The organism is Nostoc sp. (assembly GCF_036917095.1).
Taxonomy (GTDB): domain Bacteria; phylum Cyanobacteriota; class Cyanobacteriia; order Cyanobacteriales; family Nostocaceae; genus Nostoc.
Genome location: NZ_JBALFH010000030.1, coordinates 173,015 through 215,986, shown reverse-complemented (window position 1 = coordinate 215,986; position 42,972 = coordinate 173,015). Strand labels below are relative to the sequence as shown.

General features: G+C 42.4%; 47 protein-coding genes and 1 tRNA gene (1 of these 48 running past the window's edge). 30 read left to right on the top strand and 18 right to left on the bottom strand.

Going from position 1 to position 42,972, the window contains the following annotated elements; translation table 11 throughout:
- Nucleotides 1-178: 178 nt before the first annotated feature.
- A complete protein-coding gene (locus V7L01_RS14780) occupies nucleotides 179-553 on the bottom strand; it encodes a hypothetical protein (RefSeq protein WP_335035897.1) in 375 nt (124 codons plus the stop codon).
- Nucleotides 554-1,286: 733 nt separating this feature from the next.
- Here V7L01_RS14780 and V7L01_RS14775 point away from each other — a divergent pair.
- Nucleotides 1,287-3,128, top strand: a complete 1,842-nt coding sequence (locus tag V7L01_RS14775; RefSeq protein ID WP_335035895.1) for an ATP-dependent nuclease — start codon at nucleotides 1,287-1,289, stop codon at nucleotides 3,126-3,128.
- A 196-nt stretch (nucleotides 3,129-3,324) separates the two neighbouring features.
- Nucleotides 3,325-5,490: a type I DNA topoisomerase gene (gene topA, locus V7L01_RS14770; protein WP_335035893.1), complete on the top strand. Its 2,166-nt coding sequence runs from the start codon at nucleotides 3,325-3,327 to the stop codon at nucleotides 5,488-5,490.
- A 178-nt stretch (nucleotides 5,491-5,668) separates the two neighbouring features.
- Here the strand turns inward: topA and V7L01_RS14765 are convergent, their stop codons facing one another.
- The 3 genes from V7L01_RS14765 to V7L01_RS14755 all read right to left on the bottom strand — a co-directional run bounded on the left by V7L01_RS14765 (nucleotide 5,669) and on the right by V7L01_RS14755 (nucleotide 6,881).
- On the bottom strand, nucleotides 5,669-5,935 hold the full coding sequence (locus V7L01_RS14765; protein WP_335035891.1) for a type II toxin-antitoxin system RelE family toxin: 267 nt from the start codon (nucleotides 5,933-5,935) through the stop codon (nucleotides 5,669-5,671).
- Nucleotides 5,932-6,171, bottom strand: a complete 240-nt coding sequence (locus V7L01_RS14760) for a hypothetical protein (RefSeq protein WP_335035889.1) — start codon at nucleotides 6,169-6,171, stop codon at nucleotides 5,932-5,934. The genes V7L01_RS14765 and V7L01_RS14760 overlap by 4 nt, the downstream gene beginning before the upstream one ends.
- Nucleotides 6,172-6,362: 191 nt before the next feature.
- Nucleotides 6,363-6,881, bottom strand: a complete 519-nt coding sequence (locus tag V7L01_RS14755; RefSeq protein WP_335035887.1) for a phosphoribosyltransferase — start codon at nucleotides 6,879-6,881, stop codon at nucleotides 6,363-6,365.
- A 77-nt stretch (nucleotides 6,882-6,958) separates the two neighbouring features.
- Between V7L01_RS14755 and V7L01_RS14750 the strand changes: the two genes are divergently transcribed.
- A complete protein-coding gene (locus V7L01_RS14750; protein WP_335035885.1) occupies nucleotides 6,959-8,410 on the top strand; it encodes an MFS transporter in 1,452 nt (483 codons plus the stop codon).
- Nucleotides 8,411-8,765: 355 nt separating this feature from the next.
- On the opposite strand, the gene V7L01_RS14745 is transcribed toward V7L01_RS14750, so the two are convergent.
- The 3 genes from V7L01_RS14745 to ndhC are packed head-to-tail and all read right to left on the bottom strand — an operon-like array spanning nucleotide 8,766 to nucleotide 10,379.
- Nucleotides 8,766-9,296: an NAD(P)H-quinone oxidoreductase subunit J gene (locus tag V7L01_RS14745; RefSeq protein ID WP_335035883.1), complete on the bottom strand. Its 531-nt coding sequence runs from the start codon at nucleotides 9,294-9,296 to the stop codon at nucleotides 8,766-8,768.
- Nucleotides 9,289-10,026, bottom strand: coding sequence for a photosynthetic/respiratory NAD(P)H-quinone oxidoreductase subunit K (gene ndhK / locus V7L01_RS14740; RefSeq protein ID WP_335035881.1), 738 nt, complete (start codon nucleotides 10,024-10,026; stop codon nucleotides 9,289-9,291). The genes V7L01_RS14745 and ndhK overlap by 8 nt, the downstream gene beginning before the upstream one ends.
- Nucleotides 10,017-10,379 (bottom strand): photosynthetic/respiratory NAD(P)H-quinone oxidoreductase subunit C, encoded by a 363-nt coding sequence (gene ndhC / locus V7L01_RS14735; RefSeq protein WP_094333328.1) that lies wholly within the window; start codon nucleotides 10,377-10,379, stop codon nucleotides 10,017-10,019. The genes ndhK and ndhC overlap by 10 nt, the downstream gene beginning before the upstream one ends.
- A gap of 365 nt (nucleotides 10,380-10,744) precedes the next feature.
- On the opposite strand from ndhC, the gene V7L01_RS14730 reads away from it, so the two are divergent.
- The 6 genes from V7L01_RS14730 to V7L01_RS14705 all read left to right on the top strand — a co-directional run bounded on the left by V7L01_RS14730 (nucleotide 10,745) and on the right by V7L01_RS14705 (nucleotide 13,411).
- Nucleotides 10,745-11,080, top strand: coding sequence for a rubredoxin (locus V7L01_RS14730; RefSeq protein ID WP_335035879.1), 336 nt, complete (start codon nucleotides 10,745-10,747; stop codon nucleotides 11,078-11,080).
- Between the two features lie 386 nt (nucleotides 11,081-11,466).
- Nucleotides 11,467-12,486 (top strand): photosynthesis system II assembly factor Ycf48, encoded by a 1,020-nt coding sequence (locus V7L01_RS14725; protein WP_335035877.1) that lies wholly within the window; start codon nucleotides 11,467-11,469, stop codon nucleotides 12,484-12,486.
- Between the two features lie 208 nt (nucleotides 12,487-12,694).
- Nucleotides 12,695-12,943, top strand: coding sequence for a cytochrome b559 subunit alpha (gene psbE / locus V7L01_RS14720; protein ID WP_094348030.1), 249 nt, complete (start codon nucleotides 12,695-12,697; stop codon nucleotides 12,941-12,943).
- Nucleotides 12,944-12,952: 9 nt separating this feature from the next.
- On the top strand, nucleotides 12,953-13,090 hold the full coding sequence (gene psbF / locus V7L01_RS14715; RefSeq protein ID WP_015115279.1) for a cytochrome b559 subunit beta: 138 nt from the start codon (nucleotides 12,953-12,955) through the stop codon (nucleotides 13,088-13,090).
- A gap of 8 nt (nucleotides 13,091-13,098) precedes the next feature.
- Nucleotides 13,099-13,221 (top strand): photosystem II reaction center protein L, encoded by a 123-nt coding sequence (locus tag V7L01_RS14710; protein WP_012411802.1) that lies wholly within the window; start codon nucleotides 13,099-13,101, stop codon nucleotides 13,219-13,221.
- 70 nt (nucleotides 13,222-13,291) lie between these two features.
- Nucleotides 13,292-13,411 carry a photosystem II reaction center protein J gene (locus V7L01_RS14705; RefSeq protein ID WP_012411803.1) on the top strand — a complete coding sequence of 40 codons (120 nt, stop codon included), beginning with the start codon at nucleotides 13,292-13,294 and terminating at the stop codon, nucleotides 13,409-13,411.
- A gap of 301 nt (nucleotides 13,412-13,712) precedes the next feature.
- On the opposite strand, the gene V7L01_RS14700 is transcribed toward V7L01_RS14705, so the two are convergent.
- Nucleotides 13,713-13,823 carry a photosystem I reaction center subunit VIII gene (locus V7L01_RS14700; RefSeq protein ID WP_335035875.1) on the bottom strand — a complete coding sequence of 37 codons (111 nt, stop codon included), beginning with the start codon at nucleotides 13,821-13,823 and terminating at the stop codon, nucleotides 13,713-13,715.
- 179 nt (nucleotides 13,824-14,002) lie between these two features.
- The gene (locus tag V7L01_RS14695; protein WP_335035873.1) at nucleotides 14,003-17,722 is read right to left on the bottom strand and encodes a hypothetical protein; all 3,720 of its coding nucleotides are present in this window, start codon (nucleotides 17,720-17,722) and stop codon (nucleotides 14,003-14,005) included.
- A 602-nt stretch (nucleotides 17,723-18,324) separates the two neighbouring features.
- On the opposite strand from V7L01_RS14695, the gene V7L01_RS14690 reads away from it, so the two are divergent.
- Together V7L01_RS14690 and V7L01_RS14685 are read left to right on the top strand one after the other, a co-directional pair.
- Nucleotides 18,325-18,522 (top strand): hypothetical protein, encoded by a 198-nt coding sequence (locus tag V7L01_RS14690; RefSeq protein WP_335035871.1) that lies wholly within the window; start codon nucleotides 18,325-18,327, stop codon nucleotides 18,520-18,522.
- Between the two features lie 80 nt (nucleotides 18,523-18,602).
- Nucleotides 18,603-19,079 (top strand): Tic20 family protein, encoded by a 477-nt coding sequence (locus V7L01_RS14685; RefSeq protein WP_335035869.1) that lies wholly within the window; start codon nucleotides 18,603-18,605, stop codon nucleotides 19,077-19,079.
- Between the two features lie 3 nt (nucleotides 19,080-19,082).
- On the opposite strand, the gene V7L01_RS14680 is transcribed toward V7L01_RS14685, so the two are convergent.
- Nucleotides 19,083-19,856 carry a fumarylacetoacetate hydrolase family protein gene (locus V7L01_RS14680; RefSeq protein WP_335035867.1) on the bottom strand — a complete coding sequence of 258 codons (774 nt, stop codon included), beginning with the start codon at nucleotides 19,854-19,856 and terminating at the stop codon, nucleotides 19,083-19,085.
- A gap of 415 nt (nucleotides 19,857-20,271) precedes the next feature.
- Here V7L01_RS14680 and rpsF point away from each other — a divergent pair, with 415 nt between their 5' ends.
- From rpsF to V7L01_RS14660, 4 genes are all read left to right on the top strand, one after another.
- A complete protein-coding gene (rpsF, locus tag V7L01_RS14675; protein ID WP_335035865.1) occupies nucleotides 20,272-20,622 on the top strand; it encodes a 30S ribosomal protein S6 in 351 nt (116 codons plus the stop codon).
- A 205-nt stretch (nucleotides 20,623-20,827) separates the two neighbouring features.
- Nucleotides 20,828-21,388, top strand: a complete 561-nt coding sequence (locus V7L01_RS14670; protein WP_335035863.1) for an Npun_F5560 family protein — start codon at nucleotides 20,828-20,830, stop codon at nucleotides 21,386-21,388.
- Between the two features lie 409 nt (nucleotides 21,389-21,797).
- Entirely contained in the window at nucleotides 21,798-22,043 is a 246-nt protein-coding gene (locus tag V7L01_RS14665; RefSeq protein WP_335035861.1) for a hypothetical protein, read from the top strand.
- A 193-nt stretch (nucleotides 22,044-22,236) separates the two neighbouring features.
- The gene (locus V7L01_RS14660) at nucleotides 22,237-22,416 is read left to right on the top strand and encodes a hypothetical protein (RefSeq protein WP_335035860.1); all 180 of its coding nucleotides are present in this window, start codon (nucleotides 22,237-22,239) and stop codon (nucleotides 22,414-22,416) included.
- 20 nt (nucleotides 22,417-22,436) lie between these two features.
- Here V7L01_RS14660 and V7L01_RS14655 read toward each other — a convergent pair whose 3' ends face one another.
- The gene (locus V7L01_RS14655) at nucleotides 22,437-23,729 is read right to left on the bottom strand and encodes a dicarboxylate/amino acid:cation symporter (RefSeq protein ID WP_335035859.1); all 1,293 of its coding nucleotides are present in this window, start codon (nucleotides 23,727-23,729) and stop codon (nucleotides 22,437-22,439) included.
- Between the two features lie 193 nt (nucleotides 23,730-23,922).
- On the opposite strand from V7L01_RS14655, the gene V7L01_RS14650 reads away from it, so the two are divergent.
- The 9 genes from V7L01_RS14650 (at nucleotide 23,923) to ftsH3 (ending at nucleotide 33,552) form a co-directional block, all read left to right on the top strand.
- A complete protein-coding gene (locus V7L01_RS14650) occupies nucleotides 23,923-26,553 on the top strand; it encodes a DNA polymerase III subunit alpha (RefSeq protein ID WP_335035857.1) in 2,631 nt (876 codons plus the stop codon).
- A 371-nt stretch (nucleotides 26,554-26,924) separates the two neighbouring features.
- Complete coding sequence (locus V7L01_RS14645; protein WP_094330857.1) at nucleotides 26,925-27,134, top strand: type II toxin-antitoxin system HicB family antitoxin; 210 nt, start codon at nucleotides 26,925-26,927, stop codon at nucleotides 27,132-27,134.
- Complete coding sequence (locus V7L01_RS14640; RefSeq protein WP_335035855.1) at nucleotides 27,127-27,330, top strand: type II toxin-antitoxin system HicA family toxin; 204 nt, start codon at nucleotides 27,127-27,129, stop codon at nucleotides 27,328-27,330. Before V7L01_RS14645 ends, V7L01_RS14640 begins: the two co-directional genes overlap by 8 nt.
- A 333-nt stretch (nucleotides 27,331-27,663) precedes the next feature.
- The gene (locus V7L01_RS14635; protein WP_335035918.1) at nucleotides 27,664-28,881 is read left to right on the top strand and encodes an acetate kinase; all 1,218 of its coding nucleotides are present in this window, start codon (nucleotides 27,664-27,666) and stop codon (nucleotides 28,879-28,881) included.
- Between the two features lie 141 nt (nucleotides 28,882-29,022).
- Complete coding sequence (locus V7L01_RS14630) at nucleotides 29,023-29,808, top strand: hypothetical protein (protein WP_335035853.1); 786 nt, start codon at nucleotides 29,023-29,025, stop codon at nucleotides 29,806-29,808.
- 108 nt (nucleotides 29,809-29,916) lie between these two features.
- Nucleotides 29,917-30,426, top strand: coding sequence for an ankyrin repeat domain-containing protein (locus tag V7L01_RS14625; RefSeq protein ID WP_335035851.1), 510 nt, complete (start codon nucleotides 29,917-29,919; stop codon nucleotides 30,424-30,426).
- 172 nt (nucleotides 30,427-30,598) lie between these two features.
- Nucleotides 30,599-30,787, top strand: coding sequence for a GNAT family N-acetyltransferase (locus V7L01_RS14620; protein WP_335035916.1), 189 nt, complete (start codon nucleotides 30,599-30,601; stop codon nucleotides 30,785-30,787).
- Nucleotides 30,788-30,804: 17 nt separating this feature from the next.
- Nucleotides 30,805-31,599 carry an aminotransferase class IV gene (locus tag V7L01_RS14615; protein WP_335035849.1) on the top strand — a complete coding sequence of 265 codons (795 nt, stop codon included), beginning with the start codon at nucleotides 30,805-30,807 and terminating at the stop codon, nucleotides 31,597-31,599.
- Between the two features lie 111 nt (nucleotides 31,600-31,710).
- Entirely contained in the window at nucleotides 31,711-33,552 is a 1,842-nt protein-coding gene (ftsH3, locus tag V7L01_RS14610) for an ATP-dependent zinc metalloprotease FtsH3 (RefSeq protein ID WP_335035847.1), read from the top strand.
- 510 nt (nucleotides 33,553-34,062) lie between these two features.
- Here ftsH3 and V7L01_RS14605 read toward each other — a convergent pair.
- Nucleotides 34,063-34,281: a hypothetical protein gene (locus tag V7L01_RS14605; protein ID WP_335035914.1), complete on the bottom strand. Its 219-nt coding sequence runs from the start codon at nucleotides 34,279-34,281 to the stop codon at nucleotides 34,063-34,065.
- A gap of 29 nt (nucleotides 34,282-34,310) precedes the next feature.
- On the opposite strand from V7L01_RS14605, the gene V7L01_RS14600 reads away from it, so the two are divergent.
- Entirely contained in the window at nucleotides 34,311-34,526 is a 216-nt protein-coding gene (locus V7L01_RS14600; protein ID WP_335035846.1) for a hypothetical protein, read from the top strand.
- A gap of 153 nt (nucleotides 34,527-34,679) precedes the next feature.
- Here V7L01_RS14600 and V7L01_RS14595 read toward each other — a convergent pair whose 3' ends face one another.
- On the bottom strand, nucleotides 34,680-35,861 hold the full coding sequence (locus tag V7L01_RS14595) for a low temperature requirement protein A (RefSeq protein WP_335035844.1): 1,182 nt from the start codon (nucleotides 35,859-35,861) through the stop codon (nucleotides 34,680-34,682).
- Nucleotides 35,862-35,932: 71 nt separating this feature from the next.
- Here V7L01_RS14595 and V7L01_RS14590 point away from each other — a divergent pair, with 71 nt between their 5' ends.
- Entirely contained in the window at nucleotides 35,933-36,073 is a 141-nt protein-coding gene (locus V7L01_RS14590; RefSeq protein ID WP_335035842.1) for a hypothetical protein, read from the top strand.
- Nucleotides 36,074-36,273: 200 nt separating this feature from the next.
- Here V7L01_RS14590 and V7L01_RS14585 read toward each other — a convergent pair.
- The 5 genes from V7L01_RS14585 to rsmA all read right to left on the bottom strand — a co-directional run bounded on the left by V7L01_RS14585 (nucleotide 36,274) and on the right by rsmA (nucleotide 39,779).
- Nucleotides 36,274-36,345 (bottom strand) — tRNA-Gly (locus V7L01_RS14585).
- A 171-nt stretch (nucleotides 36,346-36,516) separates the two neighbouring features.
- On the bottom strand, nucleotides 36,517-37,173 hold the full coding sequence (locus tag V7L01_RS14580; RefSeq protein WP_335035841.1) for a sporulation/spore germination protein: 657 nt from the start codon (nucleotides 37,171-37,173) through the stop codon (nucleotides 36,517-36,519).
- Between the two features lie 260 nt (nucleotides 37,174-37,433).
- Nucleotides 37,434-37,763, bottom strand: a complete 330-nt coding sequence (locus tag V7L01_RS14575) for a DUF3082 domain-containing protein (RefSeq protein WP_335035839.1) — start codon at nucleotides 37,761-37,763, stop codon at nucleotides 37,434-37,436.
- A 78-nt stretch (nucleotides 37,764-37,841) separates the two neighbouring features.
- Nucleotides 37,842-38,795 carry a 4-(cytidine 5'-diphospho)-2-C-methyl-D-erythritol kinase gene (gene ispE / locus V7L01_RS14570; protein WP_335035837.1) on the bottom strand — a complete coding sequence of 318 codons (954 nt, stop codon included), beginning with the start codon at nucleotides 38,793-38,795 and terminating at the stop codon, nucleotides 37,842-37,844.
- Nucleotides 38,796-38,930: 135 nt separating this feature from the next.
- On the bottom strand, nucleotides 38,931-39,779 hold the full coding sequence (gene rsmA, locus V7L01_RS14565; RefSeq protein ID WP_335035836.1) for a 16S rRNA (adenine(1518)-N(6)/adenine(1519)-N(6))-dimethyltransferase RsmA: 849 nt from the start codon (nucleotides 39,777-39,779) through the stop codon (nucleotides 38,931-38,933).
- 326 nt (nucleotides 39,780-40,105) lie between these two features.
- On the opposite strand from rsmA, the gene V7L01_RS14560 reads away from it, so the two are divergent.
- The 4 genes from V7L01_RS14560 to V7L01_RS14545 form a co-directional block, all read left to right on the top strand.
- Nucleotides 40,106-40,246, top strand: coding sequence for a hypothetical protein (locus V7L01_RS14560; RefSeq protein WP_335035834.1), 141 nt, complete (start codon nucleotides 40,106-40,108; stop codon nucleotides 40,244-40,246).
- Between the two features lie 77 nt (nucleotides 40,247-40,323).
- The gene (locus tag V7L01_RS14555) at nucleotides 40,324-40,572 is read left to right on the top strand and encodes a hypothetical protein (protein ID WP_335035832.1); all 249 of its coding nucleotides are present in this window, start codon (nucleotides 40,324-40,326) and stop codon (nucleotides 40,570-40,572) included.
- A 170-nt stretch (nucleotides 40,573-40,742) separates the two neighbouring features.
- Nucleotides 40,743-41,921 carry a hybrid sensor histidine kinase/response regulator gene (locus V7L01_RS14550; protein WP_335035831.1) on the top strand — a complete coding sequence of 393 codons (1,179 nt, stop codon included), beginning with the start codon at nucleotides 40,743-40,745 and terminating at the stop codon, nucleotides 41,919-41,921.
- A 232-nt stretch (nucleotides 41,922-42,153) separates the two neighbouring features.
- Nucleotides 42,154-42,972 carry the 5' portion of a ribonuclease Z gene (locus V7L01_RS14545; protein ID WP_335035829.1) on the top strand. It continues 141 nt past the right edge of the window, so the window shows 819 of its 960 coding nt (coding positions 1-819); the start codon lies at nucleotides 42,154-42,156; the stop codon falls past the right edge of the window.

The following is a 42,972-nucleotide window of genomic DNA, read 5'->3' as shown; positions in this document are numbered from 1 at the left end:
ATTGTTCGACGAGATTCATACTTGTTAGTTATCCATTTTTCTTCACCCTCTACAAACCATTATTATTTTTCTCTCGTTGTATGAAACCACCCTGCGGGTCGGAGAGGGGTTTGGGGAGAGGTCTGCCGACTTGTGTATACACGGAGCCTTGGTAAGCAGAGGGAAGTAGTAAAGTCGATTAACTTGCAACTGCAACCGACTTTTTGCGGCTAGGACGCTTGCGGTTTGATTTTTTCTTCAATCCAACCGCTTGGGCTTGATCGCTATCTGAACCATATTGCCCGCGCACAACTTCTTTCATGGCTAATACAGCATTGTGAAATTCCCATTCTGCCAATCGAGCAGCATCGACAGCAGCACGGTATAAAGCTAGTTTTTCGGTTTCAGCTTGTTGCTGCGCCAACATAGCCTGATAAGCTTGCTGAATGTTTGCAACAGAAGCATTAGAACGGGTTGTATCGTAGGTGCTGACGGTTTGCAAACCGTGGAATGAGGTAACATCTTGACTAATGGCTTGAAGACGCAAACGACGTGTTGTATCTTGATTAGGCATATATCTATCCGTGGTAAACTCTATATTTAATGTGCCCAATAGAACGCAAGAAACAACAGTCACGTGAAGTTCTTAGATAAAGTGTAGGGCGTTTAATTTTACTTCTTGCATGGATAGGGGGATGGAGAGAGGATTTAAAGCTTTTCCCACAATTTAAAAAGATGCAAATTGTAAACGTGACAGTTTAAAACAAAGTTAGAGGAAGAGTGGGTTAGCTTATGCAAGCCGATGCATTAACAAGGCCGCCGTCGCATTAACAATGCAAGCCGATGCATTAACAAGGCCGCCGCCGCATTAACAATACAAGCCGACGCATTAACAAGGCCGCCGCCGCATTAACAATGCAAGCCGATGTATTAACAAGGCCGCTGCCGCATTAACAATGCAAGCCGATGTATTAACTTAACTTTGTAGTGCGATCGCAAACCGTCTCCATGAGAATCGCTTGGCGCAGAGCTTGGTAGAGAAACAGGAAGTGCGATCGCTTAATTTTACTCTGAAGCCGACACTTTTTTTACTGGCAAGTGAGTCAAAAAATTAACAATACAAAAATACTATTAAGAAGACATGACTGGGAAGATATACAGAACTATACTGTCTATTCACCCAAAACAGGCTACTATGCACGTAATTTGCTGTTGACCTACTTAAAAACAGTAGATATACACTGGAGTGTATATATTTCCCATAATAGAAGGGATAACTAGTGAGGCTCTATCTGATCTACACAAGTATGTTTATTGAAGAATTACATCTAATTTCATATAAAGGATTCAACGATTTTAAATTAAAATGCTCTCAATTCACTACGTTAGTCGGTATGAACAGTAGTGGGAAAACAAGCATTCTCCAAGCTATACAGCTTGTTCACGATATTTATAAATACGTGTTTGGAGGATATGACAATTCTGATATTCAAAGGCCTAACTTTATTCAACCTTTATGGTCATCTGATTATAGATTTAAGTCTTCTGGAGTGATTGAGCGTCAAAATTCTGGTGATCCTGACGCTTTATGGCTAAACAAAAAAACATCTATTCCCTGTAAAATTACTCTGAAGCTAACCACTGGTTTTGAGATAAAGCTAGAAATCACTGGTCGAGAAAAATACACATTAGATATTCTTGAAAACAACAAGTCTATTTCTAACCAAATACAAGAACCTGAATATCAAAAGCATATAGAAGATTTTTTTCTACTTTTTCCAACTTTTGTTCCTCCCACTGCCAGCCTTCCTCCTATTGAGAAATTTATTTATCATTCTGAACTAAGACAGAAGCTTGATAAGGGATTGATCGCAGAGTGCTGGCGTTCATATTTATATTGGCTATGTAACGATGGAGATCATAGAAACTCTAATCGTGTTGTTGAAATTGTACAAAGATATTTACCAGATACTGTTCTAAAGCTACCTCAACTAACACATGAGCATCCACCGCAAGTTTTGATTGAGTTTGAGGAAAATGAAACTAACTTTGACATCAGTGTAAGCGGTGGTGGACTTCGTACTATTTCGAGTCTAGCTGTTATTCTGCACTTTTCAAAGTCGAGATGTCTCTTATTAGATGAGCCAGATGCTCACCTCCATAGCACCTTACAACACCAAGTTGCACAGATGCTTCTCGATCATTCTATCGAGAAAAATATACAGGTTTTTATGACAAGCCACGCTCCAGATTTTATTGCTGAGATTCCAGTCGAGTATTTAACATGGATTGATCGCACTAAGCACGAAAGTCGTAATTGTAACGGAGTTGGTCAGTTTCTTGCAGACCTTGGTGCTGTAACAAAAGCCGATGCCGTCCGTAATTATGGTGCAGATAAAATTCTGTTTGTTGAGGGAGGAATTGATCGTATCGTACTTTCTCAACTCGTGAGCTATTTTTGTGAGCAAGATTCTACCCGAATTAATCCATTTAAAGATAGCTCCGTTATTATTGCTGAACTTCCAGATGGAAAGGGTGATAGTAAACATTTAGATGCTTTTCGGAAACTTTTATTTGAAGCATTTAAGCTAGATGTCAAGGTTGCCTGTATAGTCGATAATGATTATGATATTCCTATTAATAATTATACAGAAGATGTTGATGATTCTGATACATTACTATTACGTCTGCAACGTAAGGAAATAGAAAACTACCTACTTGATTACGCAGTGATAGCAAAATCAGCAGCAGATTTAGTTGAACAACGGAAGAAATATACAGAAAAAAGTATTAGTTGCCCAACTGTAGAGGAAATTCAAACTGAAGTCAACAAAATACTAAACAGTTCTAAAATTTGCAGTACTGTTAAGTATCAGGTTGTTCCGAAATATCGTGAAAGTCTTGATAATTCCCTAGATTCCTCGACCAAAGAACTTAAAGGAGAGGAATGGTTTGATGAGAATTGGAGTGATGAAAGCTGGCGAATAAGAAACTGTCCTGGTAAAGAAGTTCTAACAAGATTAAGAGATTGGTGTCAGAAAACTTATTCTCTGACTATAACTTCTCATAAACTTGCTACGACTCTGCAAGAGTGTCCAGATGATGTACAGGAAATTATGGAGAAACTCCAAAAATACTTTTATAGTTGACCAAATTGCTAAAAGCCTAGAGAAGCTATCTGCCCTTCCTGTTCTTAGTGGAGCGTTGAAATGATTTACCTCTAAACTGAGTTGAGCAATTTCCAAAGCTTTTTGGTACAGTATTCTAGAAAATCCAGATCACGAGAATAGGCGATCGCTAATTGCAATTGCCAGTTTATTGCTCAAAATCTAGAACGCAGTTGCTATGATCAAACGCCTGCTTGTAGTGGAATCTCCCGGAAAAGTCAAAAAACTCAGTCAAATTCTGGGTTCGGATTGGAAAGTTCTAGCCAGTTGTGGCCATATCCGAGAACTCAGCAATGAAGGAGACGATTCCTTGGGCTTCGTCATGGACGGCAATAATGTTCGGTGCAATTACGTCCCGCGCGACCAACGAGCGAAAGAAACAATCCAGAAACTCAAGTCTGCGGTTCGGCAGGTTGATGAAGTTGTCTTAGCAACTGACCCAGACCGGGAAGGCGAAACAATCGCTTGGCATCTCAAAGAAACGCTAGGTTTAAGGGAACCGAAACGAGTAATTTATACTGAGATTACAGCATCGGCGGTACAGAGTGCGATCGCTAATCCCAGAAAGCTAGACCAAAATTTAATCGGTGCTGGGTTGTGCCGAGATTGCCTAGATAAGTTGGTAGGTTATAAGGGTAGCCCTTTAGTTTGGGCATTGAATAACGGCGCCAAGAGTGTTGGCAGAGTCCAAAGCGCGACGTTACACCTGATTTGTCAGCGAGAAAACGAAATTCTCGCTTTTGTCCCCCAAGATTACTGGAGTGTTTGGGTAGATTATGCTGAAGGATTTCGGGCTTTTTACAAAGGGACGGTCGATTCTGCAAAAGATGCAGCAGACCAAGAAACTGAAACTCACGATGACGCGAAAGTAGGTAATAGTCCAGAAACACCGGAGTCTAAGCGCGTTCTTTCGGAAGCAGAGGCTACACGTTTAGTTGAAGAAGCACAGCGACATCCTCATCAGGTGATTCATTTTGAAGGAAAAATCGTTAACCGCCAACCACCGCCACCATTTACAACTTCCAGCCTTCAGCAAGCAGCCGGTTCAAAGCTGAGGTTTGCTCCCGACAAAACCATGATTGTGGCCCAAAAGCTTTATGAGGCAGGGCTTATTACATATATGCGAACTGATTCAGTAATGCTGAGTCCAGAATTTTGTGCCAGCGCCCGTAAATGGTTAGAGCAAAACGATCTGCAGAATGTACCGTCACAAGTCGCCAAGCATCGCAGTAGCAAATCGGCTCAAGAAGCACATGAGGCGATTCGTCCAACGGATGTGTTTCGTCCCTCAGTTCAATTGCGTTTAGAACTTCCTGATGATGAGTTTAATCTCTATGTGATGATCTGGAAACGGTCAATTGCTTCTCAGTGTCGGGCTGCCCAATTGCGTAAAACTTTGGTGATTACTCAGTCTGGTTCCCTACTGTGGTCAGCAAGAGGGCAAGTAATTGAATTTTACGGTTATGCTCGGTACTGGAACAATATCAGCAAGGATAGTGTTTTACCTTCATTACAACAGGGACAAGCATTGAAACTGGAGAATGCTGGACATGAGCAGAAGCAGACGCAGCCACCACCCCGTTATAGCGAACCAAAATTGGTGCAACTGATGGAACGTAAAGGAATTGGTCGCCCAAGTACTTATGCTCCTACTGTTGCTACTTTAAAAAAACGAAATTATGTCGAGTTGAAAAAAGACCATCTGCAACCAACAGCATTAGGGTTAGAAGTTGATGCGTTTTTGCTCAAAGCACTGCCAGATTTACTAGAGGCGGAATTCACAGCAAAAATGGAGGATGCTCTTGATGCCATTTCCGAAGGAAAAAACTCTTGGCAGCATTATTTAACTAGTTGGAATCAGAATTACTTTATACCAGCGCTCTCCAAAGCTAAAACTGTAGTTGCGAGTTCCCCAACAGGTAAAGCTAATGTAATAACTGAGCGCAAATATGAAACTTCCAAGACGCGATGCCCTGAATGCAAAAATTTTCTCGCCAAAATTCCGAGTAGTAAAGTTAAAAAGAAATATTTCCTTAAATGCACAAAAGGCTGTGAAAATGTCGTGTTGTTTTGGAGCGACTTTAACAAGACTTGGCAGCCACCACAAGCTAAAACAGTGCAAGCTGAAAATCAACAAAAGCCTCCCGTGAAGATGACGGCATATCCCTGCCCAGTATGTAAGAAACCTCTAGAGGAGTACAGTTACATCAAAGAGGGGCAGAGTAAAACAATGTTGCGATGTTCTAACGCACAATCCCGTAAGGATACCAAACATAAAGATGTAGCTTATTTCAATACGTCAAAAGGGTGGTGGAGTCCTAAGTTTGGGGAGTTAAATTGTTAGGCTCCACATTGATATTTTTACCGCCAATAATGACAGCAAATCATTTATTTTTGTCAGGATTACCGCAATAACAGAGTTTTGCTTCTTCCTTAGTAAGCATAAATAATTGACAAACAAGCACTCAAAGTACCTAAAATCATCAAGAATTAATTATAAATTAATTACAAATTAATTATTCCTAACTTTTATCGTTATAAACCTTGCTACGATGTCCAAGTTCTACAACATTCACCACTAGAATATCATCGAAAATATCGTATATAACTCGATACTCACCTAGTCTAATCCTATAAGCATTTTCTTTACCTTTTAGCTTTTTTACCCCGCTTGGACGGGGTTCTATGGCTAAATCATCAATTTTAACTTGTATGCGTTCTTGAAGTTCTGGCGATAATTTTTTAAGTTGTTTTAATGCCCCCTTTAATATTTCAACTTTATAACTCACGCAACTTCCTTTTTTATTTCTCGTTTTAGTTCTTTTTTAGCTTCCTCCCATGACACTGAGCCTTCAATCTCAGCAGAATTTTTTGCAAGGTCATAGGCTTTTAAATCTTCCTCTTCCTCTTCCTCTTCGATTTTTTTAAGTAATGCGTAAATCTCATCTAGAGTACTGTCATAAGCTTGGTTTAGCAGTACGTTGATATCTTTAATTAATTGTTCGCGTTCGTGTGCTGATTTCATTTTTAATTATCTGAGGGTGATTTTATTTTTTCTGCCAGCATCTCTAATTTTGCCTAAAGTCCGGTTGGTTTTCAAGGATTTGATGAGCGATCGCTAAAATCTAAAAAGCGACCAATACTTTACAAAAATTGTATATTAAGAAATCTGGTCGAGCATGAGTGGCTGTGAAATTAACTTTGTGTGTACATTGATCAACACGGTTGATTTACCTTAGCCGCAAGTTCTGCGGGGTTCATCTGCTCGTAGTGTTCAAAAGGTTGGTGAATCCAGGGGTTGTCAGGCAGATAATCAACATAATAATTGGGTGCTATAACTGAACAAGCTTTATACCAAAGAACGGCGGTGCGAATTTCCTGAATGGGAAAATCAATATTTTGCTTGAGCCAAGGTATAGTCTGTTGGAGTGTGATCCCAGAATCTACTAAGTCATCCACTAGGAGAATGCGCGAACCTAACTTTTCGGCAGTCATTGTCAAGTGGCGGGAGAAAACTAAATTACTTCTTTCTTGCTTGCCACTGCCACTGTAAGATGAGGTTGCTAAAATTGCCAGTGGTTGCTGGTATATACGGGAAAGAATATCTCCAACTCGTAGTCCTCCTCTAGCAAGACAGATAATCTGGTTGAATTCCCAACCGGATTCATAAATCTGAATAGCCAGTTGTTCAATTTTTTGGTGATAATCTGACCAAGAAACATAAAGGTCTGGCATAAGTCTAACGGGAGTGGTAGATGGCTAGTATTGAAGGCAATCGCAAACTTTTTATTTTAGTATGAGCGCAAGTTATTATGACTGATTCTGCTGCTGATGGCGATGCCCAACAAGATCCTCTTAGTAAAAAGCTCGACTTAAAAACAAAGCTGGCTTATGGTGCAGGAGATTTAGGGCCAGCAATCACCGCAAATATCTCCGTCTTTTATCTGCTAATTTTCTTTACCAATGTTGCTGGTATCCCTGCGGGTTTAGCTGGCAGTATTTTGATGATTGGCAAAATCTGGGATGGCGTAAACGATCCGCTTGTCGGGTTCCTGACTGATAAAACAAAATCTCGTCGTTGGGGCCGTCGTCTTCCTTGGATGTTTTATGGAGCAATCCCCTTTGGAATTTTCTTCTTCTTGCAGTGGATTGTACCGCGATTTAGTGCAAATCAGAGTGAGAATATTTGGCCGCTGTTCTGGTATTACGTAGCGATTGGGATTCTATCTCAGTCCTTTTACACGGTTGTGAATTTGCCTTATACGGCGATGACTCCAGAACTAACTCAAGATTACGACGAACGCACCAGCCTTAACAGCTATCGGTTCACATTTTCTATTGGTGGTAGCATTCTCTCATTAATTTTAACGAAAATTGTTTTTGACAATATTCACAATGCCCAACAGGGATATCTCGTTTTAGCAGCAGTTTGTACGGTGATTTCCACTTTAGGATTATACTGGTGCGTTTTTGGAGTTCGCGATCGCATCCTGGCTTTTGAGGCCAAACGCATCCAAGCCGAGGAACCTGCATCTCTTCCCTTCTTGGAACAGCTAAAAATTGTCTTTAGCAACAGACCTTTTCTATTTGTTGTTGGTATATATCTTTTTTCTTGGCTAGGTGTGCAGATTACAGCTAGCATTATTCCCTATTTTGTAGTCTATTGTATGGGTCTAAAATTTGAAGACGTACCCACAGTGCTGATTGCAGTGCAAGCAACTGCTTTGTTGATGCTATTTGTCTGGGGGGCGCTGAGTAAAAAAGTTGGGAAAAAAATTGTTTATTTTCTAGGAATGAGTTTATGGATAATAGCAGCAGGCGGACTATTTTTCTTACAGCCTGGTCAAATAGTTTTGATGTATGTGATGGCTGTGATGGCTGGTATTGGTGTATCCACTGCTTATCTAATTCCCTGGTCGATGATTCCAGATGTGATTGAATTAGATGAACTCCAAACCGGACAACGCAGAGAAGGCATTTTTTATGGCTTCATGGTTTTGTTACAAAAATTTGGTTTAGCTTTCGGGTTGTTTTTGGTGTCAAATGCTTTGCAAGTATCCGGTTTCAAAGAATCTGTAGCCGGAAGTCCACCACCCACTCAACCTGACTTGGCACTGTTTGCTATTCGCGTTGCTGTTGGGCCTATACCTACAGTTTGCTTGATTTTTGGCTTGATTTTAACGTATTTTTACCCAATTACGCGCGAGATGCACGCAGAAATTATGCTGAAACTCAAAGAACGGCAAGAGAAGAAGGAGAGTTAAAGGAGGGCTGTACATTAAATAATTAATGTACAAACAACATCCATAGCTGAATATTTAAACACTCATAGTAAACTTTCAGCAAGATTAGATACTTTACAATCTTTTGCAGTTTTATGCGAAAGTCAGAATATTAAAAGTAGCCGAGATATTCTACTCGATTCTGAAGCTGAAACAGGATAAATAATAGCACCTCTCCCTCATCTGCGTTTTCCTTTGCGCCCCTACCCTGCGGGAAGGCCGAAAGCCATGCGTAAAAAAAACTACCCCTCTCCGCCACCGGAAAGGGGTTAATCGCTGCCGAAACTCAGCACTAAATTGTACAGACGCGATGAATCGCGTCTCTATTCAGCAATCTCTAATAAGCGTCTTGCAACTCGTAGAAATCAGGCGAGATGTAATCCTTCCGCAAAGGCCAACCTACCCAATCTTCCGGCATCAAAATCCGCTTGAGATTTGGGTGTCCTTCGTAGATAATGCCGTACATATCGTAAGACTCGCGCTCTTGCCAATCTGCGGTCTTCCAAATCCAGTACACAGAAGGCACTACAGGATTTTCCCGTGGTAAGAACACCTTAACTCGAACTTCTTCGGGGCGATCGCTATTATCACCGACTTTAATCAAGTGATACACGCTCACGAATTCCTGTCCTGGCCCAAGGTCAACGCCACCTTGAAACTGGAGATAATTAAACCCATAAGCATAAAGGGCTGTAGCGGTAGGAAGCAAAAAATCTGCCGCTACCTTAATTATCTCTACACCATTCTTATCCGGTGCTAAAAACTCATGGTTAAAGCCATTTTCGGTCAACCACTGAGAAATTTTACCCGCTTGTACCAATGCCTCTTCTTTGGCTGCTGGTACTGGTTTAGATTCTTCTTCAGCCACGGGTTTGTTCCTCCTTTTGCGCCTTTTCTGTCAGCAGTGCAGGTGGTATTGGCATACCAATCGCTTCCGTCAATTCCTTCGGTGGTGCATAGCGAGTATCTGACTGCAAATACTTACCAGTTAAGATTTCCTCTACTGGCTTCAGGTTATGAGTCGTGCTGTAGTAGCGGTGGGTTTGCTTAATTTTATCCCGCTCTTGCATCGATTCATTGGAGATTTTCTTCCGCAGCTTAATGATTGCGTCGATAATTGCTTCGGGACGAGGAGGACAACCAGGTAAGTACACGTCCACAGGAATCAGTTTATCGACTCCGCGCACTGCCGTGGGCGAATCAACGCTGAACATCCCGCCAGTAATTGTGCAAGCACCCATCGCAATTACATACTTTGGCTCTGGCATTTGTTCGTAAAGACGTACCAGTTGGGGAGCCATCTTCATCGTAATAGTCCCTGCTGTAATAATTAAATCGGCTTGGCGGGGGCTAGAACGAGGAATTAGTCCAAAACGGTCAAAGTCAAATCGCGAACCAATTAAAGCTGCAAATTCAATAAAGCAGCAAGCAGTACCAAACAGTAACGGCCACAGACTAGAAAGCCGCGCCCAGTCGTAGAGATCGTCAACCGTCGTCAAAATGACGTTTTCTGAAAGGTCTTGAGTGATTGTAGTCCGCTCAATGGGGTTGATGATTCGCTCTTTGTCCTGGGTTGTTAAATTAGAATTCAAGACCATTCCAAAGCTCCTTTACGCCATGCGTAAACTAAGGCGACTACAAGAATTGCAATAAAGACTAGCGCTTCAATAAATGCCAATAGCCCCAAACGGTGGAAAGCTACCGCCCAAGGATACAAGAATACAGTCTCCACATCAAAGACAACGAAGACCAGAGCAAACATGTAGTAGCGGATGTTGAACTGAATCCAGGCTCCCCCGATGGGTTCCATGCCAGATTCATAGGTGGTACGACGTTCTGGGCTGTAACCACTAGGTCGTAGGAGCTTGGAAGCTGAGAGCGCTAAGGCAGGCACTAGGCTACAGATTATGAAGAAGCCTAGAAGGTACTCGTAACCGCTGAGGACAAACACAATGAGTATCTACCGCTTATGGAGTATTTAAAGTAGGGAGTGGGGAGCAGGGGGAGCAGGGGGAGCAGGGGAAACAGGGGAAGCAGGGGGAGAATAACTATTGATTTTTAACCAATGCCCAATGCCCAATGCCCAATGCCCCATAGCCAATGCCCAATGCCCCATAGCCAATACCCCATAGCCAATACCCAATCCCTTGAATTACGTTACTTTCTTTTACATTATATATGTTTGGTTTTTCTGAAATCTGGGAAACAGACGCACTTCAGGTATTTAATTCGCTTTTGCTAGTGATAGAAAAGTCTAACAATTATGTCATAATTTTTAACGTATATTTAAGATTTCTCCTCTGCGAGGCCTTAGCCATGAGCGAACCAGCTGTTGAGACTACGGTGTTAGACCGCTACGAGTGTCGCGCCTGCGGTTATGTTTACGAACCTGAGAAGGGAGACGACAAGGATGATATTCCTTCAGGGACACCTTTTGCAGAACTGCCCATAAATTGGCGCTGTCCAGTTTGTGCTGCTAAGAAAACCGCTTTTGCCAACGTCGGCCCTGCGGGTACTGCATCCGGCTTCAAAGAAAATCTCGGTTACGGTTTGGGTGTCAATAACCTAACGCCAACCCAAAAGAATATCCTAATTTTTGGTGCTCTGGCTCTTGGCTTCTTGTTTTTTATCAGTCTCTACGGCTTACAATGACAGCCGTTATCTCAGAAATAGGTGCCAGGTGACAGGAAGTTTTTGTGTAATTAAAATTACATAGAGGTGTCGTTTTACCAGTTCTGTAGAGCGGCCGCAGACCTTAATACCAAATTGGGATAAATAATATTTTTTGGGATTTTTGGAAGGCTTTTTAGTAAAAACTTTTAATCCCTTTTCCTATGGTCGCCGCTGCGCGAAAGGGTGACGCTCGTACTGGCGCTCGTTCGCTCTTAGCGTCTCCCCTTCTCCCAAAGGAAGAGGCTAGCGCCAAGAGAGAAGACTGTGCTGCCTCACCAAAATCCCAAATCTAAAATCCAAAACTGGTATAAGGTAAACCTTTTAGAGAACACCTACAGAAATTTAGAAACAATTAAGAAATACTGATGCATTCAATTGTGAAAAGTTGGCAACGAATAGCTACTTTGTTGATAGTAATCCTCATGTGTATAGGTTGTAGCAAAATCCCGTCTGTTAGCTACAACCCCTGGAAAATCATTTCTGTGCCAACAGACTCGAATCTCCTGGATATTGCTTTTACTGATAATCCTGAGCATGGCTACTTAGTGGGTAGCAATGCCACTTTATTGGAAACCAATGACGGTGGTAATACCTGGAAACCAATAACACTGCAACTGGATGAGCAAAAGTATCGCTTTGACTCAGTAAGTTTTGCAGGTAAAGAAGGCTGGATTGCCGGAGAGCCTGGACTGTTGCTGCATACTACTGATGAAGGTGGTTCTTGGTCGCGGATTCCTCTGAGCGAAAAGTTACCAGGTAGCCCGATCGCAATTAAGGCAGTAGCAAAAAACACAGCTGAAATGGCTACTGATGTCGGAGCAATATATAAAACCACAGATGGCGGCAAAAATTGGAAAGCCCAGGTGGAATCAGCAGTAGGTGTGGTGCGTAACTTAGAACGTTCTGCTGATGGCAAATATGTTGCCGTTTCTGCCAAGGGTAGTTTCTACTCAACTTGGGAGCCAGGGCAAGATGCTTGGGTACCCCATAACCGCAATAGTTCTCGACGCGTAGAAAATATGGGCTTTGGTGACAATGGGCAATTGTGGTTGCTAGCTAGGGGAGGTCAAATTCAGTTTAGCGACCCAACTAAACCTGAAGAGTGGCAAGAGGCAAAATATCCAGAGTTATCCACCAGTTGGGGTTTACTGGATTTGGCATATCGCACACCCGATGAAATTTGGATCGGTGGCGGTAGCGGTAATTTGCTACGGAGTGGCGACGGTGGCAAAACTTGGGAAAAAGACCGTGCGGTGGAAGAAGTTGCTGCTAATTTGTACAAGATTGTGTTCTTAGAGCCAGAGCGGGGATTTATAATAGGCGATCGCGGCGTATTGCTCAAATATTTACCAAACCCTGAAACAACTTCTCCAGAAGCCGCTTAGTGAGTAGGGAGCAGGGGAGCAGGGGAGCAGGGGAGCAGAGAATAAGTTGCAGTAGGTTATTTCCCCTCTGCTCCTCCGCCCCTCTGCCTCTTCCAATGCCCCATGCCCAACGTACAATTTCTGAGAAGAACTTTGCAACTTGTAACTCTTTCTTAACTTTGTAGGATAATAAACTCAATAACACTCTATGTATAAGGTAGGGATCTAAATGTCAGGTACCACTGGAGAACGTCCGTTTTCGGACATCATTACCAGCGTTCGTTACTGGGTAATTCACAGCATCACCATCCCAGCATTATTTATTGCTGGTTGGTTATTTGTCAGCACCGGACTGGCTTATGATGCCTTTGGCACACCCCGCCCCAACGAGTATTTCACACCAGCACGGCAGGAAGTGCCCATTGTGAAGAACCGTTTTGAAGCTAAAAAACAAGTTGAAGAATTTATTGGAAAGTAGTTTGAGATCATGACTAGCGGAAATAACATCAATCAACCAGTTACCTATCCAATTTTTACCGTTAGATGGCTGGCAGTACACACCTTAGGTGTACCAACTGTATTCTTTTTGGGCGCGATCGCCGCAATGCAATTTATTCAACGTTAGGAGCAATCATGGTAGAAAGATCGCCCAATCCCAATAATCAGCCGGTTGAATTAAACCGGACTTCGCTATACCTGGGACTACTACTAGTTTTCGTTCTGGGGATTCTGTTTTCCAGTTACTTCTTTAACTAACTGGAAATCCCGTTGTTAATCTTTGTTTATTTAACCTGTGTTGATTAGTTGTTAAGGGAGGAGAGAAGCTGTGTCTGGAAGTGGGAGAATTCCCCTGTGGGTCGTCGCTACGATCGCAGGTTTAGGTATAATTACAGTCTTGGGCATTTTCTTTTATGGTGCCTATGCCGGACTTGGTTCTTCGATTTAACATGAATTAGTTTGAACCGAACACTATAAGTTAGAATTTTCTAGCATTTGTTGAGAAATCAACGTTAAAAAACCGCCTGTCTCTATGAGATAGGCGGTATTAATTTTGGTCAGTAGTCCTTTGTCCTACCCTGCGGGTACTCTGTTGGAGAACTCGAAGAGTGGCCGCTAGCGCGTCTAAGCTGTTCCACATTTAAATTGCATAGCTAGGGCGGGCAAGATGCCCACCCCACAAGAGTTTGATTTAATCTGATTATGCAATTTAGATGTTTTTTGCAAATGACTAATAACTCATGACTACATTAGCCAATATCGTCCCTTTCAATGTATAAAAATAGAAACGTGAAGGTCACAGCTGGCAAAACCCAACCAATGATGGGAACTAAGATAGAAGGCAAAAAAGAAGCTGCCATAGTAAAGGTTCCTGTTAAATAACACTACAATTCAAAATGAGCTTACTGCAAATGCTGCCAAGATTTTTGAAATTCTAAAGATTTTTAACACAGCTTATATTGGGAGATTGGCAGTGGAGAGTGGAAAAACTTTTTATCCTACTCATCCATAAGTTACTATTTTTACTCTTTGCTTGCTATCACATACCTAAAAGTTCATCTAGCTGCAAGCTTGGCAAGTCTGGAGGAATCACAGTTCGCACTATTGTGACTTTGTGACTCTCCTCTTGGGTTATCAGATTAAGTGCGATCGCTTCTAAGCGTATTTCCAAACAGCCAAAGGGAATGTTTAATTGCGTCATCACTTCCAACCCTCCCAAGGTGTTAGGTACTAAATTTGCCAGTAAATGGGGCCCATCTAGTAACCAGCGAGTTTGATAATCTTCAACCCATAACTTGACAACAACTTGCGGAGATACTTCAGGCAGTATTACGCGCACTATGACAGACTTGCCAGCGATTAGTTCGCCTTCTGGCACATGCAGTTGTGGAATTGGCAAAGGCTCAGTGGCTGCGGAAATTATAGGTAAGGAAGGGGATAAATCTAAGAGTGATTGCTCCTCTTCTTCAAAGAGGTAACTCCCCGTTGCATCGGCTTCCAGTTCATTATATGTATCATCTACAACGATTTCTTGCGCTAACCAAGCTGACGCTATATTTATTTTTATCGGAGGAGGGGGAGGCGGTAGTTGTCTTGACAGAGCCGATGAGAGTGTTGGTTCTAATACTTTTTCTAGTTCCGTATTTTCTTCTATCCCTAGATCCGCTTCCTTTGCTGTGTCTACATCTTCCTCGAAATTTCCCAGATCAAAAGCCAATTCGACTTCTTCCCATGTATCCTCTTCGTTGTGCGTCTCCGTCAGAAGAAGTTCTGAGCGATCCCAAACTTCGCTCATATTTATCTCCGTGTTAGCATCTAAGTCTAACGGCAAATTGACATCAACATTCGCATTTTCTGCACTTAGAGAAAGCAACGTCTGCTGCGTTGGAACATAGTTATCGTATTCTTGACGTTGCAGATCGTTAATAGATTCAGGCAAAGAGTATCCTTGGCTCTCCATCCACTTCCTGAGTAAAGGAGATGAGTAAAGGTTACCTGTTGTAATGAATTGTGCATTTGGTTGGGCTTCCACAGCAACAGATTCCTCCTGGAATTGTGTATTTGGTTGGGCTTCCACAGCAACAGATTCCTCCTGGAATTGTGTATTTGCTTGGGCTTCTACAGCAACAGATTCTTCTTGGAATTGTGCATTTGGTTGGGCTTCTACAGCAATAGATTCTTCCTGGAATTGTGCATCACCTACTACCAATTCAGGTGTATTTCCATCTTCAGCTACAGCTGCGTCCAACTGCGGAAAGCCTTCAGGCGCTGGAACTTGCAATACATCTGGGGGGACAACATTGCTTTTTACTTCCTCTGCATCACCTGGCAAAGCTTGTAGCCGTCTCAAGTATGGAAAAGTAGTGTCGAGTATTGGCATTCGACGTTGGCTGATGAGCAACTGCTCCAAGTTGATGGCAGCTATAGTATCCTTTTTTAGAACCTCCTCTTGTGTAGGGGGTTTTGCAACAACATCTGTAGCAGTGTTGGCATTGGTTTGAACAGGAGGCAGTTTCGGCAATTGAGGCGAAGTGACTGAATTCTTAAGCTTAGATGCCCGCAGGCTAGATTCTCGCAGAACTTGCAGGTTAATTTGCGGTGGTAGGGGTGTGTTTGGAGATGGATTGAGTATCTGAGACTGGTCTGTTTTTGGAACCTTGACCAGATTTAATAGTTTCAAATCGAGCTTAAAAGTTGTCTCTGGTTCTGTGAAAGCAACAGATGAGTCTGATGGTGCTATGGGGTCATTTAAAAATGTACTAGGTTTTGTTGCGGCTGTGATTGCCAGTAATTCCATTACATCTGCTGTAATGGTGAAGGACTGGCTGGCTAACCGGATAACTTCACCAACATCGGCAAATTGTCCATACAAACTGATATCTGCCAAAATTAGCTTGGATTCACAGTCAGCGGGAATATCAATTGAGGTATTGATGGAGAAGGGCAACTCCTGGTCTGGTAAAGGTTGCCATACCTGGGTTAAGATTTCCGAGTTCTTGGGCGATCGCAGTTCAATTCCTAGTTCAAGCGCCTGTAGGCTTTTTGAGGATAATGTTTCAGCCCGATCTATATCTGTGTTTTCTCTGAGTTCTACATGTCCATTGATTGTAAGAGCTTGTCCCCAACGAGCAATGTAAGTATCCCGATCTAAAGTTAGTAGTAATGGTGGCGGTGGTTGTATTGCTGGAGAATCTGTAACCTTTTGATCTTTTAGCAGGGATTCAGAAGGGGGTAAAGCTAAATCTATTAAATTTTGTAAAATCTGCTCTGCCGTCTCACCTTTGAGCCATACAGGACTCACAGGCTCATCGATCGCTACATTTTCTTCGGTTTCATCTGGCAGATCGGTGGTAGCAAAGGTTTTCTTTGTAGTAATTATTATCGTTTTGGAGACGATCGCTTTATTTAAGGTAATTGCGAGTTCTGCTGGGGCAGTACCTTCCAAGTTTCCTTCATCTGGCAGTTCAGTGGTAACAGGGTTGCTATCTGTAGCAATTGCCGATTCTGTGGATATAGCGATCGCGTTATCTAAAGTAATTGCGGGTTCTGCTGAAGCAGTAACTTCCAAGTTTCCTTCATCTAGCAGTTCAGTACTAACAGGGTTGCTATCTGTAGCAATTGCCGATTCTGGGGAACCAGCGATCGCGTTATCTAACGTAATTGCGGGTTCTGCCGGGGCAGTAACTTCCAAGTTTCCTTCATCAGGCAGTTCAGTGCTAACAGAGTTGCTATCTGTAGCAATTGCCGATTCTGGGGAAACAGCGATCGCCTTATCTAAAGTAATTGCGAATTCTGCTGGGGCAGTACCTTCCAAATTCCCTTCATCTGGCAGTTCAGTGCTAACAAGGTGGCTGTCTGTAGCAATTGCCGATTCTGGAGAAATAGCGATCGCATTATCTAAAGTAATTGCGGGTTCTGCTGAGGCAGTACCTTCCAAGTTTCCTTCATCTGGCAGTTCAGTGCTAACAAGGTGGCTGTCTGTAGCAATTACCGATTCTGGAGAAATAGCGATCGCATTATCTAAGGTAATTGCGAATTCTGCTGGGGCAGTACCTTCCAAGTTTCCTTCATCTGGAAGTTCAGTGCTAACAAGGTGGCTGTCTGTAGCAATTGCCGATTCTGGAGAAATAGCGATCGCTTTATTTAAGGTAAGTGCGAATTCTGCTGGGGCAGTAACTTCCAAGTTCCCTTCATCTTGCAGTTCAGTGCTAACAAGGTGGCTGTCTGTAGCAATTGCCGATTCTGGGGAAATAGCGATCGCTTTATCTAACGTTTCCACATAGATTGACGTAGCCTCGTTTTCCTCAAAGTAGTGGGTTTGAGCGCAATACGCTTGAGGTAAGCTTTTTTTCTCTCCCCCTGCTTCCCCTGCTCCCCCTGCTCCCTCTACTTCCTCTACTTCCTCTACTTCCTGGGACAATACTTGAAGCTGGACGCTATATTGCCAAGATTTACCGAATAGATCCGACATCAAATCGCCGCAACAGCGCAACTCCCAAACTCCCTGCTGGAAGTAGGTGAAAGGAATTACCGCTATTAAGCCTTCTGAGTTAGTGCGACGCGATCGCTTGAAAATTCGTCGCGTTGGTTGAACTTCCTGGGTTGAAGAGTGAGTTACCCGCACTTCCACGTCTGTATTACGAAGGTTAGAACGAGCCAAAACTCTATACTGTCCTTCTAAAAGTTCCAAATTTGGCGATTCTACGATATGCCACGAGCGAGCGCCTTGTTTCTGTATCAGAAATTGCCAGTGTTCCATTGTAAGTGATTGCCCAGACCGACGAGCCGCTGGGTAATATTGTGTATTACCTTGCTTGCAAGTTTACCTCAGTATTTTATAAATGCATCACTTAAATGGCTATCAACTTAACTCAGTTTTACTTACTTGGATTTTCGCACTTTAATTAGCCCTGTCAAGGGAATTAAAAAAGGTCGCCGTGTTGCTTGTGCGTAAAGCTTTTGTTCTTTTCTAAATATTAAGTTTGACTAATCTCCAGTACTAAATTAACAGGGATACAATGAATACCGTTAGCTGTCTTTGCTCAAGCTTAGTGCGGATAATTTTGTATTATATTTTACTAAAATGTCCAATTTGCAATAGACACAACATAGAATAAATTAAGATTCACTTGACAATTTTTATTGAATTGTGATTGCCCACATTTTTGCTACAAAGAGGTAGATGTGGCTCTTAAGTGTCCTCTGCGATCGCCCACGGCGGGCGCAAAGCCCATCGAGATCGCAACACTTAACCGCACAAAACGCATCAAATCTAACTGAAGTGGCTCTTTGAACCGCTACAAAGCTTGTCCTCACTTGAGTGAAATGTGGGTGACAATGAGGATTTACAGGAGGGATTCGATGCTAGTCATTTTAATGGACGAGCAAATCCTTGCCCCTGAGCAAGTTTGCCAGTCTTGTTTACTCGCTGACAGGAGTGGTCAACCCCGTTGGCGTGGGGGTCAACTGCGCTGTGGCCAAGCCATTCGCAAACTCACTCAACAGCAGCCAGACCAGTATGAGTGTATGATGGGCTTTCGCATCGCCTATATAGAATAGTTGAATTTGTCAGTAGACCAAGCAACTGCGTTATCCTAAGCTCAAGTAACTATAGAAATTTAACCACAGGAGAACGCATAATGTCTTGGCGCGGGTCTACAACGGTTTCAGATCGGATTTTTGCTTCCTTGCCTTATTTGCTTCCTCTAATTGAAGTTTTTGTATTTGGTAGATATTTGCTCTCAGAGTTTCCACCACTACAACTGCTATTTCTGCCACTTCTGCCATTGTTGAGAATTTACTACGGCGTGCGTTATGCAGGAATGATTATTTTCTTCGCTTTATTTTTGCTGGTAGTGAGAAACGAAAAAATTAGTCACTTTATTCGTTTCAACACTATGCAAGCAATCCTTTTGGACATTATTATCTTTTTGTTTAGTATCCTGACTGATGTTGTGGGGCTAGTTCCTTCTGGCGGTTTTGCAATCCAAACCCTATCCACAACCATTTTTATTGGCATAGTTGGAGCAGTTGCATATTCAGTCATCCAGTCTATAAGCGGGCGTTATGCGGAAATTCCGGCGATTTCCGATGCAGTATATATGCAAGTGCGTTAGAAGTTAACGGGCCACTATGGTGTTTTCCAGGCGACCAATACCTTCAATTTCGACGCGGACGCGATCGCCTGGATGTAATGAATTTACACCCTCTGGTGTACCTGTAAGCACCAAATCACCGGGTAGTAGCGTCATAACCTGACTGATATAGGAAACTAGAACATCGGGGGAAAACACCATTTGATCGATACAGGCAGATTGAACTGGATTGGCGTCGTCATTCACAAAAGTCTGCAATCTCGCTCCTGGATTTATTTCCCGCACAATCCAAGGCCCCAAGGGACAGAAAGTATCAAAACCTTTGGCTCGCGTCCATTGACCATCCCGCTTTTGTAAATCCCGCGCTGTTACGTCATTGGCGATGGTGTAGCCCCAAATTTTGGTTTGGGCTACCTCTGGCGTACATTCAAAGGCGTAATCGCCAATCACTAATGCTAACTCTCCTTCGTAGTCAACCCTCTCTGACTGGGGAGGATACTTAATTTCTCTCTCAGATGGAATGATCGACGTGGGTGGCTTGAGAAAAATTAGTGGCTCAGAAGGAACTGGAGTTCCCATTTCGGCTGCATGATCTGCATAATTCTTACCCACCGCCACAATTTTTGAGGGAGCACAGGGAGCCAGAATTTGGTAATTTTCTGGTGTCAATATTAAATCAGTGGGTTGTCCTTGTAACCAAGGCGGAGCATCTAGCACCTGGACATTCAAGGATAGTTGTAGTAATCCATAGTAAATCTGTCCTTCTTGATTTTGAATTCGCACATAGCGCTGCGCCATAAGCTTGATGAATATCCTTTTATCTGCTTTTTTTGTTGCTGTGAGCCGGGTAGCAATCCTCAGTTAGCTTTTTAGCGAACCGATTGACCCTTGAGCCTGAAAGCGATCGCGATAGGTGCCTTTAGGGAAAAATATCCGTTGGGGCATTGCTGATAGCTCAATCAATTTGCTGGCGAGTGCCAAAAACTAGATTCTTACTTGCTAAAGAAATATCGGGGCCGCCTCCCGACCTAGTTTTCATTAGGGACATCCAAAAAATCCAAATTTCGGCGATTTGGCTAATGAAACAAAATTGAAAACTGGTAAGATTATAGTTCCTTGTTGCTTCAGATGTTGATTAATACTGACATTTTAAATTAAATTAACGTATAAATTAGCATCAGCAGCCACTTTTGTCCAAGAGGAAACTGAAAATATGACTACAAATTACGAAACGATGTACATTCTCCGTCCTGACCTGGGAGACGAACAGGCAGAGCAAGCAATTACTAAATATCAGAATTTGCTTCGCGATCAAGGCGCAGAGGATATCCAAATTCAAAATCGTGGTAAGCGGCGTCTGGCTTATGAAATCAAAAAACACCGCGATGGTATCTACATCCAGTTAAACTACACAGCACCTGCAACTGCGATCGCCCCCTTTGAACGCGCCATGCGCTTAAGTGAAGAAGTGATTCGCTATCTGACAATTAAGCAGGATATCGAAGAGGAAAAACCTCCTAAAGAAGAAAAAGAAAAACCCACTAAAGTGGCTGCAACAGCCTAAGACATTAGGGAGTAGGGGATAGGGAAGAGTTTTAGCAATGCCCAAAGCCCCATTCCCAATGCCCAATCCCATTCAATAAAATTTTGTCTTTTTCTTTTCTCGTCACTTGCTGGGAATGCTAAATTAACAAATACTTGCCAAAGGTAGTACTCCCGCAGTTATACCTGAGAGTGGACAAGATTCTGAATGGGAGCTGTAAGCTACTGTGAGCCAATCTGATACACCCAATATTGAAGTTCTCTCTACCGAAGTATCGCAGCTACGCCAAGAGTTGCAACTTCGCGATCAATTAGTACAACAACTATCTCAAGAACTCTTCCGGCTGGTAAAGGGTAACACCAGTTTTATCCCCCAGCAACCGGAGGTTGAGCGCGATTTGACCCAATTACAGGCTTTGCAAGAACAACTCCAAGCTGTGGAGCAGCAGGTGGCGTTCTACCAAGAGCAAATTACAACTCGTGACTCCGAAATTTACCAATTGCGACAGACAGTCCAAGAACTTACCGATCGCAGTCGGATGTTGGAGCAAGTAGTACAAGAGTTGCCTCAAATTTACCGTCGGAAGTTTGAAGAGCGGATGACGCCAGTGAGAGAAAAGGTAGCAATGCTACAACGGGAAAACCGCCAACTACAGGCAGAACTGCAAAGTGTGAGTTACCGTTTAGCACTCAAAACTCGCAATGCTAGTCACAGCGGTATTGATTTGCCAAATTTTCCCCGCCCAGCATCCGAACAAACTAATATTTCAACTCCCCAGAATGCCTAAAATTAACATTATGGTGGAATTGAAGAGGTAATAAATTGTTGTGGCAAAGGATCTTGGAGACATCCAAGTATTAGATCGAGGCAAAAATAACCATAGAGTTAGAAATAACGCGAAGGCTGATTTTATAACCTTTCTTACCTCCTGCTTCCTGGAACTAGTTACGTCAAATATAGAACAATTAGCTCAAAGTAATTTGAAAAGCCCTGTCTTTCAGAAGCTAGGGAGTGTCACAAAAAATTGCATTCTTTTGACTAATTTTGGTCATTTACTAACCCAAGTTGCGAGTGATGAAAAAGAGCGATGCCTGCGGCGGGCTACGCCTACGCTGGATGTCAGTTAAGCAATAAAATCCCCTCCAGTCGGAAAATTTGGAGGGATATATACTAATTCGATTAGCAACAACCTGAAAGTGACTGGTGTCGGTGCTGCTACCCACGGTAATGCCGTTCTCAAGAATAACCACACTCCCGGCAACTCGGCAGATGACTTCATCGTCTTTGCATCAGATACCGAGTTAACATTCTTGATGGCAATGCGATCGCTTCCAAAAATTTTTGCAACAGATGAATACGCTGTCAGGGCTTATACGATGTATGCCCTCACCAACGTATCTATAGGAATTTGGTTAAATGGTATGAATTTTCACGGGATGTAGAATCAGAAAAATAGAGCGCGTAATTTAAGTATTAAAGCGGAAATAACATGAGTTCACTTACTGAAATTCAGCAATTGCCACAAAGACAATTGCAAAAACGCAGTGTAGCCTTTAACTAGAAAAACAGTATTAGGCAGTTGCTAGACAAAATGCCAACTATTGACACTAAAGTTTTATAATATTTGTTGTTCTTATGACTCCAAAACACACCAAAATTCAATTTCCCCTTTGGCAGTATCTGAACCAGCCTTTATTTGGTCGCGATACTAGATTAGTATTAAATCCTCAACGGTTTGCATTGATCTGGCGTCTTCAACTTCTAGAACGCTGCTGGGCTAAAGGATGTGACGCCAAAGGGCCTCAACAACATTAGATATTTGAAAAGCTGGCAAACTAAGCCTCGTCAAGAGAACGTGGCTTTTTGCCGTCAAGTAAAGCACTGACAGTCATGTCTCCCATAACATTGATTGCAGTGCGGCAGCGATCCAGAAACCAGTCTACAGTAACTAGCAAAGCGATGTACTGAGTAGGTAAGCCTACAGAAGTAAACACCAGTGTCATTGTTACCAGCCCAGCATTGGGAATATTCGCCGCACCTACTGATGCAAAAATAGAGGTAAGAATGACAATTAACTGCTGTCCTAGAGTCAGATGTTGCCCAATCAGTTGGGAAATATACAACGCAGACATTGCTTCATAAAGAGCAGTGCCATCATTATTGAAATTTGCCCCGACTAATGCCCCCAAGGCAGCAGAAGATTCCCTTAAACCGACTTTTGTTTGCAAAACCTCAAAGGTTATGGGCATTGCCGCCGCCGAGGAAGAAGTTGAGAAAGCTGTCAAAAAGGCATCAGAACCGCCAGCTAGGAATTTTAGCGGGTGTACCCAAGAACCGAATTTTACTCTGGTGAGATAGTAGCACGCCTGCAATACTAGTGCTAGCAGCACCGCCACGATAAATGCACCCAAAGATTTAAAAGGTGCAAATCCTTGCATAGCAACTGTTTTAGCAACAATTCCAAAGACTGCCAAAGGCACTAAGGCAATTACCCAGTTGAGAACGCGGACTACCGCTTCAAATAAAATCCCGATCACATCCTCTATCGGCTGGTATCCTTTCTTGCCTTGAGCGATTTGTTCGGATTTTAATCCCCGCAAGACGATGCCAAAACTCAGGGCAATCACAATTAATTGGATGACATTATTATCAACTAATGGCTTGAGAACGGCTTCCGGTACAGCATCTTTGAGTATTCCCCAAGGGTCAAGACTCTGAGGAGTTATTTCTGTATTTGTTGAGGTGGCTACATTGCCCCAAGTCCCAGGACGCAGGATATTCGCTACGAAAAGTCCTATTAAAATAGCTACAGTAGTGTTAGTTAAAAGTAGCACTGCCAGCCGCCGTCCGGCTGTTCCAGGGATGTCGGTAGTCATCAAAGTATGCAGCACCGCTACCAAAATTAAGGGCGTAGCCAAGGCGCGGAGAGCCTTTAACACCAATTCCGCCGGTATTGCTAAATTGTTGATTAAGACGGCATTGCTTGGATTGGGATTCCCCGCACCAAGGGCAATTCCGACGCTGACTGCGGCTACTAAGGCGATGAGAATTTGCAATGTGAGAGGGATACGCTGCCACCAAGGGCTAGCTTTGGTTTTAGGCGAACTAGTACTCTCTGTTTGACTCATTAGTTAGATGCTGATTAACTGCTGTAACTATTAAAACAACACTTATGACAGTAACAATTTCGGAAAAAGAACAGCTTTAATTTTAGGTAAAAACTGCTAATCTAAGATTCCGTTGCTTTGCAAAATCTAGCTCGAAAGGGTGCATCACAAGGTAGGCCCCTAGAGATATCTTGACTTGTGGTTGGAGATGCTTATGTCCTTTGTTCCTTTACATATTCACAGTGACTACAGTCTACTTGATGGAGCAAGTCAGCTACCAGAGTTGGTGGATCGAGCGATCGCACTGGGAATGAAAGCGATCGCCCTTACCGATCATGGTGTCATGTATGGAGCCGTCGAACTGATCAAAATCTGCCGTAGTCAAAATATTAAGCCGATTATCGGCAATGAAATGTATATAATTAACGGCGATATTGAAAAACAAGAACGCCGCCCGAAATATCATCAAGTCGTTTTAGCTAAAAATACTAAAGGTTACAAAAATTTAGTTAAATTAACCACAATTTCTCACCTCAAGGGTGTTCAAGGTAAAGGAATTTTTTCTCGTCCTTGTATTAATAAAGATTTACTCAAACAATATCATGAAGGTTTGATTGTCACCAGCGCTTGCTTGGGTGGAGAAATTCCCCAAGCGATTCTCAGTAATAGACCAGATGCAGCCCGAAAAGTTGCTCAGTGGTATAAAGATGTATTTGGTGATGATTATTATCTAGAAATTCAAGACCACGGCTCCCAAGAAGACCGGATTGTTAATGTTGAAATCGTCAAAATTGCGCGGGAACTGGGAATTAAAATTGTTGCTACCAATGATTCGCATTTTATTTCTTGTTTTGACGTTGAAGCTCACGATGCTTTGCTATGCATTCAGACTGGCAAGCTAATTATTGAAGATAAGCGGATGCGTTATAGCGGCACAGAGTATCTCAAATCTGGTGAAGAGATGCAGCAGCTATTTCGCGACCATTTACCGGATGATGTAATTGCTGAAGCGATCGCTACCACTGAAGAAGTCGCTGATAAAGTCGAGCCTTACCATATCATGGGTGAGCCTCAAATTCCTACACCCCCCATTCCCTCCGGTCATACTGCTGACACTTACGCCGAAGATGTTGCATGGAGCGGACTTTTAGAACGCTTAAATCGCAAATCTCGCAGTGAGGTCGATTCCGTCTATAAAGAAAGATTGGAATACGAACTAAAAATGATTCAGCAAATGGGTTTTTCCAAATACTTTTTAGTTGTATGGGATTACATCAAATTTGCTAGAGATAATAATATTCCGGTGGGGCCAGGTCGTGGTTCGGCGGCTGGTTCATTAGTTGCTTATGCAATGCGAATTACTAATATTGATCCCGTACATCATGGATTACTATTCGAGCGTTTCTTGAACCCAGAACGGAAATCAATGCCTGATATTGATACAGATTTCTGTATTGAACAACGGGATAAAGTGATTGATTATGTAACGGAGAAATATGGTGCAGATAGAGTTGCCCAAATTATTACTTTTAACCGTCTAACTTCTAAAGCCGTTTTGAAAGATGTCGCCAGAGTATTAAACATTCCCTATGGGGAAGCTGACAAAATGGCGAAATTGATTCCTGTGGTGCGTGGGAAACCAACGAAACTCAAGGTAATGGTTTCCGATAAAACCCCAGAACCAGAGTTTAAAGAGAAATATGATAAAGAACCCCATGTTCGCCATTGGCTTGATATGGCGATGCGAATTGAAGGAACTAACAAAACTTTTGGTGTTCATGCCGCAGGTGTGGTAATTTCTGCCGATCCACTTGATGAAATTGTCCCGCTACAGAAGAATAATGACGGTTCTGTGATTACCCAGTATTTCATGGAAGACCTGGAATCAATGGGTTTGTTGAAAATGGATTTTCTGGGTTTGCGGAACCTAACGCTAATTCAAAAAACTGTAGATTTGATTCAAGAAACGAGAGGATATCGGGTCGATCCCGATGAAATTCCTCGCCAGGAAAGAAAAGCCCAGAGGATATTAGCTAAAGGTGAACATAGCACTCTCCCAAAAGATGTACAAAAAACTTATGAGTTATTAGAAGCAGGTGAGTTAGAAGGGATATTTCAATTAGAATCCTCCGGAATGCGTCAGATCGTGCGAGATTTGAAGCCTTCTAATATAGAAGATATTTCTTCCATTTTGGCACTTTATCGACCGGGGCCATTAGATGCGGGACTGATTCCTAAATTTATTAACCGCAAACATGGTCGAGAAAAAATTGATTATCAACACCAAGTTTTGGAACCAATTTTAGACGAAACTTATGGAATTATGGTCTATCAAGAGCAAATCATGAAAATTGCTCAAGATATGGCGGGATATTCTTTAGGACAAGCTGACTTGCTGCGTCGGGCGATGGGTAAAAAGAAAGTTTCTGAGATGCAAAAGCAGCGAGAAAAATTCGTGGATGGCGCAGCTAAAAATGGCGTTCAAAAAAAAGTTGCGGATGAATTATTTGAGCAGATGTTGAAGTTTGCTGAATATTGTTTAAGCTATGACACGGAAATATTGACAGTAGAATATGGCTTGTTACCAATTGGGAAAATTGTAGAAAAACGCATTGAATGTACTGTGTACAGTGTTGATAATAATGGAAATATTTACACCCAACCTGTAGCACAGTGGCACGATCGCGGACAACAAGAGGTGTTTGAGTATTGTTTGGAAGATGGTTCATTGATTCGGGCAACAAAAGACCATAAGTTTATGACTGTTGATGGTCAAATGTTGCCAATTGATGAAATATTTGAACGCGAATTGGATTTGATGCGGGTTGATAATTTGCCGAGTTAGCTAGAATAAAACGGGAGCATCTCACTTTCGTAAAAATATATCTAGCCCTGGCGAATAGAATTCACGGCTATACAGACAAAACCCACCTCCGTGGGTTTCCAATTTCTTGAGTCCGCGCAGGCGGACTTGGTTTGTGTAGCCGCGATTTCTAATCGCCAAGTATATTTGCAAAGGTGAGATGCTCCCGAATAAAACTTTAGTAGTATGAGATTACGCTGTTGAATTAGCAGCGATCGTATTTGTAACACAAATACTTTTATTTTTATGGTTGCTGAAAGCGATCGCTCCACTGATGGGTGTACATAACGCCGATCTTTATAGAGAAAGGGTGATGCTATGCTTGCTATAAAAAGGATTGAGGATATAGTACGATGAAAACTCGCAGCTTTGCAGTCCTCATTTATAAAGAGGACGATATGTATATAGCTGAGTGTCCCGAAGTTGGTACGGTGGATCAAGGAGAGACAATCGAACAGGCAATTGCTAGCTTGAGAGAGGCAACGCAGCTTTACTTAGAGGAATTTCCTCTACCTGAAACATCTCCAAGGTATATGACCAGCATTGAGATTACCTATGCCTAAGTTGCCACGAATCTCAAGTAGAGAGGCAATTCGGGCACTGGAGCGTTTGGGTTTTGAACAAATTCGACAAACAGGTAGTCACGTTGTGATGAAGAAGCAAACGCCGGAAGGGATAACTGGCTGTGTTGTACCCCTACATCAAGAATTGAAGGTCAGGGTGTTTTCATACGAAAAAATAAAAATACATAAGTCTTGATTTATCGTTTTGTGACATAGCTTTTTACCCCTCTCCAAACCTCTCCCCGAAACGGAGAGAGGCTTTAAAACCCAGTTTTAGTTTTTCTCTGCTTGTATGAAACCACCCTGCTACATCAAGAATTGAAGGTAGGGACATTGAGTGCCATTCTTAAGCAAGCGCAAGTTACACCGGAAGAGTTCATAGAAAATCTGTGAGCGATCGCTTTGAAAAATCATTCAACAAATTTTAGCGCTGGAAACACACCTTTGCTGCATATTATGCCTATAGGCTAGAAGCATAAGGTTACACTTAGTGACACGATCGAAGCAGATCGTGTTTTTATGTTGTTATATGAAGATATTGGTGCTGAATGCCGGATCGAGCAGCCAAAAGAGTTGTCTGTATGAGATTGCAGATAATGCTCTCCCCACCCAAGCAGCCCAACCCATTTGGGAAGGGAAAATCAACTGGACTCAAGATCGCGGTGTGGCAGAAATTGAGGTAAAAACTGGTACGGGTGCAACGCTGCAAGAATCAATTTCTGGTGATTCTCCACAGGCACACCTCTCTTATATACTCAATACACTTAGTGATGGTGATACCAAGGTAATCGATCGGTTGTCAGATATTGATGTGGTGGGGCATCGGATAGTACATGGTGGAGAGGATTATCGAGCTAGCGTGGTAATTACCGAGGATGTTAAAAAGGCGATCGCTCGTCTATCTAACCTAGCTCCAGCACATAATCCAGCCGCTTTAGAAGGCATAGAAGCAATTGAAAAAATCTTAAAAGGTGTCACCCAGATAGCAGTCTTTGATACCGGATTTCATGCCACCCTACCCGATGCAGCTGCAATCTATCCCGGCCCTTATGAGTGGGTAGAACAAGGAATCCGTCGCTACGGGTTTCATGGTATCAGTCACCAATACTGTTCTCAACGTGCTGCCCAAATTCTCAGTCAAGATGTCCCCCCTGAGCGCTTAATTACCTGTCATCTGGGTAATGGTTGCTCTTTGGCGGCGATTAAAAACGGTCGCAGTATTGATACCACAATGGGATTCACACCCCTAGAAGGATTGATGATGGGTAGTCGTTCTGGTTCAGTCGATCCAGGGATTCTGATTTATCTGTTGCGTTACTGTAATTACTCCGTCGAAAAGTTGGATGATATATTAAATAAAGCTTCTGGGTTAAAGGGAATTTCGGGTATATCTAGCGATATGCGTGAGGTGAGAGAAGCGAGCGCTCAAGGTAATTCCCGCGCTCAACTAGCGTGGGATATCTACGTACATCGCCTACGTTCTAGTATCGGTGCAATGCTTACCAGTTTGGGCGGATTAGATGCTTTGGTGTTCACAGCAGGCGTGGGCGAACACTCTGCGGATATTCGCCAAGCCGCCTGTGAAGCCTTTGGTTTTTTGGGATTAAAAATAGACCTTGAAAAAAATCAGCAGCAGCCTGTGGATGAGGATATTGCCACACCCGATTCAACAGTACGTGTCTTAGTTATTCATACTCAAGAAGATTGGGCGATCGCCGGGCAGTGTTGGCAACTTTTGAAAGAATAAAAATAGGGTTTACTTACCTGAAAAATTTATTTAAATACTCATTAGGTCATGGATGTTCTCCTGGAACTATATAACGGAGTAATTTTACAAGATGTATATTATATACAATGAGTTGCTTCTGCCAGGTAAGACAAGAAAAATATGTTACTGTCGCGTAAAGCCATTGCTACACCTTTTGTAATTTTTGTGTGTATTTTAGGAGTTGGCTTGATTCAATTGCCCCAATTGCAAAAACTGATAAATAGCAAACAATCAGCTTCTTTAGAAACTCTAGAAAAAGAAATAAAATCTGAAAAGCTCCATCTTAATTTTCTCAGAAAAACGCCAACTTTCGGTTATGATAACTTCATTGCAGATTTGGTATATCTCAATTTTTTACAATATTTCGGAGATAATGAAGTTCGGGATAAAACAGGTTACAGTTTAAGCCCAGAATATTTTGAAGTCATTCTAGAACGTGACCCGCGATTTTTAGCAGCGTATCAGAATCTTTCTATCAGTACTTCATTGTATGCTGCTATGCCAGAACGTGCGATCGCATTGTCAGAGAAAGGCTTAAAATTACTATCTCCCTTCGTTCCCGAAAGGTCTTATTACGTGTGGCGTTATAAAGGAGTTGATGAGTTATTATTTTTAGGCAATGCTCAAGCTGCCCAAAAGTCTTTTGCAACGGCAGCAAATTGGGCTAGAAAATTTTCAGATCCAGAGAGTCAGCTTACAGCTAATATTTCCCAAAGAACTGCTGAATTTCTGAGTCGAAACCCTAACAGTAAATATGCTCAAATTTCTAGCTGGGCAATGGTTTTAAATAATCAAGTTGATGAGAGAAGTAAAAAACGAGCAATTAGAGAAATAGAAACTTTGGGAGGCAAAGTAATTATAACTCCTGAAGGTAATCCCAAAATTTTATTTCCAAGAAAAGATTAAATTATTATTTATAATTTTCTTCAAATCGTTAGCTTTTTCCCAAAGTCATAAGTCAATAAGTAGCAGTTACATTTTATTAATTTCATAAATGAACTGGAGTTTTTAATCATGCGTAAATTGGTAGAGGCTATAAAAGCTGGCGATCTGGTTAAAGTACACAAACTAATCATTAGTGATAGAAGTAGTATAAAGGAAGCAACGGGAACAAGAGTTTTAAGTGAAGCTGTAAAAGAAGATAGTATGGAAATAGTAAGCTTATTAATTGAATTAGGCGCAGAGGTAAACGATGAAGATAGGGTTATTTATGATAATGAAACACCTTTAGCGATAGCAGCTTCCAAAGGTAATTTAGAAATGGTTAAATTTATAATTAATGCAGGTGCAGTAGTAAATATACCCTTAAAAGATCCTGAATACTGGACACCATTAATGTGTGCAGTTAGTAGTGGGAATCTTAATATTGTCAAACTCTTGGTTGAAGCAGGCGCAGATGTAAATGAAATCAGAGATGGTGGAAATTTTCCTTTAGCAATAGCTAGTAATAATGGTTATTCAGAAATCTTTAATTATCTAGCTCCTTTAACAAATATAGAATTGCGACAGCAATTAGAAAATTAGTACGTTCGCACTTACAGCTATACAGCAGGTTATCAGTTAGATCCTGTCACTGAGGCAGGTGAAACCGAAAATTATGATTACGGCTAAAACGGTAGGTTAACGTTAATTGAAAGAGATGGCAAGACACTCGATTTAAGCCACGATGCTTATGATTGTCTGACAACAGTGGAAAATAGTTGATGAGTTTAATCGTTCACACAGCTATGGCCAACAGTTATTTCAGTGGCTAATTGAATATGCAAGAAATCATGAGTGTGAACACCTGAGTCTAGATTCTGGTGTTCAGCGATTTGCAGCTCACAGGTTTTATCTCATGCAGCGTATGAGTATTACAAGTCATCACTTTTCAATGGAGTTGTAGCGACAAGCAATCTAGTTGTGACAAATAATATTTTTTGGTATAACGGTAAATTAATTCATTCCCAAACCCTAAAATTAGACATTAACGATCCGGGTTTACTTTATGGAGCGACTGTCTTTACAACGTTGCGGGTTTATGAGAACTCCCTAGATAGTAATTTAACTAATTGGCAAGCACACTGCGATCGCTTACTTTTCTCAGTACAAACCTTTGGTTGGCAGCAACCCGATTGGAACCGTCTGCGTCAAGGTGCCCAAATTCTCCTCGCCCACTTCCCCATTCTCAGAATTACCCTTTTTCCCGATGGACGCGAGTGGATAACTGGCAGATTCTTACCAGAAAATTTGACAGAAAAACAAAAGAATGGTATTCAGTGCGCCGTTGCTAGTTCGGAATTTTCTCGCTCTTTCCCCTCTCATAAAACTGGAAACTATTTAAGCGCTTGGTTGGCTAGAACTAGCTTAGATGCTCAAGAAGTAATATTAGTCGATATTCAAGGAAATTGGCTAGAAACCAGCACAGGCAACCTTTGGGGATGGTGCGATCGCAGTTGGTGGACGCCGCCAAAAAACGCAGGAATTTTGCCGGGAATTTTGCGATCGCAACTTGTAAACTGGTTGCAAAACCACCAGATGCCAGTGCGCGAGGAATCTTGGACGGTAGAGTTAGTCCAGAGATTTGAAGCGATCGCCTACACTAATAGTGTGGTAGAAATTATTCCTATTCATACCGTTCATCAACCTTCAGGGTCGCTACAATATAATCCCTACCACCCTAGCTTTCAAAAAATAAGGGAGCTTTTTGTAGCATGATAGCTACGCCACTTTGTTACACTTAAGATAAGTTAACATAATTCTTAATAATGACCTCTCCGAACAGAGACGCTACGCGAACGCGCGAAAAATACAGGAGGATAGACCTTAGTGAATAAAAGATGGAGAAATGCAGGGCTGTACGCGCTGCTGTTTATTGTCGTCATTGCGCTGGGAACAGCATTTTTTGACAAGCAACCCCAAAGCAGAGAGACATGGCGATATAGTCGCTTTATTCAAGAAGTTCAAAAAGGCGCAGTAGAAAAAGTCAGTTTGAGTGCAGACCGCTCTACAGCATTGGTTACACCCAAATATGACCCAAATAAACGGATTGTGACCTTAGTCAACGATCCAGACCTAATCAATACTCTGACTTCAAAAGGCGTTGATATTTCTGTTTTGCCCCAAACCGATGAAGGATTTTGGTTTAAGGCACTAAGCAGCTTATTTTTCCCTGTATTGCTTTTGGTTGGCTTATTCTTCTTGCTACGTCGCGCTCAAAGTGGCCCAGGCAGCCAAGCGATGAACTTTGGCAAATCCAAAGCCAGAGTGCAAATGGAACCACAAACTCAGGTGACATTTGGCGATGTTGCTGGTATTGACCAAGCCAAGTTGGAATTAAACGAAGTTGTAGACTTTCTGAAAAACGCCGATCGCTTTACCGCCGTTGGTGCAAAAATTCCTAAAGGTGTACTCTTAGTTGGCCCTCCTGGTACAGGTAAAACTCTCCTAGCTCGTGCTGTAGCTGGTGAAGCAGGTGTACCCTTCTTCTCAATCTCCGGTTCGGAATTTGTAGAAATGTTCGTAGGTGTGGGTGCATCCCGCGTCCGCGATTTATTTGAACAAGCTAAGACCAATGCTCCCTGTATCGTCTTCATCGATGAAATTGACGCTGTAGGTCGTCAACGGGGTGCAGGTTTAGGCGGTGGTAACGATGAGCGGGAACAAACCCTCAACCAGTTGCTCACAGAAATGGACGGCTTTGAAGGCAATACTGGCATCATCATTATTGCCGCTACCAACCGTCCTGATGTCCTAGATGCAGCCCTATTGCGTCCTGGTCGCTTTGACCGTCAAGTTGTGGTAGACCGTCCCGACTATGCCGGACGCAGCGAAATTCTCAAGGTTCACGCCCGTGGCAAAACCTTGGCGAAAGATGTGGACTTGGATAAAATTGCCCGTCGTACCCCTGGATTTACTGGCGCTGATTTATCTAACCTGCTGAATGAAGCCGCAATTCTGGCAGCCCGCCGGAATTTGACTGAAATTTCGATGGATGAAATTAACGACGCTATCGACCGCGTATTAGCTGGGCCAGAGAAGAAAGACCGGGTAATGAGCGAAAAGCGCAAAGTCTTGGTGGCTTATCACGAAGCTGGTCACGCTTTAGTTGGTGCTTTGATGCCAGACTATGACCCAGTACAGAAAATTAGTATCATCCCTCGCGGTCGTGCAGGTGGTTTAACTTGGTTTACCCCCAGCGAAGACCGGATGGACACTGGTTTATACAGCCGCGCTTATCTGGAAAATCAGATGGCAGTGGCTTTGGGTGGACGCATCGCTGAAGAATTAATCTTTGGCGAAGAAGAAGTTACTACTGGTGCTTCCAACGACTTGCAACAAGTAGCCCGTGTTGCCCGTCAGATGATCACCCGATTTGGCATGAGCGATCGCTTGGGCCCTGTTGCCCTTGGTCGTCAACAAGGTAACATGTTCCTCGGACGAGATATCATGTCAGAGCGTGATTTCTCCGAAGAGACTGCCGCCGCCATTGATGAAGAAGTCCGCAAACTTGTGGATGTAGCCTATACACGCGCTAAAGAAGTGTTGGTGCGTAACCGCCACATTTTAGATGAGATAGCGCAAATGCTGGTTGATAAAGAAACAGTAGACGCTGAAGAGTTGCAAGAAATTCTATCGAATAACGATGTGACAACCGCTGCGTTTGCCTAATTTAATGAATAGTTAGGAGTTAAGAACAATTCCTAACTCCTAATTGTTAAAAAAGCCCGGTCATAAAGACCGGGCTTTTAATATGGGGTTATATACCCCGAAAGTTTCGTTATAGAGCTTCAGTATAAATCGCTAATCTGATAGAGACTACCACTTGAGCATAATCAATTCCGGAAAATTAGAAAAATTTTTTTAGATACACCCAAGTTAAAACTGAAAGTAGTATCTCATATCATGATTAAACCCGAAGAAGCCCACTCCCGCCAAAGCTACGCTTTCTCTCCTGTTACCGTCTTCCATAACTAGCAATTTGGATTATTTAATGAAAATTAGAAATCAGGTTAATTCTGAAATTTTACATAATTAACCTGATTCTGTTGAATGCAAAAGCATCCATGCATTCTCTGTAACACCCCTTATGGCGATCAAAAGTGTTCTCCTTTAGATAACTTTCTAAATTTTGACATGGCTAGCGTCAAGAGTGATTTGATACTCAACCAGTCGCCGATCTTAAACTCTGGATGTCGGTTTCAAAAATAGCCATGCCACAAAGAAGGTAGCCGCTGTGAATAGTTGCGTCAAATCCAAAGCAGATAGATAGCCATCCGCAAATGAAGCAATACTGCGATCGGTAATGCCGAATACCCAGGATGACAGTCCAAATAGCCAGATTCCATTCTTGAGGTTTCCGACGAATTCCTTAGACTCTGGTGGTTGCTGGTCTTTCACGATCTTCTGTTCCATTAGTAAAAATTTTGATGATTGATGCGAAACACGTGTCACTGGGAATTTTTCTGACTCCTGACGCTGAATTTACACTTCCTATTAATAATATTAATAAATATTTCAGCTACTTGACTTCACTACCCAAAGGTACATCTACTAATGATGACATTCCTCTTTTGGTTGTGTCGCCTCTGATAGACGGCAATGCGTTGAGTTATCAGCATTACAGCGTCGGCTTTAAATGCTGAGATTACATTATCTTTAAAAAACTATATAATTATTTAATAATATTTGTTATAAATTACTGCATAAGATAGATGCATTTCAGAAAAGGCATCATATTTAAATTTCGTGGATACATCGTAGTGGCGCACAGATGTGCGCCACGACTGCGCTATGAGCTAGATTTCCGGGTCAACCAAACGGATAGTGGGACGACTTTGATACAAATCTTGAACTACTTGCCCAGCAGAAACTAGAGCTACAAGGGCAGTGATTGCAACAGGTAACAAACCTTTCCCTAAGATGGCGATCGCTAGCAGCACAACTGCGCCCCCAAGCCGATACTGGGAACGTATTTTGCAAAAACGGATCACTCCAAATCGGTGGAGAATACTGACAGACAGAGAGCATAATGCTACTGAACCACAGATGAGCCATCGCTGGGAATCGGGTAGTGCTAAAGTTGCCTTACTCAACAAGATTTGTTCTACGGCGACTCCAGCAGCAGTAATCCCAATCACTAGCGGTAAATGGGTGTAGAGCCAGAGATTGACAACACTAACTTTTCCATGTGTCCGTGCTATCTCAATCGGTTTACCACCCAGGTTATCAAAATAGACCCACCACCAGCTAAAGGCGATAATTAGACCAAACACGGCGGAAATCACGGTTAAAGTATCCCATTTCTGCTCAGAAACACCATTGACCACTGCAATGATTGCTTCGCCCAAGACAATAATGGTAAACAGCCCGAAACGTTCTGGTAAGTGGGAAGCGTGGGGAAGTAACCCGACCTGAAACTTACGTCCTGTTAAGGGTGTCGCAAAGTCAATAATGATTCCCAGTGTCCAGAATCCGAACCGCCAGGGGATAGGTACAGATGCTGATATTAACCAAAGCAAGGCTGCGATCGCAAAACCAATAGCGTAGCGAGTAGTTAAAGGACGCGCGGAGGGAATATGTCTTCCAGCACGCACGTACTCTATTACAAGCACAGCCCGACCGAGAGCGTAGGAAATGGCAAAACCAGGGGAACTCTCATCCAAACCGTGGTGGATATTAATAGCCATTGCTGCTGCTGTCAGCATTTGTATACCAATCAGCAGTCGATGTCCCACATCATCGCTATCAAAGCGGTTGGCATAGAATGTGGTGCCAATCCATGACCACCAAACTGGTATAAATAGAACTACAAACCCAAATAATCCTGATAGAGAGATATCCTCGTTGAGATTGTGGGCGAGTTGAGAAACTGCAACTACAAAAACCAAATCATAAAAAAGTTCTAGCCAAGTGGCGTGTCGTTCTTCTTCAGTGCCTTCACCAATGCGTAACCTTGGCGGTTGGAGAAAATTTGCCATAATGCTAAATTGCGAATCGCTAATTGATTTTTACCATTAGCTGTAAGCAATTGACTATCTAGCACATCTACATGGCGAAATTGTTACAAGGCTTAGATTCCCGGTTCTTAGAGAAATTGAGAATCGGCCTTGCAGAACAGTGGGATGAATTGGGGGAAGCAGGGGGGAATTTTAGAAGTTACCAAATCATCCCGCTTTCTCTGCAACGCTAAATCGAGAATCTTGTTCTTGGCTTATTATGCAGCAAACGCGAGGCACAAACTGCAAAGCAATACGCGATCGCCTTCTTCCAAAAGATAGGATAGAAAAAATAGCCTTACCATTTTCCGTACAACATCCATTGTACTATCTTCATAGCTGGCAAGACTTTTACTTAGATAATCTCAATTTCAAGAACCTATAGGAGCTTTGAAGCGGGCGATGGGACTCGAACCCACGACGTTCACCATGGGAAGATGACATTCTACCACTGAATTACACCCGCGAATTGCTCCCATAAACTTATAGCTAAAATGGATTGTACCACTCTTTACACCTGTTTTCAATTGACTAAAACATATGCTGTTTCGGCAACTGCTGATGCATGAGTCCTGTGGCTGCTCAGATTAGGAAAACTTTTTAGCTAGCTGATGACGGCACTTACTACCATATTTAACTAAAGAACGATGTCCTGACCTTGCTCGGTGAAGCGAACCTCTTTAATATTCCATTGAGCATTACTTGTTAGGGTTTTGCGGAGACTGCCAAACAGAGCAAACTGTTCGCAACTAGAAAGAGAAGTTATTTGCCGCTTTGATTCAGGAGATATTCGCAAATCAACTGTAGCAATGCCATTTTTGATGTTGACACGATACCCAGATAAGCTAAAGTCGCTTGTATCTCGTTTTTCTAAAATTTTACTCACTACATTTGTCACTGGTTCCTCAGCTGGTACTGAAACCTTTTCTGGAATTAGTTCTTGACACTGAGTATCGCTAGTATATATTGTGACATTTGTAGTTTTGTTAGTGGCAGCTTTAGAGGTTGATGCATCAGTAGTTTTACTAATGACAGCTTTAGAAGTCGATGAAGAAGGCGTATTTTCCTTAGGAGATTCTTGATTAGGAGATTTTTCTCTCAACTGAGCTACGGTAGAATTTTGACTCGGAGTCTGAGATGATACGCTATTGCTCGGTGTTGTGGTAGGGGATGGCGTTCCGCTGTCAACATTACGAGCGGTAGGGTTAGAACTACAACTGCTGAGGCTAACAATTATTGCCACAAAAATAAGGGGTAAAAAATATCTCTTGGTTGTGTTCATAATTTTGTTCATAAGTAAGTGATGTTGCTGCTATCAACTTCAGTGCTGCTGGTATCAATTCCGCATAATTAGTCAATCTTCAGCCAGTCTATAAAGTGTCAACCCGGAATTTGTTAAAGTCGAGGTTTATACTATACACCAAAATTACAACACCTGCTGTCGTTTGTGCCTACGTCCGTAGTACCTTCCAGAAGCGCGAAGCTACAATTCATCAAAAATTGTGATTATTTAGAAAAACTTGTATCTTTAGGTTGTTGACTAAAAACAAATTACTAGTTTTCACTACTGTTTTCTTTGGTCAACTGCTGCACTAATAATTGCACTCCCAAAGCTAATAAACCAATTGCCACTATACTAAATATTCCACTGCCTAAAGCAACTACACCAACAACCAGAGTACGAACAGCAGAAGAAATCTTAATTACCAATGGATTAATTGAATGGAGAGGTTTACTAGCAAAATTTGTAGCGATCGCAATCATCAGCGAATACATTGCATATCCCATTCCTCCAGAAATAATCGCCCCAATTAAACAGCGTAAAGGGCTTGCAGCCGCCTGTATTTTAATATCTGTTTGTGGTGTTAAATTTGGCTCACTCATACAATTTTAGATTTTGGATTGGGTCATTAGGAATAATTCTTGTCTATTCCTTATACTTCATTAACGAAAAAGAATTATTTAAACAGACGATGCCACTTTGATACCATGTGTGATTGTCCGAGTTACAAACAATTCTAAGTCCTCATCAAGAATTGCTTCTCTCACTTGTAGCAAAACTAGTTCTGCCTGCTGTTGAGACTCCAAAAGAGCAAATACTGTTGGCCCAGAACCAGACATCATTGTTCCTAAAACGCCTTCCTTATTTGCGAACACTTCTCGCAGTTGCAAGACTTGCGGATAGGCTGGCAATACCACGCGCTCTAAATCATTGTGCAGCTTTTGGGCAATTTCTTTGGCATCTTTTTTGAAGACAGCTTTTACTATTGCTCCTGAATGAACTGCATTAGCACGCTTTGCCAAGTTGTCGTTATCTCTAATATAAGAATTACCAAACTGCTCTCGATAGGTTTTGTATGCCCAAGCCGTAGAAACTTCCAGACTGCGATATTTCCCCAATACTACATATATATTATCTAAACTCGGTAGAGGAGAAAGTTGCTCGCCCCTACCTGTTGCGATCGCAGTTCCACCCGCTACACAAAACGGTACATCTGAACCAAGCGTGCCTCCCAACTCCTCTAATTCTGACTGAGTTAATCCCAATTTCCACAGTAAATCTATTCCCACCAACACAGCTGCTGCATTCGTCGAACCCCCAGCCAACCCAGCAGCTACAGGAATCTGCTTGTTAATGCTAATCTCCACGCCCCCATATTGAGCAAAAGCTTCGGGAAATTGCCTCACCATTAATTCTGCTGCCCGGTATGCCAGATTACTTTTATCTGTCGGTACTTGTGGGTGGTTGCAATGAACGCGGATGGTGTCAGTGCTAATGGAACGCACATCAATTTTGTCTGCAAGTCCGATACTTTGAAGTATCATGGCTAACTCGTGATAGCCATCAGGGCGATTGCCGATGATTTCCAGATATAAGTTGATTTTGGCAGGGGCAATTAGGCTGTAGGAATGCATTTTCTGGGAGTGGGGAGTAAGGATTAAGGGAAATGGAGATTAGGGGCAATGGGGAGTGGGTAACTTGGGGCCCCCTCTGGGTTTAAAGGCAATGGGGAATTTGCCTTATCCTCTTGTCCTTTTGTACCCTATTTCCTACTCCCTAATCCCCATTCCCAACTCATTTGCTAAGATTACCCATTGCTGAACGCTGAGGTCTTCGGCTCTGGCTTGGGGATTTATTTTTAATTGTTCCAGTAAGTGGGTCAGGCGATCGCGTTCTATAACAGATTGCAAATTATTTCGTAACATTTTGCGCTTGGCACCAAATCCCAACTTTAAGAAGTTCTCTAACCGTCTTGGATCGAGTGCCGCTATTTCTATTTTTCGGGGACGTAATCGCACTACTGCTGAATCAACTTTTGGCGGTGGCTGGAATGCGGCCGCTGGAACGGTGCAAATTAACTCACACTCAGCTAAATACTGTACCCGCACACTCAACGCCCCAAAGGCTTTTGACCCTGGTTTAGCATACAACCTTTCTGCGACTTCTTTTTGTACTAGTAAGACTATTGAATCAAATGGTTCGGGGTTAGGGTTGGCGATCGTACCCAGTAGTTTCTCAATGATTGGCCCTGTAATGTTGTAGGGAATATTGGCTACTACCTTATTTGGCTTTTGGAAATTGGGAAAGGCTGCCAGATAAGATGGTAAATCTAGAGTGAGAAAATCGCCTTGCAGCAGTAAAAAATTTTTAGTCTTACCAAGCTGCTTTGACAACAGTTGGCATAAGTCGCGGTCTATTTCAACTGCAATCAGAGATTCCACTAGGGGTAATAAACGACGGGTCAGAATGCCAGTTCCAGGCCCAATTTCCAGGACGCGATCGCCCTTGGCGTTGATAGAGCCATCGCTTTTTGTACACTCTGCTGCTTGAATAATTGCGTTGAGCGCTTTTTCACTTTTGAGCCAATGTTGAGCAAAGACCTTGCGCGGTCGGATCATCTGTATTTCTTGCCTAGTCTCGTTTTTAGCTTTTTCTAGAAAATTCTTTGGTAGAATCAATGGGCGGTAATTACCCGCCTTTCTATTTAATCTGGAACTTGCGCCAAGGGAGGTTTTTTCAAAGTTCACTATGCTTGGTATCAGTCGTGTGTCTAACCTTGCTCTACTTTGTCTTCTTGTACTCTGGTACAGACATTGGTCTAGCTATCTGCAAAAAAATCTGAGTCTGAACCGGGCGTAATCACAGTACTTTATCTTACCCTGAACGCAAATTAAGGTATCTTTAAATATATGTACTATCTGCATAATAACTGCATAATAACTGCATGATTCACAATCAGGCATTGCGACCTATTGAAGTTTTGCTAGTTGAAGACTCTCCTAGCGATGCTAACCTGGCCATCAAAGGCTTTTTAAATGCCCAAATCGCCAACAATATTGGGTTGAGGATGGTGAAACTACTGTGAACTACTTATGAGAACAACAATAGTTTACCAATGTTCTCCCTCCAGATTTAACCTTACTCGACCTAAATCTTCCAGGAATGAATGGGCGCGAAGTGTTAACAGAAATCAAATCACACCCAAATCTTAAGTGCATTCCTTTTGTCATAATTACTACCTCAACTGATGAGCAGGATATCCTACGATCCTATAATTTCAGTGCTAATTGCTACGTAGTAAAACCCATCGTTCTACCAGTTAATTCAGGTTGTGCAATTGCTCAAAGATTTTTAGCTGATATAGCATTTCCTAAGCAAGTGAAATACACCCAAATATTTTTCTCATTTTAGTAGCTTTTAAAACATACCTCACTAGCTTTGGAACCTCTATAGCTGTAACATTACCACGAAAATAAATGCGTCGGAAATTTCAATTTTTGCTTACAACACCAGAGAATTAAGGCCTGTCTGACAAATAGGAAACCAGGTGATTATCTAACAAATTGATATAACCCTGTAGTATGGAAAAGCTCAGAATTCACATTCTATTGGTAGAAGATAGTCTCAGTGATGCCCATCTCCTACGCCAGACATTTTTACATGCAGATCAAGGACAATGGCGGATGTTACATGTTGAAAGGCTATCTGAGGCAATAGAAATTAGCAGGGTAAACTCCGCGTCCGTCCTTGATAATTCTCAGTTCATGAGTCGAAGACAACGCAGATTCGACCTAGTTTTGTTAGACCTCAGCCTCCCAGACTCTATTGGACTGGATACGTTGAAAGAATATCGGGCAGCAGTACCCGATATCCCAGTTGTGGTATTAACAGGCCTTGATGATGAAGAACTAGCACTGCAAGCATTAGCAGAAGGCGCACAAGACTATCTTGTAAAAGATCAAATGACGATACAACGGTTAGTGCGTGCTATTCGCTATGCCATTGAAAGGAGCGAAATTCTTAACCAACTACGAGAAAGTGAAGAACGCACGCGTCAGGCGCTGGCAAAGGAACAGGAACTCAACGAATTAAAGTCGAACTTTGTAGCAATGGTTTCCCACGAGTTCCGTACCCCGATGACTACGATTCGGACGGCTGTAGATATCCTTGAATACAACAGCAATAAACTAACTGATGACCGGAGAATTAAATATTTTGGTCGAATACAAAATGCCATCAACCAGATGCTTCATCTCTTGGATGAGATATTGTTCTTGAGTAAAACGGAAGCAGCCAAACTTGAATACAAACCTACTCTTGTCAATTTAGAAAATTTCTGTAGCGAACTCACAGATATTTTTCAACTCAATGCAGGTAGTCAGTACAGTATTATCTTTACTTCTCAAGGGGAATCTACCCAAGCTCAAATCGATGAAGACCTTTTAAATTGTATCCTCACCAATTTGATCTCCAATGCGCTCAAATATTCCCCTCAAAATGGTACTATTTGGTTTGATTTGATTTGCAAAGATCGCCTCGCAACTTTCCAGATAAGAGATCGGGGAATGGGCATTCCTCTCAAAGACCAAAGCTGTCTGTTTCAACCTTTCCATCGCGCTAGTAATGTGGGTGTAATTCAAGGAACGGGGCTGGGACTCACTATAGTTAAAAAATGTGTGGACCTACATGGCGGTCAGATTCAATTAGAAAGCGAGCAGGGTGTTGGCACAACAGTAATTGTGACTCTGCCAGTGCAATAACTAGCTAGTTCAAAATTCTTGCATTGAAGTTTTGGATAAAGTTGAGCTAACAAACCTGGTAATAACATAGACAAGGAGGGGTTTGTACTGTGTCAGACAACACTTTCCACCTAATCGTTGTTGGGTATTGGGTTCAAAAAGGCGACTTCCTCTCAAAAGTATTTTGCTCGTGAACCGTGTCACTATAGAAAATACAGCTGCAAATTGAGCAATAGGAAGACTAAAGAACACTGTGCAGATAACCTTCTTAGGGACGAGTTCCGGTGTACCCACGCGATCGCGCAATGTTTCCAGTGTCGCCCTGAGATTACCTCAAAGGGCAGAACTGTGGTTATTCGACTGTGGCGAAGGTACTCAGCATCAAATTATCCGGAGTGAACTGAAAATTAGTCAACTCTCCCGGATTTTTATCACTCATATGCATGGCGACCACATCTTTGGCTTGATGGGACTTCTTGCTACTTGTGGCTTGGCTGGCAATGTGGAACGAATTGATATATACGGCCCACCCGGATTAAATGATTACATTCAAACCGCCTCACGTTACTCCTACACGCACTTTTCTTACCCCATTAAAGTCCATGCCATCCGTCCAGGGGTAATTTATGAAGACGATGATTTCATCGTTAGCTGCGGTAACTTGCATCACCGCATTACAGCTTTTGGCTACCGCGTAGCTGAAAAAGACCGATCGGGACGCTTTGATGTAGAAAAAGCCAAGGCTTTGCAAATTCCTCCTGGGCGAATTTATGGTCAACTCAAGCGCGGTGAAACAGTGACGCTTGCCGACGGACGGGTAATTGATGGCACCCAATTATGCGGCCCTACAGAAATTGGTCGAAAGATTGCCTATTGTACAGACACAATTTATTGTGATGGTGCAGTGGAATTAGCTCATGATGCAGATGTATTAATTCACGAAGCAACCTTTGCCCATCAAGATGCAGACATGGCTTTTCAGCGATTGCATTCCACAACCACAATGGCAGCGCAAACAGCTTTAGCTGCTGGGGCACATCGACTGATTATGAGCCATTTCAGTCCCCGCTAT

Excerpts from the sequence above, each read along its gene's own strand:
- V7L01_RS14780 (WP_335035897.1), bottom strand. The coding sequence starts at position 553 with ATGCCTAATCAAGATACAACACGTCGTTTGCGTCTTCAAGCCATTAGT.
- V7L01_RS14775 (WP_335035895.1), top strand. The coding sequence starts at position 1,287 with ATGTTTATTGAAGAATTACATCTAATTTCATATAAAGGATTCAACGAT.
- topA (WP_335035893.1), top strand. The coding sequence starts at position 3,325 with ATGATCAAACGCCTGCTTGTAGTGGAATCTCCCGGAAAAGTCAAAAAA.
- V7L01_RS14760 (WP_335035889.1), bottom strand. The coding sequence starts at position 6,171 with ATGAAATCAGCACACGAACGCGAACAATTAATTAAAGATATCAACGTA.
- V7L01_RS14755 (WP_335035887.1), bottom strand. The coding sequence starts at position 6,881 with ATGCCAGACCTTTATGTTTCTTGGTCAGATTATCACCAAAAAATTGAA.
- V7L01_RS14750 (WP_335035885.1), top strand. The coding sequence starts at position 6,959 with ATGACTGATTCTGCTGCTGATGGCGATGCCCAACAAGATCCTCTTAGT.
- ndhK (WP_335035881.1), bottom strand. The coding sequence starts at position 10,026 with ATGGTCTTGAATTCTAATTTAACAACCCAGGACAAAGAGCGAATCATC.
- V7L01_RS14730 (WP_335035879.1), top strand. The coding sequence starts at position 10,745 with ATGAGCGAACCAGCTGTTGAGACTACGGTGTTAGACCGCTACGAGTGT.
- V7L01_RS14725 (WP_335035877.1), top strand. The coding sequence starts at position 11,467 with ATGCATTCAATTGTGAAAAGTTGGCAACGAATAGCTACTTTGTTGATA.
- psbE (WP_094348030.1), top strand. The coding sequence starts at position 12,695 with ATGTCAGGTACCACTGGAGAACGTCCGTTTTCGGACATCATTACCAGC.
- psbF (WP_015115279.1), top strand. The coding sequence starts at position 12,953 with ATGACTAGCGGAAATAACATCAATCAACCAGTTACCTATCCAATTTTT.
- V7L01_RS14710 (WP_012411802.1), top strand. The coding sequence starts at position 13,099 with ATGGTAGAAAGATCGCCCAATCCCAATAATCAGCCGGTTGAATTAAAC.
- V7L01_RS14700 (WP_335035875.1), bottom strand. The coding sequence starts at position 13,823 with ATGGCAGCTTCTTTTTTGCCTTCTATCTTAGTTCCCATCATTGGTTGG.
- V7L01_RS14695 (WP_335035873.1), bottom strand. The coding sequence starts at position 17,722 with ATGGAACACTGGCAATTTCTGATACAGAAACAAGGCGCTCGCTCGTGG.
- V7L01_RS14690 (WP_335035871.1), top strand. The coding sequence starts at position 18,325 with ATGCTAGTCATTTTAATGGACGAGCAAATCCTTGCCCCTGAGCAAGTT.
- V7L01_RS14685 (WP_335035869.1), top strand. The coding sequence starts at position 18,603 with ATGTCTTGGCGCGGGTCTACAACGGTTTCAGATCGGATTTTTGCTTCC.
- V7L01_RS14680 (WP_335035867.1), bottom strand. The coding sequence starts at position 19,856 with ATGGCGCAGCGCTATGTGCGAATTCAAAATCAAGAAGGACAGATTTAC.
- rpsF (WP_335035865.1), top strand. The coding sequence starts at position 20,272 with ATGACTACAAATTACGAAACGATGTACATTCTCCGTCCTGACCTGGGA.
- V7L01_RS14660 (WP_335035860.1), top strand. The coding sequence starts at position 22,237 with ATGACTCCAAAACACACCAAAATTCAATTTCCCCTTTGGCAGTATCTG.
- V7L01_RS14655 (WP_335035859.1), bottom strand. The coding sequence starts at position 23,729 with ATGAGTCAAACAGAGAGTACTAGTTCGCCTAAAACCAAAGCTAGCCCT.
- V7L01_RS14650 (WP_335035857.1), top strand. The coding sequence starts at position 23,923 with ATGTCCTTTGTTCCTTTACATATTCACAGTGACTACAGTCTACTTGAT.
- V7L01_RS14645 (WP_094330857.1), top strand. The coding sequence starts at position 26,925 with ATGAAAACTCGCAGCTTTGCAGTCCTCATTTATAAAGAGGACGATATG.
- V7L01_RS14640 (WP_335035855.1), top strand. The coding sequence starts at position 27,127 with ATGCCTAAGTTGCCACGAATCTCAAGTAGAGAGGCAATTCGGGCACTG.
- V7L01_RS14635 (WP_335035918.1), top strand. The coding sequence starts at position 27,664 with ATGAAGATATTGGTGCTGAATGCCGGATCGAGCAGCCAAAAGAGTTGT.
- V7L01_RS14630 (WP_335035853.1), top strand. The coding sequence starts at position 29,023 with ATGTTACTGTCGCGTAAAGCCATTGCTACACCTTTTGTAATTTTTGTG.
- V7L01_RS14625 (WP_335035851.1), top strand. The coding sequence starts at position 29,917 with ATGCGTAAATTGGTAGAGGCTATAAAAGCTGGCGATCTGGTTAAAGTA.
- V7L01_RS14600 (WP_335035846.1), top strand. The coding sequence starts at position 34,311 with ATGATTGATGCGAAACACGTGTCACTGGGAATTTTTCTGACTCCTGAC.
- V7L01_RS14595 (WP_335035844.1), bottom strand. The coding sequence starts at position 35,861 with ATGGCAAATTTTCTCCAACCGCCAAGGTTACGCATTGGTGAAGGCACT.
- V7L01_RS14590 (WP_335035842.1), top strand. The coding sequence starts at position 35,933 with ATGGCGAAATTGTTACAAGGCTTAGATTCCCGGTTCTTAGAGAAATTG.
- V7L01_RS14580 (WP_335035841.1), bottom strand. The coding sequence starts at position 37,173 with ATGAACAAAATTATGAACACAACCAAGAGATATTTTTTACCCCTTATT.
- V7L01_RS14575 (WP_335035839.1), bottom strand. The coding sequence starts at position 37,763 with ATGAGTGAGCCAAATTTAACACCACAAACAGATATTAAAATACAGGCG.
- ispE (WP_335035837.1), bottom strand. The coding sequence starts at position 38,795 with ATGCATTCCTACAGCCTAATTGCCCCTGCCAAAATCAACTTATATCTG.
- rsmA (WP_335035836.1), bottom strand. The coding sequence starts at position 39,779 with ATGATCCGACCGCGCAAGGTCTTTGCTCAACATTGGCTCAAAAGTGAA.
- V7L01_RS14560 (WP_335035834.1), top strand. The coding sequence starts at position 40,106 with ATGATTCACAATCAGGCATTGCGACCTATTGAAGTTTTGCTAGTTGAA.
- V7L01_RS14555 (WP_335035832.1), top strand. The coding sequence starts at position 40,324 with ATGAATGGGCGCGAAGTGTTAACAGAAATCAAATCACACCCAAATCTT.
- V7L01_RS14550 (WP_335035831.1), top strand. The coding sequence starts at position 40,743 with ATGGAAAAGCTCAGAATTCACATTCTATTGGTAGAAGATAGTCTCAGT.